This window comes from Vagococcus teuberi, assembly GCF_001870205.1.
Classification (GTDB): Bacteria; Bacillota; Bacilli; order Lactobacillales; family Vagococcaceae; genus Vagococcus; species Vagococcus teuberi.
The window spans coordinates 1-57,671 of record NZ_CP017267.1 but is presented as its reverse complement, the minus strand read 5'-3'; the positions used below and the strand labels follow the sequence as shown (position 1 = coordinate 57,671).

Sequence of the window (57,671 nt, the reverse complement as noted above, 5' to 3'; positions counted from 1 at the left end):
CGATAATAAACGGAATCGCTTGTTTAATCATCTCTTTAATCAAATGATTTTCAGAGATTTCTACCTCATTATTACTATTATCAACCAAGTAATTCATACGTGATTTTTGTTTACTATAAAACCAAATTAATGCAGCAAATGCACCAAGCATTCCAATAAACGCAGCAAAGGTTGATTGGACAACAGCATCAACATAATCACCTGTTGTCACTTTCATAATAATAAACGTCATAAGTAACATATAAAATACTCGGGCAATCTGTTCAATAATTTGTGATACCGCAGAAGGCATCATATTTTGATTCCCTTGAAAATACCCACGAATGACGCTCATCATTGGAAAAATCAAGATAGCTGCACTTAGAGCTCGCATCACTGGAATTAAATCAGCGTTTCCATCCGCCAAAATTGGTGCAAACAAATACATGACTCCCGAACAGGCAATGCCAAACACACCCATTATTACCATCGTCCGTCTAAATAAACGTCGGCTAATACCATACTCATTTAACGAATTATAGTGTGAAATTTGTTTTGCAATCGCACCTGGAATACCAGCTGTTGCGATCATTAAAAACAAGGCGTAAATGTTATACCCTTTATTAAATAAGGCGTTTGCTATATTAGCATCCGTGCCCATCCATGCATACCAGGGAATGACATACGCTGCACCTAGTAGTCTAGAAAAAACATTTCCTATTGTCATCCATAAAGAGCCACGAACCATTTTTTCCTTTGCATTCAACTCTTTTTCGGTCTCCTCAAAAGAAGTGTTTTGATTTGGCATGATTCTAACCAACTTTCTTCATTATACTGCTCTAATTGTATCGACAATTGTACGTTTATGCAAACACTTTTAATGGATTTAAACGTATTCTTAACTTTAATTAGCCACAATATTAACTAATTTATTTGGTACAACAATCACTTTACGAATCGTTTTTCCATCAAGTTGCCCTTTCACCGCATTATTTTCCATAGCGATCGTTTCTAACTCCTCTTTGGATAGATCACGAGCAACTACTTCTTTCCCACGAACTTTTCCATTTACTTGGAAAATTACTTCAATTGTGTCTTCAACTAAGGCTGATTCATCATAAGTTGGCCAAGCGACATAACTGATAGATCCTTCATTTCCCATTCTTTCCCATAATTCTTCTGAGAGGAATGGGGCAACAGGCGCTAATAATTGTAAGAAACCATTCATATACTCAACAGGTAATGCTTCTGCTTTATAAGCTTCATTTACAAATGTCATTAATTGAGAAATCGCTGTATTAAAATGTAGGTTCGTGTAATCTTCTGTCACTTTTTTCACTGTTTGATGATACACTTTTGTCAATGCTTCGTCATTGTGTTTCGTGATACGATCGCGTAAGACAAAGTTTTCGTCGATAAACAAACGCCATACACGGTCTAAGAATTTACGGCTTCCTTCTAACCCTTTTTCGCTCCATGCAATTGAGCCATCAAGTGGTCCCATAAACATTTCGTATAAACGCAAGGTATCTGCACCATATTGCTCTACGATATCATCAGGGTTAACCACATTTCCTTTTGATTTCGACATTTTTTCATTGTTTTCACCTAAAATCATGCCTTGATTATATAATTTTTGGAATGGTTCTTTTGTTTCCACTACTCCAATATCATATAAGAATTTATGCCAGAAACGAGCATATAGTAAATGAAGTACCGCATGTTCTGCTCCACCTAAATAAACGTCAACAGGCATCCATTCTTTTAGTTTTTCTGGATCTGCTAGTTGTTCGTCATTATGTGGGTCAATAAAACGCAAGTAGTACCATGAGCTTCCTGCCCATTGTGGCATAGTATTCGTTTCACGACGACCTTTCATGCCAGTTTTTTCATCTACAACATTAATCCACTCCGTCATATTAGCTAATGGCGATTCACCTGTTCCACTAGGTTTAATATCATTTGATTTTGGCAATACTAATGGCAACTCCTCTTCAGGAACAGCTGTCATCGTACCATCTTCCCAATGAATAATTGGAATAGGTTCACCCCAATAACGTTGGCGAGAGAATAACCAGTCACGCAAACGATAACTTGTTTTTTGTTTACCGATGCCTTCTTTTTCCAACCACTTAATCATTGTTTCAATACCATCTTCTTTATTCATACCATCTAAGAAGTCTGAATTAATATGGTCGCCATCTCCTGTGTAGGCTTCACTTGACACATCTCCACCAGCTACAACAGGAACAATTTCTAAATCAAATGTTTTCGCAAATTCATAATCACGTTCGTCATGAGCTGGAACAGCCATGATCGCACCTGTTCCATAAGTTGATAGCACATAATCCGCAATCCAAATAGGGATTTCTTTACCATTCACTGGGTTTACTGCATAAGCTCCAGTAAAGACACCTGTTTTTTCTTTTGATAACTCAGTACGATCTAAATCTGTTTTCTTTTCGGCTTCTTTGATATAAGCATCCACTGCATCTTTTTGTTCTGGTGTCACAATTTCTTGAACCAGTGGAAGCTCAGGTGCCATAACAGCATAAGTTGCACCAAATAATGTATCAGGACGCGTTGTAAATACTGTGAATTGTTTGTCTGTTCCTTTAATGTCAAAATTAACATTCGCTCCTTCAGAACGACCAATCCAATTACGTTGCATCTCTTTAATACTCTCTGGCCAATCAATTAACTCTAAATCATCAATTAAACGATCCGCATAAGCAGTAATACGTAACATCCATTGTTTCATTGGAACTCGGTATACTGGATGATCCCCACGTTCTGATTTGCCATCAATGACTTCTTCATTAGCCAATACGGTTCCTAAAGCTGGGCACCAGTTAACCGGTACTTCCGCTTCATAGGCTAGCCCTTTTTCAAACATTTTAGTAAAAATCCATTGCGTCCATTTGTAGTATGAAGGGTCAGTGGTATTAATTTCACGGTCCCAATCAAAACTAAAGCCTAATGCATCAAATTGACGTTTAAAAGTTTGAATATTTTTTTCAGTAAATTCAGCTGGGTCATTTCCTGTGTCTAGTGCATATTGTTCAGCAGGTAACCCAAACGCATCCCACCCCATTGGATGCAGCACGTTAAATCCTTGCGCTCGCTTCATACGAGATAATACATCTGTTGATGTATACCCTTTGGGATGCCCTACATGTAACCCCTGCCCAGATGGGTAAGGAAACATATCTAGTGCATAAAAATTTGGTTTATCTGTTTCTTCACCTGTTTTAAACGTGTGATCTTTTTTCCAATAGTCGCGCCATTTTTTTTCAATTTGTAAATGATTATAAGCCATGGTCTTCCTCCTAAAATTTTATGTAAAAAAACGTCCTACAAAAACACTGTTGTGTCTTCATAGGACGTTGACTGACGTGGTACCACCTAAATTTGTGCCTAGATATACTAGAACACCTCTAATCCATGTTAACGAAAATAGACTTTCCGACAAGTAACTTTTTCTTAAGACAAGTTCAAATAGTCCATTTGTATGTTTCCACCAACCACATACTCTCTTAAAAACTTTCTATTTTACTACTTCTTAACTACTTGTTTTGATATTATTAAGCTAATCATATCAAATGAATGTTACTTTGACAACTAGCTTACTCGTAAGACTTGATTGGCATAAATAATGTTCGTTGATAAGTTATTCCACTTCTTCAGTTGACTCACACTTGTGTTGTATTTTTTAGAAATTGCCCACAAAGATTCCCCTGCTTTGACTGTGTGACGTGTATTTTTAGATACTGCGTCAGTACTAGTACCCGGTAATGTCAACTGTTGACCTACATGGATAAAGTCACTACTTAAATTATTAACTCTCTTTAATTCTTGAACAGTTGTTTTATTATCTAATGCAATACGATAAAGTGTGTCACCAGATTTAACAGTATATTTTCCTACTGTTGTTTTAACCGGTGTTGTCGTATTTGTTTTACTTGACTGATTAATTTTTAATGATTGACCTACATAAATCAACTCACTATTTAAACCATTCCATTGTTTAATATCATTAGGTGAAACATTATATCTAAGACCAATACCATACAACGTATCACCACGTTTGACAATATGCGTCGTTTGAGCACTATTTTCAGTATTAACTATTGTTGACGTGCTCTGTTTTGTGCTAACTTTTAAAGATTGACCAATATAAATGGTATCACTGCTTAAGTTATTCAATTGTTTTAACTCTTGAACACTAATGCCATATGTCAAACCAATACCATACAGTGTGTCACCGCGCTTAACTTTATGACTTGTAGTATTTCCCACCGTATTTCCTGACAAATTGGTTGATGAAGCACTACCACTCGATGCATTACCAGCAATTTTTAGTTGTTGTCCTACATGGATTAAATCACTCGTTAAACCATTTAATTGTTTTAATTCTTGGACAGTCATACCATTATTTAATGCAATTCGGTACAATGTGTCGCCACTCTTCACTGTGTAAGTTGCTGAAGAATTGTTTGAACTAGTTGAATTATTGGGTTTATTATTATTTGAAGTACTTTCATTTGAACTAGTAGTATCCACGATAGAGTCAACTGTAGGTGTTCCACTATTCCCTTTGACTTTTAATTGTTGTCCAACATAAATCATATCAGTTCTTAACCCATTCAGTTGTTTCAATTCTTGTACGCTCATACCATAATTTTGTGCAATACGATATAATGTATCACCACTTTTCACCGTATAAGTAGAAGAATTTCCCATTGTAGATGTATTACTTTGACTACCACCATTATTGCCACTTCCTGTCCCGGTAGGTGTTGTCACAGGGCCTGTATAACTAGCATCATCATATTGCGTCAGATTATAAGTCATAATCAAATTGTTTAATTTGATATTGTAAGTCGGATCTGTCGCATATTTACCTGTTAACCATTTAGTCGCATCCATATAAGAACTTGTATTTGACTTCCACGCACCTGAATAAAAATAAACTCCCGGAGCAAATGATGTCGTTTTTAATACATGAGCATTATCCTGCAAAGACTCACGGTATGATGGATACTTTCTAAAAGCATCATTTATAGTGACGTATTGACCATTATAGAATTCTTGTGTTTGCATCGTTACAGACTGCCCATTATAGGTTCCTTTAATTCCAAATAGATTGTGATTGGGTGGTAATGACAATGTACTTGATCCATAACCACTTTCAAGAATAGCTTGAGCAATCATCACGGATGCATAGAGGTCATTTTCAGCTGCAACACTTTGCGCATGAGAAGCAATACTTTCAATAAAAGTCGCTTGAGGCGTTGCCGCTTTAAATGACCTTACTTTTGGTGTTGGAACTACGATAGTAGCTGGTTTTGGTTCTTTTTTGGTTCTTCTTTTGGTTCTTCTTTTAGTTCTTCTTTTGGTTCTTCTTTTGGTTCTTCTTTTGGTTCTTCTTTTGGTTCTTCTTTTGGTTCTTCTTTTGGTTCTTCTTTTGGTTCTTCTTTTGGTTCTTCTTTTGGTTCTTCTTTTGAAGTGTCTGTTGTAGAATCTTCAGATTTGACAGGTTCATTTGTACTTGTTTCTACTTCAGAATTAGTAGTTTCTTCAGAATCTTCTAATAAACCACTTGATGCCATAACAGACACTGAATCACTTGTTTGATCATCAATAACTTTTTCTTCATTTGCTGATGACTCTTGCACTCGCTCAGTTTCTTCTACCTGCCTTGATTCAGATACTGTATTATCTTGATTGTCCTGATGTTCAACAGAATCTTCTAATAAATCAGATGTCGCATTTTCTTCTTGAGGATTGGCAATCGTTTTAATTGTTTTAGATATGACGCTTTCCCCAACGGAGAACGCCACTGTTTGTTCCCTTAATTCAGTTTTTTTAAAGTTTATAGGAACTTGGATAATCGCCTTTGTAAATTGTTTTTCTGTAAATGTTAATAATAATTGATTTAACTCACTATTAATAGTATACGTTCCGATTACTCTACCCGTCTCATCCTTTATTGATAAATCTGCTACGTCAGATTTAATCACTGTATTCGCCGATAAATTTATCACAGTGTCTAGATTTTCGACTTGATGAGCTTCTAAGTTTACAGTTAAGTCCAATGGCTGGTTATTTTCTATCCATTCATTTTCTCCACTAATAGACAACAACGTCCAACTATTTGCTGCTTTTTTATCCTGAGTTGTTTCATTAGATGCATTTTGTATTTCATCACGGATACTATCAGAAGCCACACACGGTAACACCAGGTAAAAGCACTGTAGACGACAACAAGACAGTGCCAAACAAAGAAGCATGACGAGTCATTGATTGATTTAGTAGTAATTTATTTTTTTTCATATTTATCTCTCTTCTCCTAAATGATAAAGTCTAAAAAAATAACCCAATTGCAAAAACACAATTAATGCTATGACCTATTTTTGATATTAATTCAAATTATTCAGTTCATTTTTGTTCATATACTTATAAAAAAGTCTTATTACTATCATTAAATCATCTATAAAAATGAATAGCAAGCATATCTGTTGTTTTTTTTTTTGATTGACATATTAAGGCATTAATTACTTGATAAAACTCATACTTTAGGAGGATTTATCTCTCTTTTCCTTGTTGTACAATTTATTAGAAGATATATTGAATTTAATATTCTTAACAGACAGGAGAATGAAATGAATAAAGAACATTTTTTAATTGAATTAAAACTTTATTTAAACCAATTATCTAAAGAAGAACGACAAGCTATTCTTGATGCTTATATTCAGATTTTTGATGAAAAATCTGCCCTAGGCTTATCTGAATATGAGATTACTCAAGCTCTTCCTTCCCCCAAAAACATTGCCCAAAATATTTTGGAAAAACTCGGATTAACTTTTGACACTCAGTCTGATTACGAAGATGACTGGATTGAAATAACTCATGACACTACTTATCAGGATGAAGCGTACAATAAATATATCCCTCACAATTCAAGAATGAATCGACTATTCGAAATGTTAGGAATAACACTACTAAATATTATTTTTATGATATGGGTCATCTTACTTATTGCTATTATCCTAATGAGTGGATGGTTGGTTATCGGTATATTTCTTGCTAGTCCCTTATTTAGCCTTTTTATATTAGGAACGGCCATTTCAACATATGCCTGGTTCCAATTCTTTGTTAGTTTAATACTACTTGGTATTGGTTTACTAGGATTCATTATCATAAGACCTATTACTAAAGGGGCTTTCAAATTATTTATGATTTATCATCAATGGTGTTGGTCTGTTTTAAAAGGAGGTTCTACTAAATGAAAAAAAGAACTTTCTTCGCTATAGTTATCGCTATTATTTTTATGATTGTTGGTGGAATAGGAACTTTTATTACGCAAAAAAAACTAGTAAACGAACGTGAAAAAAATACTATTCATAAAAAAATAAAATCTAATAAAAATAAAACTCTCGATATTCATTTTAATACACCAACTAGTGTGACGCTTACCCGTTCAGATAATCAGTACATTTATATGGATAAACAAGGTGTCGACTTCAGATTAGATAATAACAAACAAGCTGATTGGACATTTAAAGAAGAAAAAAATACGTCTTCTTTAACCATTAATAATCCAACAACGAATAAAGAAAATCCGTATCCCTTTGCTATTTTCAATATAAATAACTACACTGATGATACAGTTTACTTACGTATTCCAACACATTACGAAACGGTTACAATTAATGGAAAAAATGTCAATCTATCAATGCATGATTTTTCAATGGATAATATCAAATTAAATATGGAAAATGGTAGTGCATCACTTAGTGGCATTCGTGCTAATCAAGTATCACAACCTAGACAAGACACAGATTTTTCTTTAGATGATTCTAAAATCTCAGAAGAATTATCTGTCAATACGAAACTATATGACATCAATGTATTAAATACAACGGCTAAACTGATGACGCTAACAACAGATATGGGAGATGTTTTCACAGCTAATACAAAAGGTGACTTAAAAATAACAACAGTGGATGGAGACATCTCGATTAATCACACAACAGGAAAATCAGTTGTTGCATCAAAACACGGAGATGTCCTCTTCCATGATAATCATATAGACTTTGATACAGAATTGACGACTATAAATGGGAACATAGATATTGAAACAGATGAATCTTCCATTTCAGATAATAAACTTGATTTTGAAACCACTCTGGGAGATATTTCAATTTTTAATAAAAATTTATCTTCTAATAGAAAATACAAAACAAATAAAGGTAAAATAAGCATTAAAGCAACCAGTAAGAACGGTGAAATTGAAGTGGAAGAACTTGATAGCGATGACACACATTATGATTATGATTAAATCATGTTATAATAAACAGGCTTTGTTAATAAGTTAATAAAGTCTTTTTTTGATTTTAGGAGGTTATATTTATGAAAACATCGAAATTATATTGGTCTTATGCTGCAAGTATTTGTTTGTTACTTTTTGCAGTAATTGCTTACTTCGTCGTATCTAACGAGGCGATACTAAAAGCAATTGATCAGCCCATTCAACAACTTATTAGAGGAACACTCACACCTGAAAAAAATATTTTTTTCAAATATTTTACTAAATTCGGTAATACCGTTACGATTGCCTTATTATTCTTCGTAAGTTTTAGCGTCTTATTTTTTAAATTAAAAGATAAGATAGCTGCTTATTGGCTAGCAATTAATACTGTTATTCTATCAGGTATTGGGAATCTTAGCTTAAAATATCTATTCAATCGTCCACGTCCATCTGTGGAGCACCTCGTTGTGGCGAAACATTCAAGTTTTCCAAGTGGGCATGCTATGGGGAGTATGCTTTTTTACGGAACACTCATCTTTTTAGCCTATAAATATATCGATAATAAAGCGATGAGACTTGTCGTCCAAATTTCATTAGGGATAATTATCTTATTGATTGGCACTAGTCGAATTTATCTTGGCGTTCACTACCCAACAGATATTTTAGGTGGCTACCTATTAGGGGCATGTTGGTTACTGTTTAGCTATCCATACTTTAAAAAATATGATTTTATTCAACGATTTGAAGGGACTAGATAGACGTGTTTACTTACAAAAAAGGAGATTCGAAACGATACTATACTTGGAATGCCGCACTTAGGGAAGTTTTTTCAGAAAAAGTTTTTAAAGTGCCAATCGACGGAGGATTTGATTGCCCTAACCGAGATGGAACAGTAGCACGTGGTGGATGCACATTTTGTAGTGTCTCAGGTTCTGGTGACATGATTATCGCACCAAGTGATCCATTACCTGTACAATTCCGTAAAGAAGTCAACCAAATGCATAAAAAATGGCCAAGTACGACACAATATATCGTATACTTTCAAAATTTTACTAATACTCACGCTCCTCTTGACGTATTAAAACATCGTTTTGAACAAGTAATCAATGAAGAAGGTGTTGTGGGGTTGTCAATTGGTACGCGTCCGGATTGTTTGCCTGATGACGTTGTTGACTATTTGGCTGAGTTAAATCAACGATTATATCTTTGGGTAGAACTTGGTTTACAAACAACTTATGAAGAAACAAGCGACTGTATCAATAGAGCACATGACTATCAAACTTATTTGGATGCTGTTGAAAAACTGAGAAAACACAATATAAATGTCTGCACTCACTTAATTAATGGGTTACCGGGTGAGACCTATGACATGATGATAGAAAATGTTAAACGAACTGTATTAGATTCTGATATTCAAGGAATTAAGCTTCATCTTCTTCACTTAATGTCAAACACCAAAATGGAAAAAGATTACTTTGAAGGTCGATTACAACTAATGACACAAGAAGCATACACAAAACTAACGTGTGATCAACTTGAAATTATCCCACCAGAAATTATTATCCATCGTTTGACTGGAGATGCACCAAGGGAATCGATTATTGGTCCCATGTGGAGCTTACAAAAATGGGAAGTACTCAATGGGATTGATCAAGAGTTAGAAAAACGACAAACCTATCAAGGTATTTATAATGTTAGAAAAGGGGCTCAGGGATATGCTTAAAACAGCTCTTCATTTTAGTCACCAGCTATTAAGTGACTGTGTTCAACCTGGTGATGTGGTCATTGATGCAACTATGGGAAATGGACATGATACAGTTTTTTTAAGCCAATTAGTTGAGAATGAGGGACATGTTTATGCGTTTGACATACAAGAAAAAGCCTTAGAATCGACACGAAAGAAATTAGAAAAGCAAAACATTCAAAATACATCTCTTATTAAAGATGGACATCAAAATGCCCTAACTTATTTACCAGATAACACAATGATTAAGGCTGCTATTTTTAATTTAGGTTACTTACCTCGAGGAGATAAACAAATTACCACAAAGAGTAAAACAACACTATCTGCGATTACTTCGCTACTAACTATCTTAGCAGAAGATGGCAGATTGATTTTAGTACTTTATTCAGGGCATGATGAAGGTATGAGTGAAAAAGAAGAGGTTCTTTCATTTGCTGAAACCCTGTCACAAGATTCCTACTCCGTTTTAACCTATCAATTCATTAACCAAAAAAATAATCCCCCATCAGTCTTATGTATTGAGAAAAAGGAAGCCAAATAATAGGCTCTCTTTTTCTATTTATTTTTTATACAGCTTGTTCATTATTCGTTATTTAAATCAGTTGTTTTGACTAATTAACCAAATAACTATTACATATATATCTTTTGTAGGCTATAATCAAAATTATTATCAGTCAAGGAGTTCGTAAAAATGCAACAAAAATTTAGCCGATTGATGAGCCGTTTTTCATTAAAATCAATTATTATATTTATTGTGCTTCTGACAACGCTTATTTCACTCATATTATCATCCATATACCTTGAACACTATGTTGTTCAAAATGAATACAGATATGCTAAAGATAAAATGTCTACTATAGCTAAAGTTTTTGCTACAGATGAGCAAGTAAAGAATACTCTAATCAACGATGCAACTTCTAAAAATATTCAAGAGCTTTCTTTAGAAATTGCAAAGCTCAGTAACATGGACTTTATTGTCGTACTAGATAAAGAACTTATACGATTGTCTCATCCAGACCCCAATGCCATTGGACAACCTTTTTCTGATTTAGATGATGCTAGAAGAGCGCTTAACGGTGATGCTCATTTTTCTCAAAAAAAAGGAATTCTAGGAGATGGCATTCGCTTTTTTGTTCCAGTAAAAGATGATAATCACCGTATCATAGGAGTAATTTGTGCGGGTATTACCTTAGACACATTACAAAGCGATATTAGTAATATACAAATCAAAGTAGCCTTAATTTTATTAATTGGATTAGTTATAGGTATTATCGGTGCTTTAATTAGTAGTAAAGCCATTAAACATATTCTATTAGATTTGGAACCTGGTGATATTTCTCGTTTAATTCAAGAAAAACAACTCATTAACGATGAAATCAATGAAGGCATTATTGCTATCAATAAAGAGAAAGACATCACTCTGATTAATCAAGCTGCTGTTAATTTATTAACTTCACTAGATTCATCATTTCAACTAGCTGAAAACAACAAAATTGATACTCAATTATATACTGTTTTTTTTAAAAAATGCTTCACATCAAAAGAAAAACAAACTGATCAAGAGTTATTGCTCAATACTACTACTTTCATTGCCACAACTTCACCAGTTATGATTCGCAATGTTTTTAGTGGGGCTGTTGTCACATTTAGAGATCAATCTGAGATGAGTCAACTCATTCATACATTAAGCGGCACACAACAGTACATTGATGCCTTACGCGCTCAAACACATGAATTTATGAATAAAACACATGTCATTATGGGGCTTATTGAACAAGAAAAGTATGACTTAGTCCAAGAATATATTCAACAAATCAGTCATGATTATGAAAAAGAAGTTGGGTACGTTACAGACATCATAAAATCGCCTGCTATTGCTGGTTTTATTCTTGGAAAAATAAATGAAGCAAAAGAACAAACTGTTTCATTAACACTGAATCCAACATCATTTTTACCAGACTTAGAAATGGATAACTATGTGCATCAGATCATTCAAATACTAGGAAATCTACTAGATAATGCCATTGATGCAACAAAAAATCAGCACACTAAACAAATAACTCTTAGTCTATCTTATGAAGTAGAAGGGCATATTTTGATTATAGAAGTGATTGATAGTGGATATGGTATCCAAAGTAATGACATAGATAAGCTCTTTCAAAAAGGGTTTTCTACTAAAGGAGCTGGCAGAGGCTACGGGTTACATGCCATTTACCGCATCGTCAATGAACATGGTGGTTTAATTGATATAACTAATAATAATGACAATACAGGAGCAACGGTCTATATTGAGCTACCTTTAAGCCGAAAAGGAGAAAAAAATGAACGTTCTAATTATTGAAGATGATCCGATGGTTGCTAAATTAAATGCAGATTTTTTAACAAATATTCCCTCTGCTCATATCATCGGAAATTGTCGTTCAACTATTGATGCTATGCCTTTTTTAACAAACTATTCAGTAGATTTAATATTACTAGACAACTACCTACCAACTCAAACAGGCATAGACTTTTTAACTGAATTACGCAAAAAAAATAATCAAGTACCAGTTATTTTCATCACCGCTGCAAACGATATGGAAACCATTCAAAAAGCATTAACTCTTGGGGTTGTAGATTATTTAGTTAAGCCGTTTACTGTTGAGCGGTTTACTTTAGCAATACAAAAAGTGATAAACCAAAAAAAATTAATTAGTCAAATAGATCATGCTAATCAAGAAAGCATTGATGCTTTATTTAACGAACATACGCCTAAACAACCTTCACTTTCCATATCTGCTTCTTTACCAAAAGGACTGGCAAAATTAACCATGGAGAAAGTGCTTAAGAAAATTGAAGATGAGTCACATCCATTTTCAACAGAAGAATTAGCAAAAAAAGTGGGGATTTCACGTATTTCAACTAAAAAATATTTAACATTTCTAGTCGAATCAAAATACCTCACAGAAGATATTGTTTATCAAGAAATTGGACGGCCAATCACACGCTATAAAAAAACATAGAAAAACACCTCCAAAGGGCATTGGAGGTGTTTTTTTTATAGAACGCTGTTAACTGTTTTACCTGATTCTAACACTGAATGGAAATTCTCAAAACTTGTTTCAATCATATTAATTAACGCTTCGTCTGTATTTGACCCTACATGAGGAGTAACCAATACTCTAGGGTAGAGAGAAATTAACTCTTCCACTGTTGGGTCAGGTAAAGGTTGATCCTCACCAAATTGTTTAAAGAATAAATCTTTCTCATTAGCAAATACATCTGTTCCAAATCCTTCTAAATGATTTGTCTTTAACGCTTCTAAAATGGCTTGGTTATCTTGTAATTCTCCACGAGCTGTATTAATTAAGATAGCACCTTTTTTCATTTTACTAATAAATTCAGCATTAATCATCTGATCATTTTCGCCTGGAATATATGGCACATGAATGCTAACAATATCTGATTCTGCTAATAAATCATTTAAATCTGTATAGGTTAAAATCTCTTTTGCTGCATCATTTTCATAAATATCATATCCTAATACTGTCGCACCTAATCCAGCAAATAATTTTGCTTCTGTTAGACCAATTTTACCAGTCCCAATAATTCCCACTTTACAGTTTCTAATTTCTTTACTAAACATCGTATTATCTACAATAAAGTTTTTGTTACTTGTTTTCATTGTCATATAAGCAGTATGTCTTAACAACATCATAGCTAATGTCAACGACAATTCCGCTATAGCATTAGGAGAGTATGATGGCACTCTTGCCACTTCCATGTGATAATCCTTTGCTGCTGCTAAATCAATATGATTAAATCCAACTGTACGTGTAAAGACAAATTTTACACCATGTTCTGACATTTTCTCGATATTTTCTCGATCTGCTACACAATTTCCTCGTAATAAGACTGCATCATGGTTATATGCTGTTTCAATATTGTCATGTGTTAATAATTCTTCAATCAATGTTAAGTCATAGTTATATTTGTTTAAATCATTAAAGTATGCTACTTCATTTGGTCGTACACCGTAACAAGCTATTTTGAATGTCATCTCTATCTCTCTTCTTTCTTAATCATGTTTAATGTTAAAAAATACCCATTTTACTAATCATTTCTAGCACTACAATCCATATTGGTGTCATGACAACAGCTAATACTGTTGAAATAAGAGATGCATTTGAAGCTAGAAGTGGTTTTTTATCAAAACTAATTGCATAAGCAGCCGCTACTGTAGCTGTTGGTGTAGCCATCATGATGACGATTGTTGCTAATGCTTCGTAACTTACTGGTAAAATGTGAGTCATAGTTAAAATCGCTAATAATACAATGTTTATAACTGGCACAAAAATGACTTTCATCACACTGTAATACCAAGATGTTTTGTCTGATGCTGCATCTTTAAAGCTCACTTCACCTAAAGTAGCCCCAATTGATAACCAAGCAAGTGGTGAAGCTAGTCCTGCTAAATAAGTCATTGGTTTAAATAACCAAACAGCTGTTTGATCGATACGTAAGAATGCCACTTGATTAACCACACCTTCAGCATTTGTCACACTAACTTGTGGTAAATATCCTTGGAATACCCAGATGAATAACCCTGCAAACGTTGCAATGACAATTGGGTTTAAAAACATTGTTTTAATATTTTTAAGTTCCATTTTTAATCCACTCATTTTGATGTAGCCGTATGAGTATAAGAAAATTCGGTAACCAATGTTAAAAATTGAAGAAAACATCACACCAATTGGTCCGTAAATTGCACTAACGATTGGAGTGCCAAAAAATGTAGTTGATCCAAAAATAGTTAAAACGCGTAGAGTATCTTGTTTGTCACCTTTGTATTTCATAAATAATGGCTTAGAAACAAAAATTAAAATAATATAAATGACAATACCCCAAATTAAAACATTCATTCCTTGTTTTAATGTTTCACTTTTGATATCTTGCATAAATGCATTAAAGGCCAATGCAGGTAATGCCACACTTAATACAACTTTTGATAAAATTTTTCCTACTTCTGCAGAGAAAATTCCTTTCTTGCGACAAAAGAACCCTAATAAAATAATAAATACTGTTGATGTTATCGCACTGATAATATTCATATCAGTCATGGTTGTTTTAATGACTTCTCCGATATTCATATGTAAATCCTCCATTAATCATTGTGTGTTATATCACAAAAGGTTGCATGCTCCTTTGCTTTACATACACATCATAAAGCTATTATGTGAATAAGTGAACAATCTGTAACTAATGATACTTTTGTAATTTATGTAACCTAAATAATCATTAGTGAAACGCAGTAAAAAAACGTAAAACTTTGTTATACCAACATGAGGTTGTGTTACTTCATTAAACAATAATTTATAAAAAAACTATTTATTCTTTGAAGTATTTTGAATTTATTCGACTTTTGTTTACCAAAACTTTTTATTTGAACACTATAATAAGCCATATAAACAAACAGATTCAAAAAACACTAAAGGAGTGAGAAACATGACAATATCAAATGCTGAAAAACTCAAAGGGATGATCCTTCATCTTAAAAAATTAAAAGAAGACTTGCTTGTTATCTTAGAGAAAGATAGTTCTATCATGGAGTCATTAAAATCTGACCAATATGAAGGTATTTACCAGAATGCTAAATCTCTAGTAAAACAATTAAAAGAAGACTTCAAAAAGCATCCAGAACAGTTTTCTGCTGAAGAGTTAAACTATGCTGAAACGATTGAGCATAATGTCGTTAATCTAGGTCATAATTTACATGAAATTAGTACCAATATTTCTGCTGAAAAACGTAAAAAATTAACTGAAGGTGCTTATCTTAATGTCACTAAAGCACTAGAAGCTGTTGAATCAATGTGATAAAAAGGCCCTATCACTCATTATCTAGAGAGATAGGGCCTCATTTTTATTCTTTTTCTTGGAAATAGTTAAGTACGTAAGAGACAACAACTAATAACAAACCGATTAAAAACACATTATGAATACTATTATATAAAATATCCCTCAAGCCATCAATCAACTCTGTTGGTAATCCTGACGCGGTATTTGGATTAATCAACTCGTTCATCATGTCTTTTGTAGCACCAGGTACCACATTAGATGAAAGTTGATTATCCATTGTTTTATTTAATGCTAAACCAAAAATTGAAATCATAATGGTTTGACCAATTGTTCGTGATAATGTAAAAAATGATGTTGCTACTCCTGTAAATTTTTCAGATACAGACGTTTGAGCTAATACGGTAAGTAACGTCATGCTCATACCAAATCCTATCCCCATGATACCTGAGAATATTAAGAACAATCCGTAAGATGTTCCTTGGCTTGATAAACTCAAAAAGACTGCCCCAACCAATATTGGCAACATACTAATTACAATGGCTAAACGATGATGCCATTTTTTCATCGCTCGTCCCCCAGCAAATGAACCAAACATCCAAATAACTGACATAGGAGCTAATACAATTCCCCCTAAAGCAGCAGATTTCCCCACAACTCCTTGCATCCACATCGGAATGTACACTTCAACACCCATTAAGAAGCCACTAATTAATGCCGCAATTAAGTTAACCAATATAAAGGTGCGATTTTTGAAAAGATCAAGAGAAATAACTGGATCTTGTGCTTTTTTTTCTGTTCTGATAAATAATACCAAACTTAAAATAAAGATTGCAAAAGCAATAATTGTAATTAAGTTAAAGCCATCATTAATTTTTTGAACCCCATATAACAATGATAGCAACATGGTCATCATATAGAAACTACCCATATAATCAATCGGACTTTTCTCAACTTCACGCTTGTCTTCAATCAGGTAAATCCATACTAAAATCATTAAAATAATACCAATTGGTACATTGATTAAGAAAATCCAATGCCAACTAAACGCATCAACGATAAATCCTCCGGCAAGTGGACCAACAATACTGGCAATTCCCCAAGCGGCACTATTTAAACCTAAAACACCGGCACGTTTATCGACTGGATAAATATCCGCAATAATTGTTAAAGATACTGGAACAATAGAACCTGCCCCAATCCCTTGAATCGCACGGAAAATAATTAATTGAATCATATTTTGACTCATGCCTGATAATGCCGACCCAATAATAAAAATAAATACCCCAATCAAATAAATCGGTTTTCGACCAATCTTATCTGCTAATTTACCGTAAATGGGTGTCATCATGGCATTTGTTAATAAATAAATTGAAAATACCCAGTTCATAATACTAATGCCCTTTAATGACCCAACAATCGTTGGCATAGCGGTTGATACAATGGTCCCTTCCACCGCTGTCATAAAAGTAGCGATAAATACGCAAGCAGTGATAATTTTAACATTTGTTTCTCTTTTTTGTTGCATGGTTTCCTCCTCAAAATAATAATCCTTATCAGCCAAAGTACTTGCCAAATAAGGATTATTGTTATTTTTTATTTTGCTAAAAATTGTTTCAAGTCGTCCACTTTATCTGTTTTTTCCCAAGTAAAGTCTTCATCATCACGACCAAAATGACCGTATGCAGCTGTTTTTTTGTAGATAGGACGTCTTAGGTCCAACATGTTTATAATACCAGTTGGTGATAGATTAAACAAGGATCTCACAGCAGCAATCAGTTCTGATTCTTTGTAGTCGCTTGTTCCAAATGTTTCAATCGAAATCGAAACAGGTTGAGCTACCCCAATGGCATAAGCAAGTTGAACTTCACATTTTGTCGCTAGTCCTGCTGAGACGATATTTTTTGCAATATATCTGGCAGCATAACTTGCTGAGCGGTCAACTTTTGTCGCATCTTTTCCTGAGAATGCCCCACCACCGTGGCGAGCGTATCCTCCATAGGTATCAACAATAATTTTTCGACCTGTTAAACCAGAATCTCCCTGAGGTCCACCTATAACAAAGCGACCAGTTGGGTTAATATAGTATTTTGTTTTATCATCAAGTAATTCACTTGGAATCACTTCTTTTATGACTAAATCGGTAACATCTTTTTGAATTTGTTCCAATGTTGTGTCTTCATCATGTTGTGTACTAACAACAATTGTATCCACTCTTAAAGGTTTATCATTCTCATCGTATTCAACAGTCACTTGAGATTTTGCATCAGGACGTAAATAAGGCAACGTGTCATTTTTTCTAAGTTCAGACAATTTTCGAGTGATTCGATGACTTAAAGCAATTGGTAATGGCATTAATTCTGGTGTTTCATCAATCGCAAAGCCAAACATTAATCCTTGGTCTCCGGCACCTAAATCTTCTTCACTAGTTGAGGTTTCACGTGTTTCAAGTGACGCATCAACTCCTTGTGCAATATCTGGTGATTGCTCATCAATCGCAACCATGACAGCACATGTATCACCATCAAATCCATATTTTGCCCGTGTGTAACCAATGTTTTTAATGGTTTCTCTAACAACTTTTTGGATATCAACATAAGCTCTTGTTGTGATTTCACCAAACACTAGCACTAAACCAGTTGTGACACTTGTCTCACACGCTACTCGTGCCATTGGGTCTTTTTCTAGTATCGCATCTAGTATTGCGTCGCTAATTTGATCTGCTACTTTGTCAGGATGTCCTTCCGATACAGACTCTGACGTGAATAATTTTCTTTCTTTCATCTTTCATTCCCCCTAAATATAGTCGGTTACAAGGCATCTTTACACGAGATGTAAATCCTATCGGGAATCTTGCAACATAAGTCAGTATATCAGATTTTTCACTTTTTACCTACATAATTCAACTGATAATCTTGACCTTTTTATGTTATTGCCATAAAGTATTATTATCACTAACATACTAAGGAGACATACTTTGCAAACGAAACTAACTTTGTGGAAAAATATTCCACTAACCTTTTTAATTGCAATTTTACAAACAGTTATTTCATTAATACCAGGCGTTTTATTTTTAAAAAACAGTAGCCATGGTGCCTTAATTTTAAATTATATGATTCTTTATTTATTACTGAGCGATTTTTTTCAACTCGTTGGGAAAAACACTTATAAAAAAGGACGTTCCATGCCTATTGCCATCTATGGATTAAAACTTATCATCAGCGCTGTGTTGATTTACTTGATTATTCGACAAACAGCTATCCAATTCGGGATTATTCTCTTAGCTTATGAATTATTCCAAATGATGATTTTTTCCAAACAGTTTTATTATGTTGACTCGTTATTCTATTCTTTTACCAATGCTTTTTTTAAAGGTATCGTGTTCAATCAACTATTAACTATCAGTTATCCATTTGATTATGATTTTGAACTGATCAAACCGTTTATTTTTTCTTTCCTAATTGTTATATTTTTAACGATTTTCACACAAGGAATGTATTCATACCTGTCAAGACAACCAGTCTTTTTGATTTTAGGTGTCCTTTCCTTGATAGGTATTTATTACTTGGTGATACAACACTACACGTCTCATCAACTAGAAACATGGAAATTAGTATCATTTATTGTTGTGACTCTTCTATCACTGTTCCTATTTATGAAAACAAAAAAAGCCAAAAAGAAAGAGTTTATCCTCAATCTTTTTGCCTTAGCTAGTTTAGTAATTTATTATTTTCAATAAAAATGAGCAAGACAAATTGTCTTACTCGTTTTTTTATTAGTCTTCTTTAATTAATGTTTCAAGTCCAACAATCATCATGTCATTAAATGTCGTTTGACGTTCTTCTGATGTTGTTTCTTCACCAGTAATCATATGATCACTCACTGTCATCAAAGCAAGAGCTTGGACATTGTATTTAGCTGCTAAATAGTAAAGTACTGCTGCTTCCATCTCAACACCTAACACACCATATTCACCTAATTTAAAGACGTCTGAATTATCATCTGAGTAAAACGTATCATTTGATAATACATTTCCAACATGAATATTAAAGCCTTTTTCTTTGGCAATATCATATGCTGTCGTTAATAAATTAAAATCAGCAATTTGCGGGAAATCAAAATTCGGAAAATCTTTACGAATAATCGCTGAATTAGTTGCAGCCGCTTGAGCTAACACTAAATCTCTCACGTGTACATCTTTACGAATCGCACCACATGTTCCAACTCGCATTAATTTTTTCACGTCATACTCGCGAATTAATTCATTCGCATAGATGGCTGCTGAAGGCATTCCCATACCTGTTCCTTGAACCGATATTTTATGGCCTTTGTAAGTACCTGTATAGCCTAGCATGCCTCGAACTTCGTTATAACACTTAGGATCTTCTAAAAATGTTTCGGCGATATATTTCGCTCTTAGTGGGTCTCCTGGAAGTAAAATTTTATCTGCAATTTCTCCCTTTTTTGCTCCAATATGTACGCTCATTCTTCAGTCTCCTTTAAATTAAAGTTTTTCTAGTGTACGTTTAACTAGTTCTTTGAAATCTGCTTTCACTCGTTCTGTTGTCTCGACCACTTCTTCATGATTTAAATTAGCTTGCATACCTGCTGCTAAGTTTGTCACGCATGTGATACCTAATACTTTCATTGACATATGGTTAGCTACAATCACTTCAGGGACAGTTGACATACCAACAGCATCCGCACCCATCACACGTGCCATACGTACTTCTGCTGGTGTTTCATAAGTTGGACCAGAGAATCCCATATAAACACCTTTTTGTAAATGAATAGATAGTTCTTGTGCTACTTTTTTCGTTACTTCACCATATGCTTTGTTATAAGCTTCTGACATATCAGGGAAACGCGGACCTAAGTCTTCTTCGTTTAATCCCATTAAAGGATTGTCACCGGTAAAGTTAATTTGATCGGTAATTAACATCAAATCGCCAGGTGAAAAACTTGTATTTACGCCACCAGCTGCATTTGTTACGATTAATGAATCTGCTCCTAAAGCTTTCATCACTCTCACTGGAAATGTGACAGTCTGCATTGAATGACCTTCATAATAATGAAAGCGTCCTTGCATTGCTAAAACTTTTTTACCAGATAATGTTCCGTAAACAAGTTGTCCTGCATGACCTACAACTGTTGATACAGGAAAATGTGGAATGTCTTCATAAGGAATAACCACGCGATCTGTAATCTCGTCAGCTAGTTCTCCTAAACCTGATCCTAAGATAAGACCAAAATCAACGGCTCCTACCCCTTTTTCTTTAATATGTTGTGATGTTGCTGCTAATTTTTCACTTAATGACATGTTATAGTCTCCCTTATTTCAATAATTCTAAAAAGCTTTTTCCGTTTTCTGTTGGTTTAACATCAAAATTATCCGCAATTGTCGCAGAAATATCTGAGTAATAACCTTGTGGTAATTGACCATGTCCTTGCATTTTTTTACTATAAGCAAGTAATGGCACATACTCACGAGTATGATCTGTTCCCGGGAAGGTTGGATCATTTCCGTGGTCTGCTGTGATAAGTAATAAATCATCTTCTTGCATATTAGCATAAATTTCAGGTAAGCGGGCATCAAATTCTTCTAATGCTTTGGCATAACCTGGTGTATCCCTTCTATGTCCAAATAACGCATCAAAGTCAACCAAGTTAGTAAAACTTACTCCTTCAAAATCTTGTTTCATCACATCTAATAATTTATCCACGCCATCCATATTTGAAGCCGTACGGATTGCTTCTGTCATTCCTTGACCGTTAAAGATATCGTTGATTTTACCAACTGCGATAACATCTTTTCCAGCATCTTTTAGTTCATTTAAAACCGTACGACCAAATGGATCAAGGGCATAGTCATGACGGTTAGCTGTACGTTTAAAGTTACCAGGTTCACCTAAGTAAGGTCTCGCGATAATACGACCAATCATGTAAGGATCATCTTTCGTGATTTCACGAGTGTACTCACAAATTTTGTATAATTCTTCTAATGGAATCACATCTTCATGAGCAGCAATTTGTAACACAGGGTCAGCTGATGTGTAGATAATTAAGTCCCCTGTTTTCATTTGTTCTTCACCAAAATCTTCAATAACTTGTGTGCCACTATATGGTTTATTAGCACCCATAATAATGCCACGACCAGAAAATTCAGTGATTTTATCTAACAAATCTTGAGGGAAACCTTCAGGGAATACTCTAAAAGGTGTTTGAATGTTTAATCCAGCAATTTCCCAATGACCAGTCATTGTGTCTTTACCAACAGATACTTCTTCTAGTTTAGTCGCATAGCCTTTATGATCTTCAATTGCTTTGACACCTTTTAAAGGTTCAATTGTTCCAAGACCTAATTCTTCCATATTAGGAACATGTAATCCATGCTCAGCTATATGACCTAGTGTGTGACTTCCAACATCGCCAAATTTTTCAGCGTCAGGAGCTTCACCAATTCCAACAGAATCTAGTACTACTAAATGAATTCTTTTAAACATTACAATTCCTTCTTCCAAGTCATTTTTATATTTTAAAACCTCCCTCTGTTTAGAGGAGCTAGAGGAAGGAGTTAATTACTATTTAGATTTAATATATGTTTTACCGCCTGCTTTAGGTCCTTGTGCTTTACCTAGGAACAATACTAACACAATAATCGTTAACGCGTATGGAGCACTTTGTAGGTACACTTTTGGAATACTTGAAATAAATGGAATGCTGTCTCCTACAATACTCAAGTTTTGAGCAAATCCAAAGAATAGAGCTGCTCCCATTGCACCAAGTGGGTTCCATTTACCAAAGATCATCGCAGCCATTGAGATGAAACCTTGACCGGATATAGTTGTTACAGCAAAACGTCCAGCGATTGTTTGAGCAAATACTGCTCCACCAATACCGCCTAAAAAGCCAGAAATTAATACACCTGAATATTTCATACCATAAACATTAATCCCTAAAGTATCAGCTGCTTGAGGATTTTCACCTACTGAGCGTAATCTCAAGCCAAAGCGTGTTTTATAAATGACAAACCACGCAAGGACTGACACTAAAATAGCTAAGAAGGCTGGTGCTGATGTTTTTTCAAATAATAATGGCCCCATCACTGGAATCTTACTTAACCCAGGAACTTCCCAATAACCAAATGTTTGTGGCACTTGGTCTGTTTGACCTTTACCATATAACACTTTAACTAAGAAAATACTTAAAGCTGGTGCCATCAAGTTGATAACAGTACCACTAATAATATGATCAGCACGCAAGTTAATTGTTGCTACAGCATGAAGTAATGAGAAAATCATTCCGACAATTCCACCAACTAATAAAGCAATCCATGGTGTCCAAACGCCAAATACTCCAGCATATGTAATGTTAAACACAACTGAGCTGAATGCACCCATAACCATGATACCTTCTAACCCAACGTTAACAATCCCACCACGTTCTGAAAATGTTCCGCCTAATGCTGTAAAAACAAGAGGTGTTGAATAAACAAGTGTTTGCGTAATAATAGACGCAACTGTTGACATAGTATCTGCTGCCATCACGCTTTACCTCCTTCAACTTTGCTAGCTTTTGGTTCCTTTTTTGTTTCAAGTTTTGTTAAAATCAATTTGATTAAGTAGCTAATACCAACAAAGAAGATGATAGAAGCAATAACAACATCAACCAATTCAGTTGGTACACCAGCTAATATTGGCATACCTTGTCCACCTAATTTTAGGATACTGAACAATAAGGATGATAGTAAAATACCGATGGATGTTCCTCCACCAAGTAGTGAGACTGCCATACCATCAAATCCAATACTTAATGAGTTACCTTGAACAAAGAAGTTACCAAATGTTCCTAATCCATACACAACGCCACCCATACCAGCTAATGCTCCTGAGATGACCATTGATAACACAATAATACGTTTACTACTCATCCCTGCATATTCTGATGCAAATGGATTTAAACCAACAGCTGTAATTTCATAACCTAATGTGGTTTTCTTCATTAAAAACCAAATCAAGATTAAGAAAATAAAAGCAAAGATAATACCTAAATTCAAACGAGATCCATTACTAATTGAGGTTAAAAACTCTGTTCTAAGAGACACATTTGCCCCAATCAATTTAGTAGTTCCTTTAGTTGAAATAAATTTCTCTGGAATAACATTATTAACGATATGTGTACTTGTATAAAGTAAAATATAGTTCATCATGATTGTAACAATGACTTCACTTGTTCCAAAATAAGCTCTTAATAAACCAGGTATCGCCGCTGTTAAAGCTCCAGCAATCACCCCTGCTAAAATAGCTGCAGTTAAGGCAATTAATCTTGGCGAGTCTCCCATTGAAAGTCCAACCCAGATACTTGCTACCCAACCAGCCAACGCCTGACCTGAAAGCCCGATATTAAAGAATCCAGCAGCACTTGCCACAGAAAATCCTAAAGCCGTAAAAATTAAAGGCCCAGCTGTTACAAAAATTTCACCAATACTTTTTGGTGATTGAAATGCTGTTGTCAACATGGCTTGATACCCTTGAACTGGGTTATAACCAAATAGCAACATAATAATAGCACCTAATACAAATCCCATAATAACCGATAAAATAGGAACCAAGATTCCATTCATCTTACTAAATTTAAAATTACTCATTAGTTACACCTGCCTCTGTCCCTAATTGTCGTCGTGCTTCTTCCAATGTGTATCCAGCCATTAATAACCCTAACTCGTTTTCTGTTGTTTCTTTTGGATCAACAATCCCGACGATTTGGCCAGCATGGATAACAGCAATTCGGTCCGACACATTTAATATTTCTTCTAATTCAAAACTGACTACTAAAACAGCATTACCTTTATCACGGTGATTAATCAAACGTTTATGAATGTACTCAATCGCTCCAACGTCTAACCCACGAGTTGGCTGAGAAACAATTAGTAACTCAGGATCTCTATCCATTTCACGAGCGATAATCGCTTTTTGTTGATTACCACCTGAAAGTGATTTAGCTTGTGCATGTTCACTTGTTGTACGAACATCATACTCTTCGATTAATTTTCTCGCATAAGAATCCATATAATTGTAATTCAGTACACCGTTCTTACTAAATGGCTCGTGATAATAAGTTTGTAAGGCAATATTTTCAGATAATGTCATGTCTAAAACAAGACCATATTTATGTCTATCCTCAGGAACATGCCCAACATTTGATTCTGTGATTTGGCGAGGTTTTAAGTTCGTTATGTCCTTATCACGTAACATCACTTTACCTGACTCAATTTTCTTAAGACCGGTAATAGCTTGAATTAATTCTGTTTGACCATTCCCATCAATACCAGCAATCCCAACAACTTCTCCAGCTCGAACATCTAAATCTAATCCTTTAATTGCTTCCAATCCCCGATTATCTTTTACATATAAATCTTTAACTGATAAAATGACTTCTTTAGGATTTGATGGTTCTTTTTCTGTCTTAAATGATACCGAACGACCGACCATTAAATCCGCTAACTGTTGTGAACTAACGTCTTTTACGTTCACTGTTTCAATACTCTTACCTCGACGAATTACCGTACATCTATCCGCTACTTTTTTAATCTCATCTAACTTGTGCGTAATAATAATGATTGATTTTCCTTCTTTTACTAATTCCTTCATGGTCATAATCAACTCATCAATTTCTTGAGGTGTTAATACCGCTGTCGGCTCATCAAAAATCAAAATATTTGCACCACGATACAATGTTTTTAGAATCTCAACACGTTGTTGCATTCCAACTGAAATATCACTGATTAAGGCATCTGGATTAACTTCCATACCATATTGTTCTGATATTCGCTTTAAATCTTCTACTGATTTCTTCTTATCCAGTACACCAGATTTTGTTGGTTCATCACCTAAAATAATGTTTTCAGTTACTGTAAAAGCATCTACCAACATAAAATGCTGATGGACCATCCCGATTCCTAAACGTTTGGCATCAGTTGGATTAGCAATCGTTACTGGTTGACCATCCATATAGATTTGTCCACTAGTCGGCTGTAGTAATCCTGATAATACATTCATCAAGGTTGATTTTCCTGCACCATTTTCACCCAATAACGCATGGATTTCGCCTTTTCTAATTTGGAGATTGATGTTGTCATTTGCTTTGAAATCACCAAATTGTTTTGTGATATCCCGCATTTCTATGACATAGTTTTCCTCACTCATGATTTCACACCTCTTTATCATTATCACACTTCAAAGTTTAGACTTTGAAGGAAAGAGAAAACTTACTTTTCCCATTCCTTTAAAGCCTAAAAGAAAAACTTTATGGAAAAGTTATTCAGTTTATTTTGAACGCTTCCCATAAAGTTTTCTATCAACGACTTTTCAACAATTTTTATTTTTTAGCTGGTTTTTCTGGAACTTCTACTTTTCCATCAATAACTTCTTTACGAGCTTTTTCTACTGCATCAATTGCTTTTTGATCTAAATGACCTTTAGATAAATCAACTCCGCCTTCTTTAAGACCATAAACTAATACGTCTCCACCAGGGAATTCACCTTTTTGAGCTTTTTCAGTTACGTCTTTAACAGCAGTTCCTACACCTTTAATACTTGATGTTAAGGTGAAGTTTTCTTCTTTACCATCTTTGTCTTTGTAGTTACCATCTTCTTCTTGATCTCTATCTACACCAATCACCCAAACACGTTTGTCTGCTGATTGTTTTTCATTTAAGTCTTTAGCTTCTTGGAAGACTCCTGCACCAGTACCACCTGAAGCATGATAAATAATATCCACACCGTTTTGGTACATATTGGCTGCTAAAGCTTTACCTTTAGCAGGGTCACCAAATGATGCTGCATATTGAACGTCTACTTTAATTTTTTTATCTAATTCTTTTGCTCCATCTTCAACACCTTTAACAAACCCTGCTTCAAAACGGTCAATAACTGCGCCTTCTTCGCCTCCAACAAATCCAACTTTATCTGTTTTAGTAGAATACGCTGCTGCAATACCTGCTAAGTAAGCTGCTTCATTATCCTTAAATGTTAAAGATACGACGTTATCTTTTCCTTCAATAACTGAATCTACGATACCAAATTGTGTGTCTTTATTTTGATCTGCTGCTGCTGAAATGGCATCTGTTAATAAGTAACCAATACCAAAAATAGTTTCAAATTTACTTGCGACAGCTTGGTCAATATTTGTTGTGTATTGAGATGCATCTGTTGATTGGAAGTAATCATAACCATTAGCACCTTTTTCAAGTTTGTTAGCTTCTCCCCACTCTTTCAAACCTTCCCAAGCACCTTGGTTAAACGATTTATCATCCACACCACCAACATCAGTTACAATTGCTGCTGTATGAACTGTTTGATCTGGTTTTTCACCTGAAGTTGTTTTTCCACCAACGTTACCACCTGCTTTATTTCCCCCACAAGCTGTTAACGTTACTGCTAATCCCATAACTAATAATCCTGCACCAAATTTTGTTGATTTTTTCATTTTTGAAAAACCTCCGCTTATAATTTTTAGTTGATAGTTATTTTTCTACTTCTACAAATGAATATGGAAGTAGTTCTTTCATAGTTGTCTCTTTTGTGTCTCCATTTAAATTACATAATGTTATTGGCATATCTGGATCACAAAATTCGACTAAAACCTGTCTGCAAGCACCACAAGGAGAAATTGGTTCTTTAGTATTTCCAATAACTACTAAATGTTTAAATTCTTTTTCACCTTCTGATATTGCTTTGAAAATCGCTGTTCTCTCTGCACAATTCGTTAAACCGAATGAGGCATTTTCTATGTTACACCCCTCATACACTTTTCCTGACTTAGTCACAAGAGCAGCGCCTACAGGAAATTCAGAATAAGGAACATATGCTTGATGATACGCATGTGTTGCATGGTCAATCCAATTTTTGTTTACTGTCATAATATATCTCCTATCTTTATTACCTACGAACATCAACCCAAAGACTTTATCAGCTTATTTTGATATCGCCCGCCCCCTCTTTTTGATAAGAAACATCTCTTTTACCAACCTATCATAACTATACCAATTCTGTTATATTTAATTACTTAACCTGACTTTTCATTTGAAAACTCTTACTTTGTTAACATTACTTAATAGACGAGTAAAGTTATAAATCACTGTTATTTTATAATAAATTAGGTAAAAAAGACTTTAATCATTTATATTACTTCTAAAATTAAAGATACTATTTTTAAGAGAAATTATCAATATTCATTAGAATAATATGAACAATTTTTCATCATTTTTTTCCATTATTCGGTTATTATTTTGTGAATGAGAACTGGCTCTTCTCCCAAATCACCAATCTCTATATTCTCATAGATAACTTTTAAGACATCATCAACATTTTCGCGATTCGATTGAATAGTCACTAATGATTCGCCTTCAAATACTGATTCCCCAACTTTTTTATTCAAAATTAAACCAACTGCATAATCAATTTCTTCTTCTTTTGTTCTTCGACCAGCACCTAAAAGCATTGCTGCAACACCGATTTTGTCCGCAACGATTTTAGAAACAACACCAGTCTTTTTAGATGGAACTTCTATAATATAGCTTGCTTGTGGTAATTTTTCAGGAAAATCAACGACCGAATCATCCCCACCTTGATTACGAATCATTTCTTTGAATTTATCCGCAGCTGCGCCACTTGTTATGCTATTTTCTAATAATTGTCGTGCCTCTTCTAAAGTAGACGCTCTTTCTGCTAGAACAACCATTTGACTCCCAAGAGTGTATACCATTTCCATTAAATCTTCTGGCCCCTCACCTTTTAATGCATCAATTGCTTCTTTTATCTCATTAGCGTTCCCAATCGCATTTCCCAAAGGTTGTGACATATCAGAAATAATTGCCATCGTTTGACGATTTGCTAAATGACCGATTCGAACCATTGTATGAGCTAATCTTTCAGCATCCTCGATATTTTTCATAAAGGCACCATCACCTGTTGTCACATCAAGTACTATCGCATCTGCACCTGACGCAATCTTTTTACTCATGATAGAACTAGCAATAAGTGGGATAGAATCAACCGTTGCTGTTACATCACGTAATGCATAGATTTTTTTATCTGCTGGTGCTAGATCTCCGGATTGTCCAGTTACTGCAACGTTACTTTCATTAACAAATTTTATAAATTCATCATTTTCTAGTTCAACTTTAAATCCTGGTATCGCTTCTAATTTATCAATTGTACCACCAGTGTGACCTAATCCTCGACCACTCATTTTAGCTACTTTTGCTCCAACTGATGCCACTAAAGGAGCTAATACTAATGTTGTTGTATCTCCTACTCCACCAGTTGAATGTTTATCAACTTTAATTCCTTGAATGGCCGATAAATCAATCATATCTCCCGATTGACTCATCGCTGTGGTCATCCAAGTGATTTCTTCATCTGTCATATCATTAAAATATATAGCCATTAAAAGAGCACTCATTTGATAATCTGTTACATCACCTGTAGTATAACCATTAATAATAAATTCAATCTCATCTTTTGATAAAGCTAAGCCGTCTCGTTTCTTTTTAATCAAATCTACCATTCTCATTATGTGTTCCTCAATTCTCATTAAGTAAAACGATTTACTACAAATAATCTACTTAAGTAAATCGTTTTACTCTTTGTAGTATTAAACTAATAGCGCTTACAATTAGATTTTAACACGTTTTCATGTTTTGTCAATAGATATTGTGCTCCCTCGTTCAATAAACGTGGTTTCAAAAGTTTTATTAGGAATAATTTCATTAGGGTGCTCTATTTCTTGCAACAAATATCGGGCGGCTGTATAACCAATATCAAAAGCTGGTTGTTTGACTGTCGTTAATGGTGGATTTAAAAAAGCCGAGAGTTCTAAGTCATCAAATCCTACCACCGATAAATCTTTTGGAATAGATAAACCTAATTCATAGGCTGCTCTGTAAGCTCCCACCGCCATTTGATCATTTCCACAACATAATGCTGTGATAAATTGTTTTTCGAGTAATGCTTTAGCTGCCAAGTATCCACCCTCTATTGTCACAGGACCGTCTGCAATAAAGTCAGGATTATATTCAATATTATTATCTTTTAGACATTGATAATACGCATCGAATCGCTCTGTCATTTCATAATAACCGGATTCATTTGTCAGCATACCAACTCTAGTATGTCCATTATCAATCAAATGTTGAATAGCTTGATAAACGCCACTATATTCTTTTACTAACAGATTTCCTTCTGTTCTCGTATTAAGCCCCCTATCAATTAAAATATATGGACTTCCTTTTAAGTCACTCTCTAACTTTAGCGAATTTGGACTTGCTAATAAAATTCCTGCAACCGATCGATTTTGAAGTTGTTTGATATAATCTTTCTCTTTTTCTGCTGAATGTCTTGAATTACATAATAAAATCATATAATCTTTTTTATTAAAGTAAGCCTCAACACCTTCAATTACCTTGGAAAAAAATAAGTCAGTTACATCTGGAACAATCATTCCAACTGTTTTAGACTCCCTGTGAACCATATTTTTAGCAAAGTAATCAGGATTGTAATCGTATTCCTCGACCGCTTTCAAAACTCTTTTGCGTGTTTCTTCGCTAAATCTCTGCCCTTTATTATTTAATATCTGAGAAACTGTTGTCGTCGAAACACCTGAGATAGCTGCTATTTCTTTGATTGTCATTTTCATTTTTGTCACCTCAATTCATATGTCGCCTTCATCATATCAAAAGAGAGCAAAAAAGGATAGAATAAACAACAAAAAAGGTAAATAATAGATAATCTATTACTTACCTTAACAGTATAATCTTAGCTTATTTTTTTCTGAAGAATAATAAAGCTGAACCTAACATAGATAATACTCCACCAGCAACTAAACCAGCATTTACAGTATCATTTGTTTGTGGTAAAACAGCTGCAGATTTTTTGACTTCTTCTTTTTTTGTAGCAACTTTTACAGCAGCCTTTTTAGAGTCTGTTGTTTTAGTTTCTTCTTTTTTAGAATCAGTTGTTTTTTCTGCTTCTTTTGAAGATTCAGTTTTAGAATCTTCTGTTTTTGATTCAGATGTTTGATTTACTTCGTTCGCTACTTTTTCCCATACATCTGCATATGCGTCTTCTGCATCTTTGCTTTCTTTAGCAGATTCAGTATTCCAATCTTTTTTAGCTGCATCTTCCTTAGCTGCTTGTTCCCATGGATCAATAGTGATAGTGTTTGTTATTATCGGTGCCATTGCTGTCCCTGCTAATAATGTTGCTGTTGCTAATTTAACTTTTTTCATGTGATTTATCTATCATAGGTTTTTCTTATATATTATATCACTTTATAACCAAAGTTCAATATTTTGTTTTATTTGTAGTTGTTTTTCTATCTTAAAAAAAAGTATTATAATAAACAAATGCATTTTTTATATTAACGATTTTTTATTATCTGTTTATTACTTTGTTGTGATATAAAAAATAGCAAGTCTATGCTTAATAACACTAAGTTTAAATAATATTCGAAATTACTGATAGTTTATAAAATTATCAACTAATTTCTTGATATTTTTCTATAACAAACTTATTTTAATACACTATTTTTAATTATACAGACTAAAAAAGCATTTTATAATCGCCCTAACCCACTAAAAAGACATTATAAAATACTTTTATATTACTTAGTTAATATAATACCTAATAATAACCCTGTAATCTGTGCCCCATTAAATAATACTAAATTTTTAATGGCTACAGAAAACGTGGTTCCCTTTTCTTGTTTTTCATTAAATTGAGAGACATTCTTTTTAACCAGTGGAAATGTAACTAAAATAATCAACATGCTCCAATGATAAATGCCTACCATAACGCCAATGACTATCACAAAATAACAACTATACATTAATAAATCAAATAGATACACACCATTTTGTCTACCAATATAGAAAGGTAACGTATAACGATGATTTAAAATATCTTGATCTAAATCACATAGATTATTGGCTAGCATGATGTTGGCAATGGTAAACATCATAGGAATAGATGCCCATACACTGACGATTAACTCCTTAATATTGCCTGATAACATGAACTGACCGTTAGCAAATTTAAGAGCTAAAAATCCTGTGTCATAAACGTTTAAGTATAACGTGATAAAGAAAATACCAAATCCCATCGTCACACCACTAAATAACTCTCCTAATGGCATTCTTGATAATGGGACTGGACCAAATGTATAAAAGATACCAATCAAAAAACATAAACCACCCATTGGCAACAATAATAGACTTGTACGAAACGTTAACCATAAACCAATGATACTAGAAAATGTAATCATTCCAATAATCATGTTTCGAACTTTTGATACTTTTAACCCAGCTCTTCCAATAATATTAGTCAACTGTTGATAGCTATCATCCTTAGCTTTTAAATAATCCATCAGGTTATTAATCGCTGTGGTGGCCATATCAAAAATAAACATCCCAATAAAAAATAGAAACATATTAAACCAGTTTATTTGCTCAAAATAGTATAACGAAAATAACAAACCTATAAAATAAGGAAAGACACTTGCTAGTTTTGTTCGAATTTCAACTAATTCAAAAAACACTGCCATGAATAAAAAACTCCTTCTTTTAACACTACTTTAACTCTTTTATATCTTTAAGCTTATAAGGAGATTCTTTATTTAACTTAAAGTTACCTTGTAATCCTTTACTTATGTAGATACTATCATCTTTTGTAATAAAAATGGCATCGACACCATCTAAGCTATCTACATAAGCCATACCTTCTTTAACACCTTTAGAAAACACAGCTGTTGAAAGGGCATCTCCTGCAATCGATGTATCTGATACAATCGTCACACCTGCAATTTCATTATCAAATGGGTAACCTGTTTTAGCGTTAAACAAGTGATGGAAAACGTTGTCGCCAACTTTTAAATAACGTTCATAGATACCAGACGTTACAAGGGATTTATTTTTTTCTTCTACTGTTCCAACGACAGTATTTCTAGCTTCATTTGGATCTTGAATTCCGATTTTCCACTTACCTGAATCACTTCTAGGGTTGTCGCCTAACACGTAGACGTTTCCTCCTAAATCAACAATAGCACTTGTTACACCATTTTCTTTTAGCACATCAACTACTTCATCTGTAATGTATCCTTTAGCAATGGCTCCTAAATCTAGGCTCATCCCTTTTTCTTCTAAATAAACAGTTTGATCTTTATCATTTAGTACCACTTTTTTATAATCAACTTTTTTCAATTCTTGATCGATTTCACTTTGTTCTGGCTTTCTCGCATCATCAAACCCAATATGCCATAATTGCGTGATTGGTCCAATAGCTAAATCAAACCCTCCATTAGAGTCTTCTGTATAATTTACAGCAGCTTTAATCAAATCATATACATCTGAGCTGACCTTTACTGGCTTAATACCTGCCTGATCATTGATTTCATCCACTTCAGACCCTTTTTCATTAACAGTGATTTCTCTATCTAAGACACCTATACGATCAAACGCTTTTTTTAATACTTCTTCTTTGCCTTCATTGTAAATTTTGACTTGTACATAAGTTCCCATCAAAAATTGTCTTTCTGAGTAAGGCTCTTTTACAAGTTTTTCTTGTTTGGTTGTTGTATTTGAATCTGTTTTCTTACTTGAACACCCTGCTATTAAAAAACTCGTGAAAGTTAATAATAGCATAGCTGTGGTTATTTTTTTTTTCATGGATACTTCCCTCGCTATAAACTTTTTAAAATAAAAAAGGTGGCAAACTTAAAAGCTTGCCACTCATTACTAATCAAATATAAGTTTATTATTTTTCTACTTGATTGTCAATTTCAATTGTTTTAGTATCACCTTTTTCAGCTGCTTCAATTAATTGTTTTGCGTATTCTTTGAAGCTATCTGTTGAGTGTGTCGCACCAGTAATCGTATCAATATCTGAAGGATTTTGTTTTTCTAATAATGCTTTATTTAACTCTGGTATATATTTTTCTGGTGATGTTTTAGCAACTTTTTCCATTTTTTTGTTATAGTCTGCATCATCAACTTTTGATTTACCTTCTTCATTCACATTATCATATTTAGATTCGGTGATTTTTCCATCTTTTACAACTATTGTAAATACGACACGGTAACCATTATTGTAATTTTTTTCTTCTAACTTATACTCACCATCTTTTAATTCACCCATTACAAATGAATCTGCTGTTGATGAAGAATCTGCTACTGCTGTACTTGATGAAGCTGTACTTGATGAAGCTGATGTATCATCCTTTTTATCCCCACCACAAGCAGCTAACAAAATTGTAGATAACGCTAACATTGCAACGCCTGACACTAATTTTTTGAATTTCATATGAATAACCCGCCTTTTTATATTCTTTGTGAACTTCTAATCACTTGTAATCTTATAATATTGTGACTAAAAATGCAATGCCTTTAAATAACTTTATTCATATTTTCACATTTTTTTAATCATTCTCTCAATTCTTTCTATTTTTATTTTTTTGTTAATATCAAAGATTTGTTAGACTTTTCTTTTATAACACTGTATAATTGTAAGTAATTGTGTAAATTTTTTCACGTTCTTATAAATAGTACTATTCTGCACAATTCACAAACTAATTTTTATAAAAAATTAAAGGAGAGTGTTTTATGGCAAAGACTGAAATAGTAGTTGTCGGAGCAGGTTATTCTGGAATAGCTGCTACAAAGATGTTATCAAAAAAATTAAAAAAGAATCCAGATGCTCATATTACATTAATTGATCGTCATTCTTATCAAACGATGATGACAGAATTACATGAAGTTGCAGGTGGACGTGTGGAGCCAGAAGCAATCCAATATGATTTACAACGATTATTCTGCAAACGTAAAAATGTCAGTGTTGTAACAGATACAGTCATAACTATTGATAAAGAGAAGAAAATAGTTAAAACCAAACAAGGTTCTTATTCTTTTGACTACCTAGTTTTAGGTATGGGGGGAGAACCTAATGACTTTGGTACACCTGGTGTTAAAGAACATGGATTTACTTTATGGTCTATGGATGACGCTATTAAAATTAGAGAGCACATCGAACGTACTGTTGCACTTGCGGCTGTTGAGCCAGATGAAGCAAAACGTAAAGCGATGTTGAATTTTGTTGTTTGCGGTTCTGGATTTACTGGTATTGAAATGGTTGGTGAATTAATCGACTGGAAAGACCGATTAGCTAAAAACAATAAAATTAAACCAGAAGATATCAATTTAATGGTGGTTGAAGCTGCTCCAACTATCTTAAACATGTTAGACCGAAATGATGCTGGAAAAGCTGAAAAATATCTAACGAAAAAAGGGGTTAGCATATTAAAAGATATGCCTATCGTTGAAGTACACGAAGATTATATCATCTTAAAATCTGGTGAAAAAATCCCAACTAATACATTAATTTGGACTGCTGGTGTTAAAGCAAATAGTGATGCTGAAAAATTCGATATGCCTGCTGCACGTGCAAATCGTTTAGTTGCTAATGAGTACATGCAAGCAAAAGGTTACGAAGAAAAAAATATTTTTGTTGTCGGAGATTTAGTTTACTTTGAAGAAGCTGATAAAGAAAACCGACCAACACCGCAAATTGTACAAGCTGCTGAACAAACTGGTATCTGTGCTGCTAAAAATATTTTAGCAACAATAAATGGAACTGAAAAAGAAGCTTACAAAGGTAAATATGATGGATTCATGGTTTCCATTGGATCTAAATATGCTGTTGCATGTGTCTTTGATAAATTCCATTTAAGTGGATTCTTTGCAATGTTGATGAAACACATTATTAACTTAAGATATTTCTTTGATATTCGCTCAGGTTATTATATGTTCCAATATATTATGCATGAATTTTTCCGAATTAAAGATGAACGAAATGTTTTCAGAGGACATACGTCACGTAATAGTAATGTGTTATGGTCTGTTCCATTACGCGTATTCTACGGATGTGTTTGGTTAGTTGAAGCCATGAAAAAAGTCATTGGTAATGGTAAAGTATTACAACCAAGTACGTGGTTTGGTGATGGCTCATGGTTCACCAACACTGTTGCGTTTCCGTTTGAATGGTTACAACCAGCTGATGCAACATCAGGTGCTTCTCAAGCCGCTGATGCTGCTGCAACTACTGCTACTGCTGATCCAACGTTTGGATTAAGTTATGCCTTTGGTGAAGAACCAATGCTTGTCTTTAAATCAATGCCTGACTGGTTTGGATCTATTATGAAATTCATGATGCCAAATACTGAAGTTGCTTTATTTATGCAAAAATTCATGACACTATTTGAAGTAGCTCTAGCTCTAGCCATTATCTTTGGGTTATTTACTTGGTTAGCTAATGCAACTACGATTGTTTTAGTAGTTATGTTCTGTCTGTCAGGTATGTTCTATTGGGTTAACATTTGGTTCTTATTTGTTGCCTTTGCTTTAATGAATGGTTCTGGACGTGCCTTCGGATTAGATAAATGGGTTATTCCATGGATTCAACGCAAATTAGGTAATTGGTGGTATGGAGACGTCAAAGCTCGATACGGTGAAAAATCGTAACCTTAGATACTTCATCAGAAAGTTCTAGAATTATTTCTAGAGCTTTCTTTTTATTCAAAGTATTGCACTATGAATAAATTGATAGTATTCTCACTATGATAGGAGAATAATCATGTCAAAAAATAAAAAAATTATCTACATTGCTCTACTTGTTGCTCAAGGTGTTATTATAGGTTTACTTGAAAATATGATTCCTTTTCCTTTTGCGTTTGCTCCTGGAGCAAAACTTGGATTAGCTAACTTAATTACCATTATTGCAATTTTTACTATGCCTATAAAGGATAGTTTTACCTTGGTCGTTTTACGTTTATTTTTAACCACACTACTAGGCGGAACTGTCTCAACATTAATGTATAGTGCTGCGGGAGCCTTTCTAAGTTATTTTGGGATGCTTACACTCAAACAGTTGGGGCCAAAACGTATTAGTACAATCGGTATCAGTGCTTTTGGTGGCTTCCTACACAATGTGGGACAACTACTCATCGCCAGTTGGATTGCCAAATCATGGACTGTTATGCTCTACCTACCCATTCTTTCATGGATTGGTATTTTAGCTGGGATTGCTATAGGAATTGCTGCCAATTATTTAATGTTACATGTTAAAACACTACAGGAATTTCAGTTGGCCTATGATAAACATACTCTAAAATAAGGAGACTATTGATGGAACCTCATGATATGTGGACGTCATATCCGTCCTTAAAAAAAGACTTACAAAAAACATTAAATTTAATTTCAGAATCAATTTCTTTACCTAATAAGGAAGTAGAAGATGCTATATTAGCTATTTTCCACTCTGGTGGGAAACTACTTCGTCCAGCGTATCTGCTTTTATTCTCCGAATTTGGAACAAAAGTTGATAAGAAAAAGACCATTGCTCTTGCTGCTGCGATTGAAACACTTCATACTGCTACGTTAATTCATGATGATATTGTTGATGTCGCTGATACTAGACGTGGAACTAAAACGATGAATGCTTCTTTTAGCACTGACATCGCGGTTTACTCTGGTGACTACCTATTCATCGTTTGTTTTAAATTATTAATTCAATACCAAAATTCATTAAAAAGTATTGAGCTTAATACAACAAGCATGGAAAAGGTTCTACTAGGGGAACTTGGCCAAATGAATGAACGCTATAATATCAATGTCACTGTTGATGACTATTTAGCCAATATCACCGGAAAAACAGCTGAGTTATTTGCATTAAGTTGTTTTATTGGATGCTTTGAAAATGGCGGAAGTAAAAATCTTGCGAATAAATGTCGTGAAATCGGAAAAGACATCGGTCTTGCATTCCAAATTGTAGATGATATTTTGGATTATTCTCAAAGTGAAGAAACTCTTGGAAAACCTGTATTAGAAGATGTTAGGCAAGGGATTTATAGCTTACCTTTGATTTGTAGTATTGCAGAACATCCTGACTTTTTTGAGCCGATACTTAGTAAGAAGGACTCCATGACACAAGAAGATGCGAAACAAATCCATGATTTAGTAAGCGATTGCCATGGTGTAGAAAAAGCCTATGAGCTAGCATCTCACTACACAAATCGTGCTCTAGATGGCATCCAATCTCTTCCTAATAATAAACAAAACACTAAAGAAATAATCTATACTATTACAAAATCGATTTTACAAAGAACGTTTTAACCCTTAGTCATTTCCTTGACTAAGGTTCTTTTTATTCATATGGTTGCACCAACTGTTTAAACCCGATATAATCGGGGAGATACGATAGACATTACAACAACACTAATAAAGAAAAAGTGAGGGATTTATTTTGATTACTGTTTCAGATGTAAGTTTACAATTCCCGGATAGAAAACTATTCGACGATGTAAATATAAAATTCACACCAGAAAATTGTTATGGATTAATTGGTGCAAATGGTGCTGGAAAGTCAACTTTCTTAAAGATACTTTCAAATGAAATTGAACCAACAACAGGATATGTTGCTTTAGGACCTGATGAGCGATTAGCAACACTTAAACAAAATCATTTTGACTATGAGGACGAAACTGTGATTGATACTGTTATCATGGGACATAAACGTCTTTATGAAGTGATGCAAGAAAAAAATGCCATCTACATGAAAGAAGATTTTTCTGATGAAGATGGGATTAAAGCAGCTGAACTTGAAGGAGAATTTGCGGAATTAAATGGTTGGGAAGCTGAACCAGAAGCGGCAAGTTTACTACAAGGTTTAAATATCCCAGAAGATTTACATAGTCTAAAAATGTCAGAATTAACAGCTGGACAAAAAGTAAAAGTATTGCTTGCTCAAGCTTTATTTGGCCAACCAGATGTTTTACTATTAGACGAGCCGACAAACGGTTTAGACAGAGAGTCTATCGCATGGTTAGAAGAATTTTTAATCAACTTTGACAATACTGTTATTACGGTTTCCCATGACCGTCATTTCCTAAACAAGGTATGTACACACATGGCTGATTTAGATTTCGGAAAAATTAAGCTATACGTTGGGAACTATGATTTCTGGTTAGAGTCTAGTCAGTTAGCTGCTAGACTTCAAGCAGATCAAAATGCTAAAAAAGAAGAAAAAGTCAAAGAATTACAAGCCTTTATTGCAAGATTTAGTGCCAACGCTTCTAAATCTAAACAAGCAACTTCTCGTAAAAAAATGTTAGATAAAATTGAACTAGATGATATCCAACCTTCATCACGTCGTTACCCATTTGTAGGATTTAACCCAGAACGTGAAATTGGAAATGACTTATTGCAAGTTGAAAATGTATCAAAAACAATTGATGGAAAGAAAATTCTAGATAATATCTCATTTACACTAAGAAAAGATGATAAGGTAGCCTTTATTGCAAAAGACGATATCGCAACAACTATTCTTTTCAAAATTATTATGGGTGAAATGGAACCAGATACTGGTTCGGTTCGTTGGGGTGTTACAACATCTCAAGCTTATCTACCTAAAGACACAACAGAAGAATTCAACAATGATATGACCATCGTGGATTGGTTACGCCAATATGCTTCAAAAGAAGAAAATGATAATACATTTTTACGTAGTTTCTTAGGACGTATGCTTTTCTCAGGCGAAGACGTATTAAAACCTGTTAATGTTTTATCTGGGGGAGAAAAAGTTCGTTGTATGCTTTCAAAACTAATGTTATCTAAATCAAACGTACTTGTGTTAGATGATCCAACCAACCATTTGGACTTAGAATCAATTACAGCTCTAAATGATGGCTTAATCACCTTTAGTGGTTCTATTCTTTTTGCATCACATGACCACCAGTTTATCCAAACAACTGCAAATCGTATCATCGCAGTGTCAGATCAAGGTGTAATTGACCGTGCAGAAACAACCTATGATGAATTCTTAGAAAATGAGACAGTAAAAGAGCAATTAAAAAACATATTTAAATAAAAAAAACCGTTATGCTTTTAGGCATGGCGGTTTTTTAATCATATAAACTAAGCAATAATTCACCGTTTAGCCATTCACCAAGGTAAACATTTTGAATTTCTACTCCCTGTTTATTTAATTCATTAAATAACCAAGAATCATCGCGGTCTATCATTTCTAGTACATCTTGATTTATATATCCATTGGTAATCAGTGGATACTTTACATTTTCCTCACCATATAAAATAATCGTTAGTTGCCCATTTTGCTCTTGAATAGCTCGTTTAACTAAACGTGTTTCATAGACATTGGCTTGTCTTAATTTAAACATTAAATCATTAGCAGAAATGCCTTTTTTACTGCATTCATCTACCAATACTTTGCCGTTTTTTATCAATGTTGTGGGATATCCATCTATCATTTTTTTTACAATCGCAACATTCTCTTTTAAATATTTAAACAATGTGACTAAAAATGTCCACATCACCAACACAAGAAAGTATTGTAAGATTGATATTTGATCATTGTATATCATCCCACCTATAATCCCACCTAAAACAAAGTTCTGTAATTGATCTAGTGGTGATGTTGGTGCCAAGTTGGCTTTTCCTAATAAATTCATCTGGAAAATCAATGTAATAATCCCAATAGCTAACTTAATTCCTATATCTAAATACTCTTTCATTTTCTCATCACTTCCCTGTGACCTTGATTGATTCATCATTAACTAACACGGTCTCTTCTAACTTAAATGTTGTGAAATCACTGTTAAAATTTACCTGATAATACTTATTATTTATTTTCAATACCATCTCATCTTTTAAATATTTATAATTCACACTGATTGTTTCAGGATCAACTAATTTTTTCTTACTAACTGCATTTAAAAAGAAAAGCATCTGAGAGTAGTTTCCTTTTTCTGCCTTGCCTTTTTGATAGTCATTTGCCTGGATTCCTATTAAAAAGACTAAGAGTAATGATAATAGAATAATCAAATCACGATATTTTAATCGACTTTTATTTTTTGAACGCCTTAGAATCAATAATAAAATAATTATCAAAGCCAATATAACTAATAAATATTGATAAATATGGCTGTTACTAGATTGATTTACGAAATAATTGTATGTAAAAAACTCCATATATTGCAACTCCTAATTTTAATGATGACATAATTATACTATTTATCATAATAAATAGATAATATAATAACAAAACAGACATCTATTACCGTTAATTAATGGATGTCTGTTTTCTTATTTATTTTTCTTTACCAAATGAAAAAATAGCTAATGCGCCATACCCTGTATGACTAGCAATAGTTGGTCCCATTCGGCGTACTGAAACACTCTGCACATTAATTTTTTCTTCTAATATTTTTTTTAATGCTTCTCCTGACTCTTCATCCCCAGCATATGCAATCAAAATATCTTGTGTTGTTTCATTTTCTATTGTGTCTTTCGTTAACTCCACAATCTTATCAAGAGAATGTTTTCGTCCTCTAACTTTTCCGGTATTAATTAATTTTCCTTCAGCATTCATACAAATAGTTGGTTTAACTTTAATCATACTACCAAGCATAGCACTCGTTTTCGAAATTCTTCCACCACGTTCCAAATGTTTTAAGTCATCAACCGTCACCCATGAATGAACACGCGGTATATTAGTCTGAAGCCAATCTAAAACTTCTGATAATTCTTTTTTTTGTCGTCTAAGTGATAAGACATTCTCTATGATTAAACCTTCTCCTAAAGAAGCTGCTAATGAATCAACTATAGTAATAGGCACACTACTTCCACTTTCTTCTTCTAACATAGCTAAAGCTGTGAGTGCATTATTATATGAACCACTAAGCCCTGAAGAGAAACAAACATAGAGTAATGGTTGATTGCCTGAAGCGTAATCTCTAAAAATATCTAAATAATTGCCAATGTTAATTTGTGAGGTCGTCGGTGTTGCACCATTTTTTAATTCAGACATAAACCATTTATAATCAAGCGTTTCTTGAAAATCATCAAGATACTCTTTACCATCTAATTGGATTGTCATACTTATTTTTCGAATACCTGTTTCTTGCAACAGTTCATATGATAAATCACAACATGAATCTACCAACAAATCAAATTTATAAGTCATCTTTTATTTTCTCCCTGTGATTGATCTCATGCTATTATATAATAAAAAAATAGAGAGTTCGATAACTCTCTATTTTTGTTCTATTTATTGGGTATTTAAATTTGTTCCCAAACGTTTTCTAAGATATTTGTTTGTGTTCTATCTGGACCTACAGAGAACGTCGAAATACGGACATCAACTAATTCTGATACGCGTTTAACATAGTTTCTAGCGTTTTCTGGTAGTTCTTCTAATGTTTTACAACCTGTAATATCTTCTTCCCAACCTGGTAATTCTTCATAGATTGGTTTACATCTAGACAACTCTTTTAAACTTGCTGGATAATGAGTTATTTCTTTACCATCTAGTTCGTAAGCCACACAAATTTTGATAACAGGTAATCCTGTTAATACATCAATAGAATTCAATGATAGATTCGTAATACCTGACACACGTCTAGAATGTCTCATCACAACACTATCAAACCAACCAACACGTCTTGGACGGCCTGTTGTTGTTCCATACTCGCGACCTACTTCTCTAATTTGGTGTCCTGTTTCATCAAATAATTCTGTTGGGAATGGGCCATCACCAACACGAGATGTATAAGCTTTACAAACACCAACGACCTTATCAATTTTTGAAGGGCCGACACCTGTTCCGATTGTTACGCCACCAGCTAATGGATTAGATGATGTAACAAATGGGTATGTCCCCTGATCAATATCTAGCATAACTCCTTGAGCACCTTCAAATAGTACATGTTTTCCAGTATCTAAGGCTTCATTTAAGATAACTGATGTATCAGTTACGTATTCTTTAATTAATTGACCGTACTCATAGTATTCTTCAAACACTTCTTCAAATGAAATTGGATCGACTTCATATATTTTAGTGAATAGTTTATTTTTTTCTTCTAAATTCACTTTCAAACGTTCTTCAAAAATTTCTTTATCTAATAAATCAGCTATGCGAATACCGACACGAGCTGCTTTATCCATATAAGCAGGACCAATCCCTTTAATTGTTGTTCCTATTTTTTGATCACCTTTAGCATCTTCTTGTAGTTGATCTAAAAGAATATGGTATGGCAAAATCACATGTGCTCTGTCTGATATTCTTAAATTAGTTGTTGGAATATTGTGCTCTTTTAAATAGTTTAATTCCTTAATCAACGATTTTGGATTAACTACTACGCCATTTCCAATCACGCTTATTTTATCTTGGTAAAAAATACCAGATGGAATTAAATGGAGTTTATAAGTTGTTCCATCAAATTGAATAGTGTGGCCTGCATTGTCTCCACCTTGGTATCTTGCAATAATTTCTGCATTTTCACTTAAAAAGTCAGTGATTTTTCCTTTACCTTCGTCTCCCCACTGAGTTCCTACTACTACAACTGATGACATACGAACACTCCGTTCTTCTCTTTTATTATTACTTGACTATATTACCAAAAAAAAGCTTCAAACACAACTAAATCGGAACATTTAAAATAAAAAAACATATTTTAATCACAAATCACGAACATCAAAACTCTTCACGTGGTGAAATGGAGGTAAACTTATTATATTCTTTGATAAACATCAATTCTACTGTTCCTCTTGCACCACTTCTATTTTTTTCTATAATAACTTCGATAATATTATTAGACTCTTGTACCGGCTCATCATCGCCGTCCTCACCATCACGTTGATAATAATCATCACGATATAAAAAGGCGACAATATCTGCATCTTGCTCGATAGAACCAGATTCACGAATATCACTTAATACGGGACGTTTATCTTGTCGTTGTTCGACACCACGTGATAACTGTGATAATGCAATAACAGGAACTTTTAACTCTTTAGCTAGTTTCTTTAACTGACGTGAAATCTCAGACACTTCTTGTTGTCTGTTCTCACGTCCTGTTCCCTCAATCAGCTGCAAGTAATCTATTAAAATTAATCCCAATTCACCTTGTTCTTGAGCTAATTTTCGGCATTTCGCTCTAATTTCAGATATTTTGATTCCTGGAGTATCATCAATAAAAATATTTGCTCGTGACAAACTACCCATAGCGACAATTAAACTATTCCACTCTTCATCAGTTAATTGGCCTGTTTTCAAATGACTTGCTTCGATAGATCCTTCTGAACATAGCATACGATTCACTAATGATTCGGCACTCATTTCAAGACTAAAAATAGCAACTGATTCATTCGTTTTAGTTCCTACGTTTTGTGCGATATTCAAGGCAAAAGCGGTCTTACCTACCGCTGGACGAGCTGCTAAAATAATTAATTCTTCCGATTGAAGCCCTGCTGTCATTTTATCTAGTGCATGATAACCTGTAGGCAATCCCGTAATATCATCACCCTGTTGTGACAATTGCTCAATCTGTGCGATCGATTCGCTTAATACATCAGATATCGCTAAAAAGCCACTTCTATTTCTTTTTTCAGACACTTCTAATATCTGGCGCTCTGCCTCATCTAAAATGAACTCTACATCTTCATCTTGTTCGAAACCTTTTGCCACTATATCTGTGGCTGTTTGAATTAATCGACGTAGCAATGATTTTTGTTCCACTATTTTTGCATAGTAACCGACATTTGCTGCAGTTGGAACACTCGTTGTCAATTCAGATAAGTAACTAATACCGCCTACATCCTCAATTAATTGTTTCTGCTCTAGTTCTGTTTTCATTGTGATGACATCAATTGCTTCATTTCGATTATTTAAATCTAACATCGTTTGAAACAGTAATTGATGTGAACGACGATAAAAATCTGCTGAATCAATATATTCCATTGCCTCAATCAAAGCATCGGCATTTAAAAAGACAGAACCCAAAACCGCTTGTTCTGCCTCGATGCTTTGAGGTGGCACTCTATCTTGTTGAATATGTTCCATAGATTACAACCCTCAATTTCCGGCTACTCAACTACAACATGAACACGTAGTTTTGCGACCACTTCTTTATGTAATTTCACTGGAACAGTTGTATATCCTAAAGATTTAATTGGTTGTTCCATTTCAATTTTACGTTTATCTACCTTAATTTTATGTTGCTTTTGTAAGCCATCTGCAACTTGTTTTGAAGGAATAGATCCAAATAAGCGTCCATCTTCTCCGGCTTTTGACTTTATAATAACTTCAAAACCTTCAGACTCAAATTTTTCTTTTAATTGTTTTGCTTCCTCTAAAATCTCAGCATCTTCTTTTGCTTTAGCTTTTTCTTTTCCTTTTAATTCACTTAAACTTTGAGAAGTTGCTTCTTTAGCTAATCCTTTTTTTATCAAGAAGTTTTGTGCATACCCTACAGCAACATCTTTCACTTCTCCTTTTTTTCCTTTTCCTTTAACATCTTCTAAAAAGATAACTTTCATCTATATACACTCTCCTAATGATTCTAGTTATATACTCTTATCATTTTACCATAATCCATCGTATTTCTAAACTATTCTTCATTGTTTCACGTGAAACAAAAAAAGACATTCTAATGAATGTCTTTTGATTGATTTTAATTAGTCTTCACTAACAAATGGTAATAATCCCATAATTCTTGCACGTTTAATTGCAATCGTTAATTTACGTTGATGTTTAGCACATGTACCTGTCACACGACGAGGTAAAATTTTACCACGTTCTGAAACAAAGCGTGATAATAATTCAACATCTTTATAATCAATATGATCAATATGGTTAGCTGTAAAGTAACATACTTTACGACGACGGCGTCCGCCTCTTCTTTGTTGAGCTGCCATTTTATGCCCTCCTCTATTATTAGAATGGTAAATCGTCATCCGAAATATCTATCGATGATGAGTTTCCAAATGGATTACTGTTATCACGATCGAAGTTCGGCATGTCATTACTTGAAGATTGGCCAAATGATGATTGTGTATTTTGATTATTTTGAGAAAAATCATTAAATCCACCAGCATTGTTATCAAAGCCACCAGATTGTTGTTGTCTTTGACTTGATGCGTTTTTAGATTCTAATAATTGGAAATTCTCACAAACCACTTCAGTCACATACACTCTTTGTCCCTGTTGATTCTCGTAGTTTCTTGTTTGAATACGACCAACAACTCCTAAAAGAGTTCCTTTTTTAGCATAGTTTGCTAAAGTTTCAGCTGGTTTTCTCCAAATCACACAGTTAACAAAATCTGCTTCTCGTTCTCCACTTTGATTAGTAAAATTACGATTAACAGCCAAGTTAAAAGTGGCTACGGCAGAACCATTTGACGTATATCTCAAATCTGGGTCGCGAGTAAGTCTACCTACCAATACAACATTGTTAATCATTGGTTAATCTCCTTTCGTTATAAATGTTTCACGTGAAACATTATTAGTTTTCTTCTTTAACAACCATGTGACGTAAAATGTCATCATTGATTTTTGCTAAACGATCAAATTCATTGATTGCTGCAGCATCTGTAGAAGAAACTTTAACGATATGGTAGATACCTTCACGGAAATTTTGGATTTCGTAAGCTAAACGACGTTTTTCCCATTGTTTAGATTCCAAAACTTCTGCTCCGTTATCTTTCAAGATTGAATCGAAACGATTTACTAGAGCATTTTTTGCTTCCTCATCAATGTTAGGACGAATTATATACATGATTTCATAATTTGATACCTGACTCATTGATTTTCACCTCCTTATGGACTAAAGGTTCCTTATTTATAAGGAACAAGGAGAGTAAATTTTCATTTACTCACAGTATTAAATTATACACTTTTAAATGATTCATTGCAATATAAATTTATAATATCTTTATTTTAATCGACTTCTTGCCAATGAGCTGTTTCTTCAAATTGTTTAATATCATGAGTGGTATTCTGTGTAATTTTTTTAGGAAACCCAACAATAGCTAAAACACCCCTTAGTGACACTATCAATCATCTCGTTTAATGACTTTATTTCAGACATGAAACAACCATCACCTTCAGAAATAATATCGGTGACCCCATAGATGGCATAACTAGACCAGGTCTTAACTTGAACTCATCTGATAAGGCCATATTTAACGTCTGAGAGAGAATACAACTAATACCTAATTATTATTCCAGAAGCGTTAAAGACCGTTATAAGGACTATTTTATGACAATCAAACGAATTAGCAACTGGTTGTTGAATCAAAGGATGAATTAACAACTTTACCTCAATGGATGTCTCATTAGAAAAATCTGGTTTACACCAATCGTCTTCATTCATCTGTCTAAAATTTAAAACACCACAATTAGCATCTAGTTTCCCTTACAATAAACATGATCCCTGTAACTTATCTTAATGTTGTCTAAATTTTTTATCCACCAATTGACATGATACAAAAAGTAATAAAAACATCGCTGAGATTAATTCTATCAAGACTTCTACTTCACTACCTGATTTTATTCTGAAAAAAATCCATATTTTAATACTAACTCTAAAGGATTAATTAGTGGCCTGAATTTATCTTCAATGAAAGACAGCTTAGATAATTTCACCGATATACCTATTGTTTGGACAAAATAAGGTAACATTGTTAATTCCATCCCTAGTTTTGCTTTATAAATCAAATAAAAAACTACATTGAAAATTATTGATGCAATGAAATTCCTAAACCAATTTTAGGGGGCGGTATCATCAGAAAAATAATAATAAATCCCATTTGCGTTTACCTTTTTTCCTAATTGATTCAATTGATATTGCAGTTCTTCCCTAACATCATTATTTTTTCCCAGATAGTCTTGCCATTCTTCCACTACAATATAATGATGTGGTGAGTCTAATTCCACTGACTTTAAAGAGGAGTAGAGCATGTCTAAATCATACCAAGTAGCTGAATTAACATTGTCTTTCCTATTCATCATGCTAAGTAGGTAATACGTTGCTTCAGTCAAGTACTCCTCATTTGCAGAGCAATACGAAGATGGATCTTTTTCCCATCTCTTTTGAATCATTTGTCGATATCTTCGGCGTTCTTTCATGCTTACAAATATAATAAAACAAATCACTCCTATAAAAACTAGTCCTATAAATCCTACTTCAGTCATTTATACACCCCTTTATTTAAACTTTTTTGTAAAAAAACCATTCAAAATACAGTATATTTTGAATGGTTTTACTTTTATTCTTCAGAATTATTTTTTTCTTCTACTTCTTCTGTGACTTCAATTTCAATTTCTTCTGAAACAATAATTTCCTCATCTTCTTCAACTTCAATTGTCGCCATAGTAGATACTAAAGCATCTTCTTCTAAACGAATCAAGCGGACACCTTGGGTTGAACGACCAGTTTGAGAAACTGAATTCAATTCAAAACGGATGATAACACCTTTGTTCGTTACTAACATGATGTCTTCTTCGCCACTAACAGTTGTTAAGCCGACAAGATGACCATTTTTTTCAGTAATATTGACGGTCTTGATCCCTTTACCACCACGACCTTTAATTGGATACTCTTTAGCATGTGTTCTCTTACCGTAACCATTTTCAGTAATAACTAATACTTCCATGTCTGGTTTTAAAATATCCATGCCAATAACATAATCATTCTCTCTTAAACGAATACCACGAACTCCAGCAGCACTGCGTCCCATTGAACGCACTGCTTCTTCTTTAAAGGTAACTGAATAGCCTAAATTAGTTCCAATAATGATTGTATCATCACCATCAGTTAAGGCTACGTTGATTAATGAATCCCCATCTTTTAAGCCGATAGATTTCAATCCATTTGTCCTGATGTTAGCAAATTCTTGAACTGAAGTACGTTTTACCGTTCCTAGCTTAGTTGTGAAGAATAGGTATTGGTTAGAATCAGCTTTTCCTTCAACATTGATGATTGCTTCGATTTTTTCAGATGAATCAATCCCCAATAAGTTAATCACTGGGATTCCCTTCGCAGTACGACCATACTCAGGAATTTCATACCCTTTAGCACGATATACTTTACCCGTGTCAGTAAAGAATAATAACGTATCATGAGTTGAACATGATAAGAGATTTTCAACAAAATCATCATCATGTACACCCATACCTTGAACACCACGTCCACCACGGTTTTGTGTACGGAATTCTGTACTTGGCAATCGTTTAATATAGCCATTGTGAGTTAATGTGATAACCACATCTTCTTCTTCAATTAAATCTTCATCTTCAAGACTTAATACTTCTCCAACGAGTAATTCAGTCCGTCTTTCATCACCATATTTACGTTGAACTTCATCAAGTTCTTCAGAAATAATATCAAGTACTCTATGATGATTAGCTAATATGTCTTTCAAATCAGCAATTAATACTAATAAATCTTGGTATTCCGCTTCGATTTTTTCACGTTCTAAACCGGTTAAACGACGTAAACGCATATCTAAAATTGCTTGTGATTGTCTATCCGATAAATCAAACTGCTCCATCAAAGTTGCTTTTGCCACATCATCAGAATCAGATGCACGGATAATTTTAATAATTTCATCAATATGATCTAACGCAATTCTCAATCCTTCTAAGATATGAGCACGTGCTTCTGCTTTTTGTTTATCAAATTCTGTACGACGAACAATGACTTCTTTTTGATGTTCTAGATAATATTCTAGAATTGATTTTAATCCTAAAACTTTTGGTACACCTTTAACAATGGCTAGCATATTAAAACCAAAACTTGTTTGTAGTGAGGTTAATTTGTATAAATTATTCAACACAACAGATGCACTTGTATCTCGACGAATCTCAATGACAATACGCATACCTTCACGTGATGATTCATCTCTTAAATCAGTAATACCTTCGATTCGTTTTTCACGATGTAACTCAGCAATACGTTCAACTAGTTTAGCCTTATTCACCATATATGGAATTTCTGTTACAATGATGCGTTCTCGGCCATTAGATTTTTCTTCAATATCTACTTTAGCACGAACAATAATTGAGCCTCTACCAGTCTCATAAGCTTTACGAATACCAGATTTCCCCATAACAAGTCCACCAGTTGGGAAATCTGGACCAGGTAGAGCTTCCATTAATTCATTCGTTGTTACTTCTTTATTATCCATCAACAACTTCAACGCATCAATAACTTCAGATAAGTTATGCGGTGGTATATTCGTCGCCATACCAACCGCAATACCAGTTGTCCCATTAACTAGAAGGTTAGGAAATCGTGCAGGTAATACTTCTGGTTCTCTTTCAGTTTCATCATAATTTTTTTGGAAATTAACGGTATTTTTATTGATATCGCGTAACATTTCAATCGCAATCTTACTCATACGAGCTTCCGTATAACGCATCGCGGCAGCCCCGTCACCATCGACAGAGCCAAAGTTACCATGCCCATCAACTAACATATTACGGTAACTAAATGGTTGAGCCATACGCACCATGGATTCATAAATCGCACTATCACCATGAGGATGGTATTTACCCATAACATCCCCAACGATACGTGCTGATTTTTTATGAGCCTTATCAGGTGTCACGCCCATTTCGTTCATCCCATATAAAATACGGCGATGAACAGGTTTTAGTCCATCTCTTACGTCTGGTAACGCACGAGACACAATAACACTCATGGCATAATCAATAAAGGATTCTTCCATTTCTTGTGTCAAATTAACATCTTGAATATTTTCTCTGATTTCTTCAGACATGAACGTATCTCCCTTACTTAAATATCTAAATTCTTAACATAATGTGCATTGGCCTCGATAAACTCACGACGGGGTTCTACTCTATCCCCCATCAACATATCAAATACAGCATCTGCTTTAGCAGCATCTTCAACTGTTACACGTAACATTGTACGTTTGGCTGGATCCATTGTTGTATCCCATAATTGATGGTCATCCATCTCTCCTAGACCTTTATAACGTTGAATACTTGGTTTTGGTGTTGCTGGAAGATCGGCAACTGCTTGTGCTAATCTCTCATCGGCATCTTTTCCTGGTTGAATATATGTAATTTTTTTCCCTTGTTTTACCCCATACAATGGCGGCTGAGCAATGTAAACATATCCAGCTTCAACAATTGGACGCATATAACGATAAAATAGCGTTAATAAAAGAGTTCTAATATGTGCCCCATCGACGTCGGCATCGGTCATGATAATTAATTTATGATAACGTGCTTTTGATACATCAAAATCGCCACCAAACCCCGTTCCCATTGCTGTAAATAGTGAACGAATTTCTGCATTGGCCAATATTTTTTCCATGCTTGCTTTTTCGACGTTTAAGATTTTCCCACGAATAGGTAAAATGGCTTGATACTTACGGTCACGACCAGTTTTTGCTGAGCCTCCCGCAGAATCCCCTTCGACAATATATAATTCACTTTTCTCAGGATCACGACTTGAACAATCAGCTAACTTACCAGGTAAACTACTAATTTCAAGAGCTCCCTTACGTCGTGTTACTTCACGTGCTCTTTTAGCTGCCAAACGAGCTTTAGATGCTAAAATCCCTTTTTCAACGACACGTTTTGCTACATCAGGGTTTTCTAATAAAAATTTATTAAAGGCTTCTGAGAATAATCGATCTGTAACTGTTCTTACTTCAGAGTTACCTAATTTTGTTTTTGTTTGTCCTTCAAATTGTGGTTCTGGATGTTTGATAGAGATAACAGCTGTCATTCCTTCACGTACATCATCCCCACTTAAATTTTCGTCATTTTCTTTTAATAATTTTTGACGTTTTGCATAATCATTAATCACACGTGTTAAAGCAGTTCTAAAACCAAACTCGTGTGTTCCCCCTTCATAGGTATGGATATTATTAGCAAAACTCAACAAATTAGTATGGTAATCGTCAGTGTACTGGATTGCTACTTCAACACTAATATCTTGTTGTTCACCTTCTGTGTAAATTGGATCTGGAAAAAGAACTGTTTTCCCAGCATTTAAATACTCAACATAACTCTTAATCCCACCTTCGTAGTAGTAAGATTCTTCTTTTTCAGGACTCACACGTTTATCAGTAATACTAATACGTAATCCTCTATTTAAGAATGCTAATTCACGAATACGTGTTGCTAATTTATCATATTCAAAAATGGTTGTTTCTTTAAAAATTTCAGCATCCGGTTTAAAGTTAACAACTGTTCCGCGATGGTCTGTTTCACCAATTACTTCTAAGTCATCTACGACTTTTCCTCGATTAAATTCTTGATGATGAATTTTCCCATCAACATGAACTTTAACATTAAGTGATTCAGATAAAGCATTTACAACGGATGAACCTACACCATGTAAACCACCTGAGACTTTATAACCCCCACCGCCAAATTTTCCTCCAGCGTGTAAGACTGTAAAGACGGTTTCAACAGCTGGTCGTCCCGTTTTTTCTTGAATCCCTACTGGAATACCACGTCCATTATCTTTGACTGTGATACTGTTATCTTCTTCAATCGTGACATTAATTTCTGTACAATACCCTGCTAACGCCTCGTCAATCGAGTTATCGACTATTTCCCATACTAAGTGGTGCAAACCTTGTGGACCGGTCGATCCAATATACATTCCTGGGCGCTTTCTTACCGCTTCTAATCCTTCTAAGACTTGAATTTGACTTGCATCATATGCTGAAGCTTGGCCTTTGTTTACTTGTTTATCCGTCAACGTCTTCACTCATCCTTTCTACTTCTCCATTTGTTACATAGAATACTTCGGGTTTAATGTTTAATTTATCATTTAAATGCGACACACTCGTTGTTGTTAAAAATGTTTGGAGTTTATTATCAATAAATTCCATCAATTGTACTTGCCTTGCATCATCTAATTCACTTAAAACATCATCCAATAATAAAATAGGATATTCACCAATTTCATCATTAATTAACTCAATTTCCGCTAGCTTAACACTCAAAGCTGTTGTTCGTTGTTGACCTTGAGAACCATAAGTTTGAACATTTTGTCCATTAACCATAAAAACTAAATCATCTCTGTGTGGACCAACACTTGTTGTTAATTGAGCTAAATCTCTTGCTTCTGATTGTTTAAATTCTTTCATGAGTAAATGAAATAGCTCTTCTTGAGTCATCTCTTCTGTCAACTCTAGAGATGTTTTATAAGTAATGTTGAGTTTTTCTTTACCATATGAAATACTCTCATGAATTGTATTTGCCCATTTCTCTAATAATCCAATAAAATACAAACGTGAAAAGAGCACAAAACTTCCTTCTTGTGCTAATTGTTCATTCAATACATCTAAGTACACTGCATCATGTGTTTTATTATAAGCTGATTTTTTTAGATACTGGTTGCGCTGTTTCAAAACAGATTGGTAATTACTTAAGTGATGCAAATATTGTGAGTTGATTTGTCCAATTTCCATATCAAGAAATTTTCGACGATGTTGAGGTGAGCCTTTCACTAAGGATAAATCTTCAGGGGCAAATAATATGACGTTTAAATAGCCTATATATTGGCTTAATTTGGTCTGTTCTAATCCATTTACTTTTGTCTTTTTACCTTTGTTAGAAACAATCATCGTTAAATCAATGTCCCCATTTTTTTTACTGATATTCCCCTCAATTCGAGCAAATTCTTTATTCCATTGAATTAACTCTTTTTCATGATTACTTCTATGACTCTTTGTTAGTGATAAAACATAAATACTTTCTAATAAATTTGTCTTTCCTTGTGCATTATCTCCTACAAATACATTTAATTTAGGTGAAAAATCTAGTGTTAACTGATTATAATTACGATAATTTGTTAAGACAATTTGATTAAGCTGCATGATTATTCTTCATCCGATGTATTTTTTTCCATAAAAAAAGTACCTACATCAGGTATTTCTATCATCATATCTGCATATAGTTTTCTTCCACGACGGTTTTCTGGTTCTCCATCTACAAATACTGTATTCTCTTGTAAAAACCACTTAGCCATTCCACCACTGGAAATCACATCAACTTCTTTTAAAAATTGACCAAGAGTCATATATTCTGTCTTTAATTTAAATGCCTTTTTCACAAATTTTCACCTTCTCTGTTTCAATTTACCGTTACTTACATTATACCCTTTTTACAACCTAAAAACAAATTTTCTTTGGTAAAATCGTTTTTTAAGCATATATAGAATAAATCGATACTTTTATCATTTTTAAGCCTAAATCTCTTAGAACGTAAAATAATGAATATTTTTATAAAATTCGACAGAACGAATAAAAGTTATTTATTAAATTAAATGAAGTGGATTGTGTTAGAATTTAGATATGCGAAAGTAATTTGCTTTTCATACGCATTTTTACTTTAATAAAAAAACAAAGTATCGAAGTGATCAATACTTTGTTTTAGAATTTGAAAGAATGACTGATAAAATTATTCTTCAAGTAAGCTATTAATATAAGGAATCATTTTTTCTGGCTTATCTGTAGGTGCAAAACGTTTTACGACATTTCCATTTTTATCTACTAAAAATTTTGTAAAATTCCACTTGATTTTATTACCTAAAAAACCAAATGTTCCTTCAACTAAATAATCAAAAATTGGATTGGCATATGCTCCATTAACTTTGGATATTTCATGCATTGGAAAACTTACTCCATACGTCATTCGACAAGTTTGGCTTGCTTTTTGACTATCTTTTAATTCTTGATGAAACTGATCTGATGGGAATCCCAATACAATAACATCTTGATTTTTATATGTTTGATAAATTTCTTCTAACTCCTTAAATTGTGAAGCTAAACCACATTTAGTAGCTGTATTAACAATCACCATCACTTTTCCTTTATATCGTTCCATAGAGTAAGTTTCACCACTATCCAATGTGGCAATATAATCATAAATAGTCATGTTATTACCTTCCTTTTAATCTCTTTATATTCCGTTAAATTTGATCTTTTTATAAAAAAAACCTCACGTTATAAGTGAGGAATTCATATTTAATTAGTTCGGACAGGGGTAATTAATTGAATAAATTCAATGTCTCCATCTTTAGGTTGTAGTGTAAAGGGACGAATAGGTGAAATAAAACGAATTGTAATATCAATATCACCAAATGATTTTAATGATGCCTTCATATAATCTGGATTAAAAGATATAACTATAGGTTCTCCTTCAACTTCTAAGTAAGATAATTTCTCCTCTACATTTCCAATTTCTGGTGAATTTCCATATATAGTAACATTCTCTGAATCAATTGACAGTTTGACTATATTATTTCGACCCTCATGAGACAATAAAGATGCTCTATCTATTGCTGATAAAAGATTAGAAACATTAAAGTTTATTTCTGTATTAAAACTTGTAGGTATTAATCGATTTGTATCTGGATAATTACCTTCTAATAGTCGAGAATAAAAGTTCATAGTTTCTGTTCTAAATAAAATTTGATTATCCATTATAGATATATCAACTAATTCTTCTTCATCTTTAAAAGAACGTGATAATTCGAGTAAACTTTTTCCAGGAATAACGACATCAAATACTTGATTTACATTATCTAATTCAATTTTTCGTTGACTTAGTCGATGACTATCTGTTGCCACAGCTAGCAATTGGCTGTTATTCAATGTTAAATGTACCCCTGTGAGTATTGGTTTACTTTCTTGAGAAGATACTGCGAAAACAGTTTCGCTAATTAGTTTATTTAATACCCTAGCAGGTAATTTGAAGCTTGTTTTATCATCTACTATAGGTAATTGAGGGTAACTCTCTGCATTTAATCCATTAACATTAAATAAAGCTTTACCTGATGTAATAATGACTTGATTATTTTCTATTAACTCTAATGTTAATGTTTGCTCGGGTAATTTTTTGATAATTTCATTAAAAAAGCGAGCTTGAATTACAATAGAGCCAGTTGATTCAATTAACATATTCGCTTTTTCATTATTTACATTTAAAAATGTTTCAATAGATATATCAGCATTACTTCCTGTAAGAGTTAAACCTGATTCTGTAATCGTTAATTTTACTCCCGTTAAAATAGGAATAGTTGTTTTACCTGAAATAGCTCGTTGAACTGTAGCTAATTCTTCTAAAAATGCTGATCTATTTAGGGTAACTTTCATTAAGAGATCTCCTTTTAATTAATATTATATAAAATAGTAGTAGTAGTAGGTGCTGTTCATACTGTGGAAAAACCTTTTTTGTGGATAACTGGTAAAGGATTCAGCTTGTTGAAAAACTGTGGATAAATTAATATTAAATTTTGTTTTTTTCCACAGCTTTTCAAAGAAGTTTTTGTTTAATATCATTTACTTCTTTTTGTATAGTTATATCTTTTTCAATTAACTGTTGAATTTTTTCATGTGCATGTATGACTGTCGTATGATCTTTACCACCAAATTCTGCACCAATTTTTGGTAAAGAATTATCTGTTAATTCACGAGATAAATACATAGCGATTTGTCTAGGAACAACGATGGTTTTGACACGTTTTTTTCCCTTTAAATCTTTTAATTGCAGATGATAATACTTACATACTTCTTCTTGAATACCTAAAATAGATAATTCACTTTTTTCTTTCAAAGGTTTTAAACTTTTTAATGCATCAGCAGCCAGACTAGTTGTAATATCTTGCCCTTTCATTGTTGAAAAAGCTTGTACACGTACTAGGGCACCTTCTAATTCGCGTATATTTGAATCTATTTGACCAGCGATATAGGATAATGTATCGTCTGGAATTTCTAATCCTTCTGCATCTGCTTTTTTACGCAAAATGGCAATACGCGTTTCTAAATCAGGAGGTGTTATGTCTACTGATAATCCCCAAGCAAATCTTGATACCAATCGCTCTTGTAATTTTGGAATTTCATTTGGTAAACGATCACTAGTCAATACAATTTGATGACCCTCGTTATAAAGTGTATTGAATGTATGGAAAAATTCTTCTTGTGTCCCCTCTTTATCAGCAAAAAACTGAATATCATCAACTAGTAGTAAATCTACATTACGATATTCTTGCCTAAAATCTTCAGAAGTACTGTTTTTAATTGAATTAATATAGTCATTTGCAAATGACTCACTTGTAACATATTTTATTTTAGCGTCAACATTATTTGCCAACATTTGATGTCCAATAGCATGCATTAGATGTGTTTTCCCTAGTCCTACACCACCATAGAAGAATAGTGGATTATATGTGGCTCCAGGGTCTTCTGAAACAACTAATGCAGCCGCATGAGCCATCTGATTTCCTTTTCCTATGACGAAGGTGTCAAAGGTATATTTAGAGTTTAGTAACGCTTTTTTACTATTTTTTTTGACAATGTTTGGTAATTCTACAGGAGAATCTTTTTGTGTTTTGGTTACAATAGGCTCATCGTCTTGAATAATAAAAACAGGCGTAATTTCTTCACCTGTTAATTCAAAACCAGTTTCTACAATTTTTGCAGCTAAATTTTTTTCCCAGTAATTTTTATGTAAATCTGATGGTAGTTCGATTGTTAATATATTATTTTGCAAATTAATCGGTTTTGCAGGATCAATCCAGGCACTAAAACTTGGAGAAGTTAGTGATTTACGATAGTTTTCAACAAGTTCCTGCCAAATAAAATTAAAATCGGGCATAGTTATCCCCCTAACTCATATAGTCTTTTATATTCTAGCACTAAAAAAAAAAGTTTTCCACTGAATTTTTTAGTTGTGGATACTTTATTATCAAGTCTTAATAAAAGATATGCACAGCTTGTTTTTTTTTGTGCATATCTTTTTTTTAATTTATTTATTAACAAGATATACACAAATACAAACGTTAATTTTATAATATTTCATCACAGTTATTAACAGGTTAAGTAACGCTTGTTGATAACTTTTAAAT

51 protein-coding genes, 1 pseudogene, 1 riboswitch and 1 other annotated feature (1 of these 54 running past the window's edge) are annotated in these 57,671 nt (G+C 33.7%); of the genes and pseudogenes, 13 read left to right on the top strand and 39 right to left on the bottom strand.

The genetic code is table 11. The features are described from left to right. The 4 genes and pseudogenes from BHY08_RS00260 to BHY08_RS10860 all read right to left on the bottom strand — a co-directional run. Nucleotides 1–787, bottom strand: the 5' portion of a protein-coding gene (locus BHY08_RS00260) for a putative polysaccharide biosynthesis protein (RefSeq protein WP_071455978.1). Its footprint begins 860 nt before the window's first position; 787 of the gene's 1,647 nt are visible here — the first part of the coding sequence; the start codon lies at nt 785–787; its stop codon lies off the left edge, out of view. A 96-nt stretch (nt 788–883) separates the two neighbouring features. Then, nucleotides 884–3,298, bottom strand: coding sequence for a leucine--tRNA ligase (gene leuS, locus BHY08_RS00255; protein WP_071455977.1), 2,415 nt, complete (start codon nt 3,296–3,298; stop codon nt 884–886). A gap of 57 nt (nt 3,299–3,355) precedes the next feature. Beyond that, nucleotides 3,356–3,551: a binding site (T-box leader), on the bottom strand. A gap of 790 nt (nt 3,552–4,341) precedes the next feature. Continuing rightward, nucleotides 4,342–5,259, bottom strand: a pseudogene (locus BHY08_RS11385) (LysM peptidoglycan-binding domain-containing protein); the annotation flags it as partial. A gap of 50 nt (nt 5,260–5,309) precedes the next feature. Beyond that, complete coding sequence (locus BHY08_RS10860) at nt 5,310–6,209, bottom strand: hypothetical protein (RefSeq protein WP_071455975.1); 900 nt, start codon at nt 6,207–6,209, stop codon at nt 5,310–5,312. 435 nt (nt 6,210–6,644) lie between these two features. On the opposite strand from BHY08_RS10860, the gene BHY08_RS00240 reads away from it, so the two are divergent. The 7 genes from BHY08_RS00240 to BHY08_RS00210 all read left to right on the top strand — a co-directional run bounded on the left by BHY08_RS00240 (nt 6,645) and on the right by BHY08_RS00210 (nt 13,039). Beyond that, the gene (locus BHY08_RS00240; RefSeq protein ID WP_071455974.1) at nt 6,645–7,271 is read left to right on the top strand and encodes a DUF1700 domain-containing protein; all 627 of its coding nucleotides are present in this window, start codon (nt 6,645–6,647) and stop codon (nt 7,269–7,271) included. Beyond that, the gene (locus tag BHY08_RS00235) at nt 7,268–8,323 is read left to right on the top strand and encodes a DUF4097 family beta strand repeat-containing protein (RefSeq protein ID WP_071455973.1); all 1,056 of its coding nucleotides are present in this window, start codon (nt 7,268–7,270) and stop codon (nt 8,321–8,323) included. Before BHY08_RS00240 ends, BHY08_RS00235 begins: the two co-directional genes overlap by 4 nt. A gap of 71 nt (nt 8,324–8,394) precedes the next feature. Then, a complete protein-coding gene (locus BHY08_RS00230; protein WP_071455972.1) occupies nt 8,395–9,051 on the top strand; it encodes a phosphatase PAP2 family protein in 657 nt (218 codons plus the stop codon). Next, complete coding sequence (gene mnmL, locus BHY08_RS00225; protein WP_071455971.1) at nt 9,048–10,016, top strand: tRNA modification radical SAM protein MnmL/YtqA; 969 nt, start codon at nt 9,048–9,050, stop codon at nt 10,014–10,016. The genes BHY08_RS00230 and mnmL overlap by 4 nt, the downstream gene beginning before the upstream one ends. Next, nucleotides 10,009–10,578, top strand: a complete 570-nt coding sequence (gene mnmM / locus BHY08_RS00220; RefSeq protein ID WP_071455970.1) for a tRNA 5-(aminomethyl)-2-thiouridylate-methyltransferase MnmM — start codon at nt 10,009–10,011, stop codon at nt 10,576–10,578. The genes mnmL and mnmM overlap by 8 nt, the downstream gene beginning before the upstream one ends. A gap of 150 nt (nt 10,579–10,728) precedes the next feature. Further along, on the top strand, nt 10,729–12,378 hold the full coding sequence (locus BHY08_RS00215; RefSeq protein WP_071455969.1) for an ATP-binding protein: 1,650 nt from the start codon (nt 10,729–10,731) through the stop codon (nt 12,376–12,378). Continuing rightward, on the top strand, nt 12,359–13,039 hold the full coding sequence (locus BHY08_RS00210) for a response regulator (protein WP_071455968.1): 681 nt from the start codon (nt 12,359–12,361) through the stop codon (nt 13,037–13,039). Before BHY08_RS00215 ends, BHY08_RS00210 begins: the two co-directional genes overlap by 20 nt. 35 nt (nt 13,040–13,074) lie before the next feature. Here the strand turns inward: BHY08_RS00210 and BHY08_RS00205 are convergent, their stop codons facing one another. Next, a complete protein-coding gene (locus tag BHY08_RS00205; protein WP_071455967.1) occupies nt 13,075–14,076 on the bottom strand; it encodes a 2-hydroxyacid dehydrogenase in 1,002 nt (333 codons plus the stop codon). 34 nt (nt 14,077–14,110) lie between these two features. Beyond that, nucleotides 14,111–15,166, bottom strand: coding sequence for an AEC family transporter (locus BHY08_RS00200; protein ID WP_071455966.1), 1,056 nt, complete (start codon nt 15,164–15,166; stop codon nt 14,111–14,113). Nucleotides 15,167–15,521: 355 nt separating this feature from the next. Between BHY08_RS00200 and BHY08_RS00195 the strand changes: the two genes are divergently transcribed. Further along, entirely contained in the window at nt 15,522–15,890 is a 369-nt protein-coding gene (locus BHY08_RS00195; protein ID WP_071455965.1) for a hypothetical protein, read from the top strand. Nucleotides 15,891–15,936: 46 nt separating this feature from the next. Here BHY08_RS00195 and BHY08_RS00190 read toward each other — a convergent pair whose 3' ends face one another. Together BHY08_RS00190 and metK are read right to left on the bottom strand one after the other, a co-directional pair. Beyond that, nucleotides 15,937–17,397 carry an MDR family MFS transporter gene (locus BHY08_RS00190; RefSeq protein WP_071455964.1) on the bottom strand — a complete coding sequence of 487 codons (1,461 nt, stop codon included), beginning with the start codon at nt 17,395–17,397 and terminating at the stop codon, nt 15,937–15,939. 68 nt (nt 17,398–17,465) lie between these two features. After that, nucleotides 17,466–18,653, bottom strand: a complete 1,188-nt coding sequence (gene metK, locus BHY08_RS00185; protein ID WP_071455963.1) for a methionine adenosyltransferase — start codon at nt 18,651–18,653, stop codon at nt 17,466–17,468. Further along, a riboswitch (SMK box riboswitch) is annotated at nt 18,651–18,733 on the bottom strand. It overlaps the preceding gene by 3 nt. 113 nt (nt 18,734–18,846) lie before the next feature. Between metK and BHY08_RS00180 the strand changes: the two genes are divergently transcribed. Beyond that, complete coding sequence (locus BHY08_RS00180) at nt 18,847–19,608, top strand: hypothetical protein (protein WP_071455962.1); 762 nt, start codon at nt 18,847–18,849, stop codon at nt 19,606–19,608. Between the two features lie 36 nt (nt 19,609–19,644). On the opposite strand, the gene deoD is transcribed toward BHY08_RS00180, so the two are convergent. From deoD to BHY08_RS00110, 14 genes are all read right to left on the bottom strand, one after another. Continuing rightward, nucleotides 19,645–20,355 (bottom strand): purine-nucleoside phosphorylase, encoded by a 711-nt coding sequence (deoD, locus tag BHY08_RS00175; protein ID WP_071455961.1) that lies wholly within the window; start codon nt 20,353–20,355, stop codon nt 19,645–19,647. Between the two features lie 18 nt (nt 20,356–20,373). Continuing rightward, the gene (locus tag BHY08_RS00170; protein ID WP_071455960.1) at nt 20,374–21,189 is read right to left on the bottom strand and encodes a purine-nucleoside phosphorylase; all 816 of its coding nucleotides are present in this window, start codon (nt 21,187–21,189) and stop codon (nt 20,374–20,376) included. Between the two features lie 13 nt (nt 21,190–21,202). Further along, nucleotides 21,203–22,372 carry a phosphopentomutase gene (gene deoB / locus BHY08_RS00165; RefSeq protein WP_071455959.1) on the bottom strand — a complete coding sequence of 390 codons (1,170 nt, stop codon included), beginning with the start codon at nt 22,370–22,372 and terminating at the stop codon, nt 21,203–21,205. 78 nt (nt 22,373–22,450) lie between these two features. After that, entirely contained in the window at nt 22,451–23,413 is a 963-nt protein-coding gene (locus BHY08_RS00160; protein WP_071455958.1) for an ABC transporter permease, read from the bottom strand. Continuing rightward, nucleotides 23,413–24,516 (bottom strand): ABC transporter permease, encoded by a 1,104-nt coding sequence (locus tag BHY08_RS00155; protein WP_071455957.1) that lies wholly within the window; start codon nt 24,514–24,516, stop codon nt 23,413–23,415. The genes BHY08_RS00160 and BHY08_RS00155 overlap by 1 nt, the downstream gene beginning before the upstream one ends. Beyond that, the gene (locus BHY08_RS00150; RefSeq protein ID WP_071455956.1) at nt 24,509–26,074 is read right to left on the bottom strand and encodes an ABC transporter ATP-binding protein; all 1,566 of its coding nucleotides are present in this window, start codon (nt 26,072–26,074) and stop codon (nt 24,509–24,511) included. Before BHY08_RS00150 ends, BHY08_RS00155 begins: the two co-directional genes overlap by 8 nt. A gap of 172 nt (nt 26,075–26,246) precedes the next feature. Continuing rightward, nucleotides 26,247–27,356: a BMP family lipoprotein gene (locus BHY08_RS00145; RefSeq protein WP_071455955.1), complete on the bottom strand. Its 1,110-nt coding sequence runs from the start codon at nt 27,354–27,356 to the stop codon at nt 26,247–26,249. A gap of 37 nt (nt 27,357–27,393) precedes the next feature. Beyond that, a complete protein-coding gene (locus tag BHY08_RS00140; RefSeq protein WP_370447149.1) occupies nt 27,394–27,792 on the bottom strand; it encodes a cytidine deaminase in 399 nt (132 codons plus the stop codon). Nucleotides 27,793–28,142: 350 nt separating this feature from the next. Continuing rightward, complete coding sequence (locus BHY08_RS00135; protein WP_071455953.1) at nt 28,143–29,444, bottom strand: pyrimidine-nucleoside phosphorylase; 1,302 nt, start codon at nt 29,442–29,444, stop codon at nt 28,143–28,145. A gap of 120 nt (nt 29,445–29,564) precedes the next feature. Beyond that, the gene (locus BHY08_RS00130) at nt 29,565–30,566 is read right to left on the bottom strand and encodes a LacI family DNA-binding transcriptional regulator (protein WP_071455952.1); all 1,002 of its coding nucleotides are present in this window, start codon (nt 30,564–30,566) and stop codon (nt 29,565–29,567) included. A 124-nt stretch (nt 30,567–30,690) separates the two neighbouring features. Beyond that, nucleotides 30,691–31,158 carry an LPXTG cell wall anchor domain-containing protein gene (locus tag BHY08_RS00125; RefSeq protein ID WP_071455951.1) on the bottom strand — a complete coding sequence of 156 codons (468 nt, stop codon included), beginning with the start codon at nt 31,156–31,158 and terminating at the stop codon, nt 30,691–30,693. A gap of 374 nt (nt 31,159–31,532) precedes the next feature. Beyond that, nucleotides 31,533–32,471, bottom strand: a complete 939-nt coding sequence (gene menA, locus BHY08_RS00120; protein WP_071455950.1) for a 1,4-dihydroxy-2-naphthoate polyprenyltransferase — start codon at nt 32,469–32,471, stop codon at nt 31,533–31,535. A gap of 25 nt (nt 32,472–32,496) precedes the next feature. Next, nucleotides 32,497–33,591, bottom strand: coding sequence for an FAD:protein FMN transferase (locus BHY08_RS00115; RefSeq protein ID WP_071455949.1), 1,095 nt, complete (start codon nt 33,589–33,591; stop codon nt 32,497–32,499). An 88-nt stretch (nt 33,592–33,679) separates the two neighbouring features. Beyond that, nucleotides 33,680–34,225, bottom strand: a complete 546-nt coding sequence (locus BHY08_RS00110; RefSeq protein ID WP_071455948.1) for an FMN-binding protein — start codon at nt 34,223–34,225, stop codon at nt 33,680–33,682. A gap of 299 nt (nt 34,226–34,524) precedes the next feature. Here BHY08_RS00110 and BHY08_RS00105 point away from each other — a divergent pair, with 299 nt between their 5' ends. The 4 genes from BHY08_RS00105 (at nt 34,525) to BHY08_RS00090 (ending at nt 39,841) form a co-directional block, all read left to right on the top strand. Then, nucleotides 34,525–36,438, top strand: a complete 1,914-nt coding sequence (locus BHY08_RS00105; protein ID WP_071455947.1) for an NAD(P)/FAD-dependent oxidoreductase — start codon at nt 34,525–34,527, stop codon at nt 36,436–36,438. A 112-nt stretch (nt 36,439–36,550) separates the two neighbouring features. Further along, complete coding sequence (locus tag BHY08_RS00100; RefSeq protein ID WP_071455946.1) at nt 36,551–37,090, top strand: Gx transporter family protein; 540 nt, start codon at nt 36,551–36,553, stop codon at nt 37,088–37,090. 11 nt (nt 37,091–37,101) lie between these two features. Then, nucleotides 37,102–38,088, top strand: a complete 987-nt coding sequence (locus tag BHY08_RS00095) for a polyprenyl synthetase family protein (protein ID WP_071455945.1) — start codon at nt 37,102–37,104, stop codon at nt 38,086–38,088. A 130-nt stretch (nt 38,089–38,218) separates the two neighbouring features. Then, nucleotides 38,219–39,841 carry an ABC-F family ATP-binding cassette domain-containing protein gene (locus tag BHY08_RS00090; protein ID WP_071455944.1) on the top strand — a complete coding sequence of 541 codons (1,623 nt, stop codon included), beginning with the start codon at nt 38,219–38,221 and terminating at the stop codon, nt 39,839–39,841. A 34-nt stretch (nt 39,842–39,875) separates the two neighbouring features. Here BHY08_RS00090 and BHY08_RS00085 read toward each other — a convergent pair whose 3' ends face one another. The 17 genes from BHY08_RS00085 to dnaA form a co-directional block, all read right to left on the bottom strand. Then, nucleotides 39,876–40,505, bottom strand: a complete 630-nt coding sequence (locus tag BHY08_RS00085; RefSeq protein WP_071455943.1) for a DUF421 domain-containing protein — start codon at nt 40,503–40,505, stop codon at nt 39,876–39,878. Nucleotides 40,506–40,512: 7 nt separating this feature from the next. Then, a complete protein-coding gene (locus BHY08_RS00080; protein ID WP_071455942.1) occupies nt 40,513–40,962 on the bottom strand; it encodes a DUF3290 family protein in 450 nt (149 codons plus the stop codon). 118 nt (nt 40,963–41,080) lie between these two features. Then, complete coding sequence (locus BHY08_RS00075; RefSeq protein WP_071455941.1) at nt 41,081–41,956, bottom strand: DegV family protein; 876 nt, start codon at nt 41,954–41,956, stop codon at nt 41,081–41,083. Between the two features lie 95 nt (nt 41,957–42,051). Beyond that, complete coding sequence (locus BHY08_RS00070) at nt 42,052–43,344, bottom strand: adenylosuccinate synthase (protein WP_071455940.1); 1,293 nt, start codon at nt 43,342–43,344, stop codon at nt 42,052–42,054. 121 nt (nt 43,345–43,465) lie between these two features. After that, entirely contained in the window at nt 43,466–44,833 is a 1,368-nt protein-coding gene (dnaB, locus tag BHY08_RS00065; RefSeq protein ID WP_071455939.1) for a replicative DNA helicase, read from the bottom strand. A gap of 23 nt (nt 44,834–44,856) precedes the next feature. Beyond that, nucleotides 44,857–45,309, bottom strand: coding sequence for a 50S ribosomal protein L9 (rplI, locus tag BHY08_RS00060; protein WP_071455938.1), 453 nt, complete (start codon nt 45,307–45,309; stop codon nt 44,857–44,859). A 138-nt stretch (nt 45,310–45,447) separates the two neighbouring features. Beyond that, entirely contained in the window at nt 45,448–45,687 is a 240-nt protein-coding gene (rpsR, locus tag BHY08_RS00055) for a 30S ribosomal protein S18 (protein ID WP_071455937.1), read from the bottom strand. A gap of 19 nt (nt 45,688–45,706) precedes the next feature. After that, nucleotides 45,707–46,231: a single-stranded DNA-binding protein gene (gene ssb, locus BHY08_RS00050; RefSeq protein WP_071455936.1), complete on the bottom strand. Its 525-nt coding sequence runs from the start codon at nt 46,229–46,231 to the stop codon at nt 45,707–45,709. 43 nt (nt 46,232–46,274) lie between these two features. Further along, nucleotides 46,275–46,574: a 30S ribosomal protein S6 gene (rpsF, locus tag BHY08_RS00045; protein WP_071455935.1), complete on the bottom strand. Its 300-nt coding sequence runs from the start codon at nt 46,572–46,574 to the stop codon at nt 46,275–46,277. A 965-nt stretch (nt 46,575–47,539) separates the two neighbouring features. After that, nucleotides 47,540–47,965 (bottom strand): hypothetical protein, encoded by a 426-nt coding sequence (locus BHY08_RS00040; RefSeq protein WP_071455934.1) that lies wholly within the window; start codon nt 47,963–47,965, stop codon nt 47,540–47,542. A 74-nt stretch (nt 47,966–48,039) separates the two neighbouring features. Beyond that, the gene (gene gyrA, locus BHY08_RS00035; RefSeq protein ID WP_071455933.1) at nt 48,040–50,553 is read right to left on the bottom strand and encodes a DNA gyrase subunit A; all 2,514 of its coding nucleotides are present in this window, start codon (nt 50,551–50,553) and stop codon (nt 48,040–48,042) included. Between the two features lie 17 nt (nt 50,554–50,570). Then, on the bottom strand, nt 50,571–52,517 hold the full coding sequence (gene gyrB / locus BHY08_RS00030; RefSeq protein ID WP_071455932.1) for a DNA topoisomerase (ATP-hydrolyzing) subunit B: 1,947 nt from the start codon (nt 52,515–52,517) through the stop codon (nt 50,571–50,573). Further along, the gene (recF, locus tag BHY08_RS00025; protein WP_071455931.1) at nt 52,507–53,640 is read right to left on the bottom strand and encodes a DNA replication/repair protein RecF; all 1,134 of its coding nucleotides are present in this window, start codon (nt 53,638–53,640) and stop codon (nt 52,507–52,509) included. Before recF ends, gyrB begins: the two co-directional genes overlap by 11 nt. Before the next feature lie 2 nt (nt 53,641–53,642). After that, nucleotides 53,643–53,876, bottom strand: coding sequence for a S4 domain-containing protein YaaA (yaaA, locus tag BHY08_RS00020; RefSeq protein WP_071455930.1), 234 nt, complete (start codon nt 53,874–53,876; stop codon nt 53,643–53,645). A 347-nt stretch (nt 53,877–54,223) separates the two neighbouring features. Beyond that, nucleotides 54,224–54,700, bottom strand: a complete 477-nt coding sequence (locus tag BHY08_RS00015) for a glutathione peroxidase (RefSeq protein WP_071455929.1) — start codon at nt 54,698–54,700, stop codon at nt 54,224–54,226. An 89-nt stretch (nt 54,701–54,789) separates the two neighbouring features. Further along, the gene (gene dnaN, locus BHY08_RS00010; protein ID WP_071455928.1) at nt 54,790–55,920 is read right to left on the bottom strand and encodes a DNA polymerase III subunit beta; all 1,131 of its coding nucleotides are present in this window, start codon (nt 55,918–55,920) and stop codon (nt 54,790–54,792) included. A gap of 160 nt (nt 55,921–56,080) precedes the next feature. Beyond that, entirely contained in the window at nt 56,081–57,421 is a 1,341-nt protein-coding gene (gene dnaA / locus BHY08_RS00005; RefSeq protein ID WP_071455927.1) for a chromosomal replication initiator protein DnaA, read from the bottom strand. Nucleotides 57,422–57,671: the final 250 nt, after the last annotated feature.

What these genes read in the sequence shown, in the direction of transcription:
- leuS (WP_071455977.1), bottom strand. Translation starts at nt 3,298, where the DNA reads ATGGCTTATAATCATTTACAAATTGAAAAAAAATGGCGCGACTATTGG.
- BHY08_RS00240 (WP_071455974.1), top strand. Translation starts at nt 6,645, where the DNA reads ATGAATAAAGAACATTTTTTAATTGAATTAAAACTTTATTTAAACCAA.
- BHY08_RS00235 (WP_071455973.1), top strand. Translation starts at nt 7,268, where the DNA reads ATGAAAAAAAGAACTTTCTTCGCTATAGTTATCGCTATTATTTTTATG.
- BHY08_RS00230 (WP_071455972.1), top strand. Translation starts at nt 8,395, where the DNA reads ATGAAAACATCGAAATTATATTGGTCTTATGCTGCAAGTATTTGTTTG.
- mnmM (WP_071455970.1), top strand. Translation starts at nt 10,009, where the DNA reads ATGCTTAAAACAGCTCTTCATTTTAGTCACCAGCTATTAAGTGACTGT.
- BHY08_RS00215 (WP_071455969.1), top strand. Translation starts at nt 10,729, where the DNA reads ATGCAACAAAAATTTAGCCGATTGATGAGCCGTTTTTCATTAAAATCA.
- BHY08_RS00210 (WP_071455968.1), top strand. Translation starts at nt 12,359, where the DNA reads ATGAACGTTCTAATTATTGAAGATGATCCGATGGTTGCTAAATTAAAT.
- BHY08_RS00205 (WP_071455967.1), bottom strand. Translation starts at nt 14,076, where the DNA reads ATGACATTCAAAATAGCTTGTTACGGTGTACGACCAAATGAAGTAGCA.
- BHY08_RS00200 (WP_071455966.1), bottom strand. Translation starts at nt 15,166, where the DNA reads ATGAATATCGGAGAAGTCATTAAAACAACCATGACTGATATGAATATT.
- BHY08_RS00195 (WP_071455965.1), top strand. Translation starts at nt 15,522, where the DNA reads ATGACAATATCAAATGCTGAAAAACTCAAAGGGATGATCCTTCATCTT.
- BHY08_RS00190 (WP_071455964.1), bottom strand. Translation starts at nt 17,397, where the DNA reads ATGCAACAAAAAAGAGAAACAAATGTTAAAATTATCACTGCTTGCGTA.
- metK (WP_071455963.1), bottom strand. Translation starts at nt 18,653, where the DNA reads ATGAAAGAAAGAAAATTATTCACGTCAGAGTCTGTATCGGAAGGACAT.
- deoD (WP_071455961.1), bottom strand. Translation starts at nt 20,355, where the DNA reads ATGAGCGTACATATTGGAGCAAAAAAGGGAGAAATTGCAGATAAAATT.
- BHY08_RS00170 (WP_071455960.1), bottom strand. Translation starts at nt 21,189, where the DNA reads ATGTCATTAAGTGAAAAATTAGCAGCAACATCACAACATATTAAAGAA.
- deoB (WP_071455959.1), bottom strand. Translation starts at nt 22,372, where the DNA reads ATGTTTAAAAGAATTCATTTAGTAGTACTAGATTCTGTTGGAATTGGT.
- BHY08_RS00160 (WP_071455958.1), bottom strand. Translation starts at nt 23,413, where the DNA reads ATGGCAGCAGATACTATGTCAACAGTTGCGTCTATTATTACGCAAACA.
- BHY08_RS00155 (WP_071455957.1), bottom strand. Translation starts at nt 24,516, where the DNA reads ATGAGTAATTTTAAATTTAGTAAGATGAATGGAATCTTGGTTCCTATT.
- BHY08_RS00150 (WP_071455956.1), bottom strand. Translation starts at nt 26,074, where the DNA reads ATGAGTGAGGAAAACTATGTCATAGAAATGCGGGATATCACAAAACAA.
- BHY08_RS00145 (WP_071455955.1), bottom strand. Translation starts at nt 27,356, where the DNA reads ATGAAAAAATCAACAAAATTTGGTGCAGGATTATTAGTTATGGGATTA.
- BHY08_RS00135 (WP_071455953.1), bottom strand. Translation starts at nt 29,444, where the DNA reads ATGAGAATGGTAGATTTGATTAAAAAGAAACGAGACGGCTTAGCTTTA.
- BHY08_RS00130 (WP_071455952.1), bottom strand. Translation starts at nt 30,566, where the DNA reads ATGAAAATGACAATCAAAGAAATAGCAGCTATCTCAGGTGTTTCGACG.
- BHY08_RS00125 (WP_071455951.1), bottom strand. Translation starts at nt 31,158, where the DNA reads ATGAAAAAAGTTAAATTAGCAACAGCAACATTATTAGCAGGGACAGCA.
- menA (WP_071455950.1), bottom strand. Translation starts at nt 32,471, where the DNA reads ATGGCAGTGTTTTTTGAATTAGTTGAAATTCGAACAAAACTAGCAAGT.
- BHY08_RS00115 (WP_071455949.1), bottom strand. Translation starts at nt 33,591, where the DNA reads ATGAAAAAAAAAATAACCACAGCTATGCTATTATTAACTTTCACGAGT.
- BHY08_RS00110 (WP_071455948.1), bottom strand. Translation starts at nt 34,225, where the DNA reads ATGAAATTCAAAAAATTAGTGTCAGGCGTTGCAATGTTAGCGTTATCT.
- BHY08_RS00105 (WP_071455947.1), top strand. Translation starts at nt 34,525, where the DNA reads ATGGCAAAGACTGAAATAGTAGTTGTCGGAGCAGGTTATTCTGGAATA.
- BHY08_RS00100 (WP_071455946.1), top strand. Translation starts at nt 36,551, where the DNA reads ATGTCAAAAAATAAAAAAATTATCTACATTGCTCTACTTGTTGCTCAA.
- BHY08_RS00095 (WP_071455945.1), top strand. Translation starts at nt 37,102, where the DNA reads ATGGAACCTCATGATATGTGGACGTCATATCCGTCCTTAAAAAAAGAC.
- BHY08_RS00085 (WP_071455943.1), bottom strand. Translation starts at nt 40,505, where the DNA reads ATGAAAGAGTATTTAGATATAGGAATTAAGTTAGCTATTGGGATTATT.
- BHY08_RS00080 (WP_071455942.1), bottom strand. Translation starts at nt 40,962, where the DNA reads ATGGAGTTTTTTACATACAATTATTTCGTAAATCAATCTAGTAACAGC.
- BHY08_RS00075 (WP_071455941.1), bottom strand. Translation starts at nt 41,956, where the DNA reads ATGACTTATAAATTTGATTTGTTGGTAGATTCATGTTGTGATTTATCA.
- BHY08_RS00070 (WP_071455940.1), bottom strand. Translation starts at nt 43,344, where the DNA reads ATGTCATCAGTTGTAGTAGTAGGAACTCAGTGGGGAGACGAAGGTAAA.
- dnaB (WP_071455939.1), bottom strand. Translation starts at nt 44,833, where the DNA reads ATGGAACATATTCAACAAGATAGAGTGCCACCTCAAAGCATCGAGGCA.
- rplI (WP_071455938.1), bottom strand. Translation starts at nt 45,309, where the DNA reads ATGAAAGTTATCTTTTTAGAAGATGTTAAAGGAAAAGGAAAAAAAGGA.
- rpsR (WP_071455937.1), bottom strand. Translation starts at nt 45,687, where the DNA reads ATGGCAGCTCAACAAAGAAGAGGCGGACGCCGTCGTCGTAAAGTATGT.
- ssb (WP_071455936.1), bottom strand. Translation starts at nt 46,231, where the DNA reads ATGATTAACAATGTTGTATTGGTAGGTAGACTTACTCGCGACCCAGAT.
- rpsF (WP_071455935.1), bottom strand. Translation starts at nt 46,574, where the DNA reads ATGAGTCAGGTATCAAATTATGAAATCATGTATATAATTCGTCCTAAC.
- BHY08_RS00040 (WP_071455934.1), bottom strand. Translation starts at nt 47,965, where the DNA reads ATGACTGAAGTAGGATTTATAGGACTAGTTTTTATAGGAGTGATTTGT.
- gyrA (WP_071455933.1), bottom strand. Translation starts at nt 50,553, where the DNA reads ATGTCTGAAGAAATCAGAGAAAATATTCAAGATGTTAATTTGACACAA.
- recF (WP_071455931.1), bottom strand. Translation starts at nt 53,640, where the DNA reads ATGCAGCTTAATCAAATTGTCTTAACAAATTATCGTAATTATAATCAG.
- BHY08_RS00015 (WP_071455929.1), bottom strand. Translation starts at nt 54,700, where the DNA reads ATGACTATTTATGATTATATTGCCACATTGGATAGTGGTGAAACTTAC.
- dnaN (WP_071455928.1), bottom strand. Translation starts at nt 55,920, where the DNA reads ATGAAAGTTACCCTAAATAGATCAGCATTTTTAGAAGAATTAGCTACA.
- dnaA (WP_071455927.1), bottom strand. Translation starts at nt 57,421, where the DNA reads ATGCCCGATTTTAATTTTATTTGGCAGGAACTTGTTGAAAACTATCGT.